This is a genomic window from Alphaproteobacteria bacterium (assembly GCA_024244705.1).
Lineage (GTDB): Bacteria > Pseudomonadota > Alphaproteobacteria > JAAEOK01 > JAAEOK01 > JAAEOK01.
The window spans coordinates 57,672-115,342 of record JAAEOK010000001.1; the positions used below are offsets into that span (position 1 = coordinate 57,672).

General features: G+C 65.3%; 47 protein-coding genes, 1 tRNA gene and 2 pseudogenes (2 of these 50 cut by a window edge). 21 read left to right on the forward strand and 29 right to left on the reverse strand.

The annotated features are described in order from the left end of the window. Window positions 1-2,620, forward strand: the 3' portion of a protein-coding gene (locus GY791_00255; protein MCP4326859.1) for an NAD-glutamate dehydrogenase. It extends 2,222 nt beyond the left edge of the window; the window shows 2,620 of its 4,842 coding nt (coding positions 2,223-4,842); its start codon lies beyond the left edge, outside the window; it ends in the stop codon at window positions 2,618-2,620. A 79-nt stretch (window positions 2,621-2,699) separates the two neighbouring features. Further along, the gene (locus GY791_00260) at window positions 2,700-3,962 is read left to right on the forward strand and encodes an MFS transporter (protein ID MCP4326860.1); all 1,263 of its coding nucleotides are present in this window, start codon (window positions 2,700-2,702) and stop codon (window positions 3,960-3,962) included. 40 nt (window positions 3,963-4,002) lie between these two features. On the opposite strand, the gene purH is transcribed toward GY791_00260, so the two are convergent. The 6 genes from purH to asnB all read right to left on the reverse strand — a co-directional run bounded on the left by purH (window position 4,003) and on the right by asnB (window position 12,558). Then, on the reverse strand, window positions 4,003-5,601 hold the full coding sequence (gene purH / locus GY791_00265) for a bifunctional phosphoribosylaminoimidazolecarboxamide formyltransferase/IMP cyclohydrolase (protein MCP4326861.1): 1,599 nt from the start codon (window positions 5,599-5,601) through the stop codon (window positions 4,003-4,005). A gap of 61 nt (window positions 5,602-5,662) precedes the next feature. Then, a complete protein-coding gene (locus GY791_00270) occupies window positions 5,663-7,585 on the reverse strand; it encodes a polysaccharide biosynthesis protein (GenBank protein MCP4326862.1) in 1,923 nt (640 codons plus the stop codon). Window positions 7,586-7,629: 44 nt separating this feature from the next. Further along, window positions 7,630-8,622: a glycosyltransferase family 4 protein gene (locus tag GY791_00275; GenBank protein MCP4326863.1), complete on the reverse strand. Its 993-nt coding sequence runs from the start codon at window positions 8,620-8,622 to the stop codon at window positions 7,630-7,632. Next, window positions 8,622-9,530 (reverse strand): NAD(P)H-binding protein, encoded by a 909-nt coding sequence (locus GY791_00280; GenBank protein ID MCP4326864.1) that lies wholly within the window; start codon window positions 9,528-9,530, stop codon window positions 8,622-8,624. Before GY791_00280 ends, GY791_00275 begins: the two co-directional genes overlap by 1 nt. Further along, window positions 9,527-10,666 (reverse strand): glycosyltransferase family 4 protein, encoded by a 1,140-nt coding sequence (locus GY791_00285; GenBank protein ID MCP4326865.1) that lies wholly within the window; start codon window positions 10,664-10,666, stop codon window positions 9,527-9,529. The genes GY791_00280 and GY791_00285 overlap by 4 nt, the downstream gene beginning before the upstream one ends. Beyond that, window positions 10,663-12,558 (reverse strand): asparagine synthase (glutamine-hydrolyzing), encoded by a 1,896-nt coding sequence (asnB, locus tag GY791_00290; GenBank protein ID MCP4326866.1) that lies wholly within the window; start codon window positions 12,556-12,558, stop codon window positions 10,663-10,665. The genes GY791_00285 and asnB overlap by 4 nt, the downstream gene beginning before the upstream one ends. Before the next feature lie 152 nt (window positions 12,559-12,710). On the opposite strand from asnB, the gene GY791_00295 reads away from it, so the two are divergent. After that, entirely contained in the window at window positions 12,711-13,988 is a 1,278-nt protein-coding gene (locus GY791_00295; protein MCP4326867.1) for a nucleotide sugar dehydrogenase, read from the forward strand. Between the two features lie 11 nt (window positions 13,989-13,999). On the opposite strand, the gene GY791_00300 is transcribed toward GY791_00295, so the two are convergent. Next, window positions 14,000-15,622, reverse strand: coding sequence for a hypothetical protein (locus GY791_00300; protein MCP4326868.1), 1,623 nt, complete (start codon window positions 15,620-15,622; stop codon window positions 14,000-14,002). Window positions 15,623-15,668: 46 nt separating this feature from the next. After that, window positions 15,669-16,334, reverse strand: coding sequence for a ribulose-phosphate 3-epimerase (locus tag GY791_00305; GenBank protein ID MCP4326869.1), 666 nt, complete (start codon window positions 16,332-16,334; stop codon window positions 15,669-15,671). Between the two features lie 378 nt (window positions 16,335-16,712). On the opposite strand from GY791_00305, the gene GY791_00310 reads away from it, so the two are divergent. Beyond that, the gene (locus GY791_00310) at window positions 16,713-18,764 is read left to right on the forward strand and encodes a DEAD/DEAH box helicase family protein (GenBank protein ID MCP4326870.1); all 2,052 of its coding nucleotides are present in this window, start codon (window positions 16,713-16,715) and stop codon (window positions 18,762-18,764) included. Window positions 18,765-19,208: 444 nt separating this feature from the next. On the opposite strand, the gene GY791_00315 is transcribed toward GY791_00310, so the two are convergent. From GY791_00315 to htpX, 4 genes and pseudogenes are all read right to left on the reverse strand, one after another. Continuing rightward, window positions 19,209-21,047, reverse strand: a complete 1,839-nt coding sequence (locus tag GY791_00315) for a carbamoyltransferase (GenBank protein MCP4326871.1) — start codon at window positions 21,045-21,047, stop codon at window positions 19,209-19,211. Window positions 21,048-21,355: 308 nt separating this feature from the next. Continuing rightward, a complete protein-coding gene (locus tag GY791_00320) occupies window positions 21,356-21,790 on the reverse strand; it encodes a hypothetical protein (GenBank protein MCP4326872.1) in 435 nt (144 codons plus the stop codon). Between the two features lie 78 nt (window positions 21,791-21,868). Continuing rightward, window positions 21,869-23,131, reverse strand: a pseudogene (locus tag GY791_00325) (methyltransferase domain-containing protein). Between the two features lie 41 nt (window positions 23,132-23,172). Then, the gene (gene htpX, locus GY791_00330) at window positions 23,173-24,027 is read right to left on the reverse strand and encodes a zinc metalloprotease HtpX (protein ID MCP4326873.1); all 855 of its coding nucleotides are present in this window, start codon (window positions 24,025-24,027) and stop codon (window positions 23,173-23,175) included. Window positions 24,028-24,117: 90 nt separating this feature from the next. Here htpX and GY791_00335 point away from each other — a divergent pair, with 90 nt between their 5' ends. Continuing rightward, window positions 24,118-24,300, forward strand: a complete 183-nt coding sequence (locus GY791_00335; GenBank protein MCP4326874.1) for a DUF1674 domain-containing protein — start codon at window positions 24,118-24,120, stop codon at window positions 24,298-24,300. Window positions 24,301-24,481: 181 nt separating this feature from the next. Continuing rightward, on the forward strand, window positions 24,482-25,456 hold the full coding sequence (locus GY791_00340) for a Gfo/Idh/MocA family oxidoreductase (GenBank protein MCP4326875.1): 975 nt from the start codon (window positions 24,482-24,484) through the stop codon (window positions 25,454-25,456). Between the two features lie 72 nt (window positions 25,457-25,528). Here GY791_00340 and acs read toward each other — a convergent pair whose 3' ends face one another. Together acs and GY791_00350 are read right to left on the reverse strand one after the other, a co-directional pair. Beyond that, a complete protein-coding gene (acs, locus tag GY791_00345; protein MCP4326876.1) occupies window positions 25,529-27,469 on the reverse strand; it encodes an acetate--CoA ligase in 1,941 nt (646 codons plus the stop codon). Between the two features lie 160 nt (window positions 27,470-27,629). Further along, window positions 27,630-28,742 (reverse strand): isocitrate/isopropylmalate dehydrogenase family protein, encoded by a 1,113-nt coding sequence (locus GY791_00350; GenBank protein ID MCP4326877.1) that lies wholly within the window; start codon window positions 28,740-28,742, stop codon window positions 27,630-27,632. 264 nt (window positions 28,743-29,006) lie between these two features. Here GY791_00350 and GY791_00355 point away from each other — a divergent pair, with 264 nt between their 5' ends. Further along, window positions 29,007-29,180, forward strand: coding sequence for a histone H1 (locus GY791_00355; protein MCP4326878.1), 174 nt, complete (start codon window positions 29,007-29,009; stop codon window positions 29,178-29,180). Between the two features lie 98 nt (window positions 29,181-29,278). Here the strand turns inward: GY791_00355 and GY791_00360 are convergent, their stop codons facing one another. Genes GY791_00360 through GY791_00370 form a run of 3 tightly spaced genes read right to left on the reverse strand, consistent with a single transcriptional unit; the run spans window position 29,279 to window position 30,335 of the window. Beyond that, window positions 29,279-29,623 (reverse strand): Rieske (2Fe-2S) protein, encoded by a 345-nt coding sequence (locus tag GY791_00360; protein ID MCP4326879.1) that lies wholly within the window; start codon window positions 29,621-29,623, stop codon window positions 29,279-29,281. 11 nt (window positions 29,624-29,634) lie between these two features. Further along, on the reverse strand, window positions 29,635-30,048 hold the full coding sequence (locus GY791_00365) for an EVE domain-containing protein (GenBank protein ID MCP4326880.1): 414 nt from the start codon (window positions 30,046-30,048) through the stop codon (window positions 29,635-29,637). 2 nt (window positions 30,049-30,050) lie between these two features. Next, entirely contained in the window at window positions 30,051-30,335 is a 285-nt protein-coding gene (locus GY791_00370; protein MCP4326881.1) for a YciI family protein, read from the reverse strand. A 497-nt stretch (window positions 30,336-30,832) separates the two neighbouring features. Here GY791_00370 and GY791_00375 point away from each other — a divergent pair, with 497 nt between their 5' ends. Continuing rightward, window positions 30,833-31,036 (forward strand): cold-shock protein, encoded by a 204-nt coding sequence (locus GY791_00375; protein MCP4326882.1) that lies wholly within the window; start codon window positions 30,833-30,835, stop codon window positions 31,034-31,036. Between the two features lie 82 nt (window positions 31,037-31,118). Beyond that, complete coding sequence (gene infA, locus GY791_00380) at window positions 31,119-31,334, forward strand: translation initiation factor IF-1 (protein ID MCP4326883.1); 216 nt, start codon at window positions 31,119-31,121, stop codon at window positions 31,332-31,334. Window positions 31,335-31,366: 32 nt separating this feature from the next. On the opposite strand, the gene GY791_00385 is transcribed toward infA, so the two are convergent. Continuing rightward, window positions 31,367-31,537, reverse strand: coding sequence for a hypothetical protein (locus GY791_00385; protein ID MCP4326884.1), 171 nt, complete (start codon window positions 31,535-31,537; stop codon window positions 31,367-31,369). 159 nt (window positions 31,538-31,696) lie between these two features. Beyond that, complete coding sequence (locus tag GY791_00390) at window positions 31,697-32,698, reverse strand: NAD(P)-dependent glycerol-3-phosphate dehydrogenase (GenBank protein ID MCP4326885.1); 1,002 nt, start codon at window positions 32,696-32,698, stop codon at window positions 31,697-31,699. Window positions 32,699-32,772: 74 nt separating this feature from the next. On the opposite strand from GY791_00390, the gene GY791_00395 reads away from it, so the two are divergent. Further along, complete coding sequence (locus tag GY791_00395; GenBank protein MCP4326886.1) at window positions 32,773-33,630, forward strand: formylglycine-generating enzyme family protein; 858 nt, start codon at window positions 32,773-32,775, stop codon at window positions 33,628-33,630. Window positions 33,631-33,687: 57 nt separating this feature from the next. Here the strand turns inward: GY791_00395 and GY791_00400 are convergent, their stop codons facing one another. Next, window positions 33,688-33,834, reverse strand: coding sequence for a hypothetical protein (locus GY791_00400; protein MCP4326887.1), 147 nt, complete (start codon window positions 33,832-33,834; stop codon window positions 33,688-33,690). Window positions 33,835-33,930: 96 nt separating this feature from the next. Continuing rightward, window positions 33,931-34,971, reverse strand: coding sequence for a tRNA (adenosine(37)-N6)-threonylcarbamoyltransferase complex transferase subunit TsaD (tsaD, locus tag GY791_00405; GenBank protein ID MCP4326888.1), 1,041 nt, complete (start codon window positions 34,969-34,971; stop codon window positions 33,931-33,933). An 83-nt stretch (window positions 34,972-35,054) separates the two neighbouring features. Between tsaD and hemC the strand changes: the two genes are divergently transcribed. From hemC to GY791_00425, 4 genes and pseudogenes are all read left to right on the forward strand, one after another. After that, window positions 35,055-35,993, forward strand: a complete 939-nt coding sequence (gene hemC / locus GY791_00410) for a hydroxymethylbilane synthase (GenBank protein MCP4326889.1) — start codon at window positions 35,055-35,057, stop codon at window positions 35,991-35,993. A 4-nt stretch (window positions 35,994-35,997) separates the two neighbouring features. Continuing rightward, a pseudogene (locus GY791_00415) lies at window positions 35,998-36,696 on the forward strand (uroporphyrinogen-III synthase). A 1,784-nt stretch (window positions 36,697-38,480) separates the two neighbouring features. Continuing rightward, complete coding sequence (locus GY791_00420; protein ID MCP4326890.1) at window positions 38,481-39,965, forward strand: heme biosynthesis protein HemY; 1,485 nt, start codon at window positions 38,481-38,483, stop codon at window positions 39,963-39,965. A 93-nt stretch (window positions 39,966-40,058) separates the two neighbouring features. Further along, a tRNA-Thr gene (locus GY791_00425) sits at window positions 40,059-40,134 on the forward strand. 71 nt (window positions 40,135-40,205) lie between these two features. On the opposite strand, the gene GY791_00430 is transcribed toward GY791_00425, so the two are convergent. Continuing rightward, the gene (locus GY791_00430) at window positions 40,206-40,991 is read right to left on the reverse strand and encodes a phosphatase PAP2 family protein (GenBank protein MCP4326891.1); all 786 of its coding nucleotides are present in this window, start codon (window positions 40,989-40,991) and stop codon (window positions 40,206-40,208) included. Window positions 40,992-41,323: 332 nt separating this feature from the next. Between GY791_00430 and GY791_00435 the strand changes: the two genes are divergently transcribed. Both GY791_00435 and GY791_00440 read left to right on the forward strand, forming a co-directional pair. Continuing rightward, a complete protein-coding gene (locus GY791_00435; GenBank protein MCP4326892.1) occupies window positions 41,324-42,997 on the forward strand; it encodes a hypothetical protein in 1,674 nt (557 codons plus the stop codon). Between the two features lie 178 nt (window positions 42,998-43,175). Continuing rightward, entirely contained in the window at window positions 43,176-44,282 is a 1,107-nt protein-coding gene (locus GY791_00440; protein MCP4326893.1) for a hypothetical protein, read from the forward strand. Window positions 44,283-44,344: 62 nt separating this feature from the next. Here GY791_00440 and GY791_00445 read toward each other — a convergent pair whose 3' ends face one another. Further along, complete coding sequence (locus tag GY791_00445) at window positions 44,345-45,094, reverse strand: class I SAM-dependent methyltransferase (GenBank protein ID MCP4326894.1); 750 nt, start codon at window positions 45,092-45,094, stop codon at window positions 44,345-44,347. Window positions 45,095-45,216: 122 nt separating this feature from the next. On the opposite strand from GY791_00445, the gene GY791_00450 reads away from it, so the two are divergent. Then, window positions 45,217-45,780, forward strand: coding sequence for a glutathione peroxidase (locus GY791_00450; protein MCP4326895.1), 564 nt, complete (start codon window positions 45,217-45,219; stop codon window positions 45,778-45,780). 88 nt (window positions 45,781-45,868) lie between these two features. On the opposite strand, the gene GY791_00455 is transcribed toward GY791_00450, so the two are convergent. The 4 genes from GY791_00455 to GY791_00470 form a co-directional block, all read right to left on the reverse strand. Continuing rightward, on the reverse strand, window positions 45,869-47,050 hold the full coding sequence (locus tag GY791_00455) for a hypothetical protein (GenBank protein ID MCP4326896.1): 1,182 nt from the start codon (window positions 47,048-47,050) through the stop codon (window positions 45,869-45,871). Between the two features lie 56 nt (window positions 47,051-47,106). Beyond that, on the reverse strand, window positions 47,107-48,237 hold the full coding sequence (locus GY791_00460) for a glycosyltransferase family 4 protein (GenBank protein ID MCP4326897.1): 1,131 nt from the start codon (window positions 48,235-48,237) through the stop codon (window positions 47,107-47,109). Between the two features lie 69 nt (window positions 48,238-48,306). Then, complete coding sequence (locus GY791_00465; GenBank protein ID MCP4326898.1) at window positions 48,307-49,320, reverse strand: flippase-like domain-containing protein; 1,014 nt, start codon at window positions 49,318-49,320, stop codon at window positions 48,307-48,309. A gap of 64 nt (window positions 49,321-49,384) precedes the next feature. Further along, complete coding sequence (locus tag GY791_00470; GenBank protein ID MCP4326899.1) at window positions 49,385-50,395, reverse strand: glycosyltransferase family 2 protein; 1,011 nt, start codon at window positions 50,393-50,395, stop codon at window positions 49,385-49,387. A 204-nt stretch (window positions 50,396-50,599) separates the two neighbouring features. On the opposite strand from GY791_00470, the gene GY791_00475 reads away from it, so the two are divergent. The 4 genes from GY791_00475 (at window position 50,600) to GY791_00490 (ending at window position 57,188) form a co-directional block, all read left to right on the forward strand. Then, a complete protein-coding gene (locus GY791_00475; protein MCP4326900.1) occupies window positions 50,600-52,759 on the forward strand; it encodes a hypothetical protein in 2,160 nt (719 codons plus the stop codon). Between the two features lie 72 nt (window positions 52,760-52,831). Further along, the gene (locus tag GY791_00480; GenBank protein MCP4326901.1) at window positions 52,832-53,845 is read left to right on the forward strand and encodes a glycosyltransferase family 2 protein; all 1,014 of its coding nucleotides are present in this window, start codon (window positions 52,832-52,834) and stop codon (window positions 53,843-53,845) included. A gap of 62 nt (window positions 53,846-53,907) precedes the next feature. Continuing rightward, a complete protein-coding gene (locus GY791_00485) occupies window positions 53,908-55,644 on the forward strand; it encodes a hypothetical protein (protein MCP4326902.1) in 1,737 nt (578 codons plus the stop codon). A gap of 32 nt (window positions 55,645-55,676) precedes the next feature. Beyond that, window positions 55,677-57,188 (forward strand): hypothetical protein, encoded by a 1,512-nt coding sequence (locus tag GY791_00490; protein ID MCP4326903.1) that lies wholly within the window; start codon window positions 55,677-55,679, stop codon window positions 57,186-57,188. 28 nt (window positions 57,189-57,216) lie between these two features. Here the strand turns inward: GY791_00490 and GY791_00495 are convergent, their stop codons facing one another. Beyond that, on the reverse strand, window positions 57,217-57,372 hold the full coding sequence (locus GY791_00495) for a hypothetical protein (protein MCP4326904.1): 156 nt from the start codon (window positions 57,370-57,372) through the stop codon (window positions 57,217-57,219). A 99-nt stretch (window positions 57,373-57,471) separates the two neighbouring features. Beyond that, window positions 57,472-57,671, reverse strand: the 3' end of a protein-coding gene (locus GY791_00500; protein MCP4326905.1) for an adenylate/guanylate cyclase domain-containing protein. It continues 1,552 nt past the right edge of the window; the window shows 200 of its 1,752 coding nt (coding positions 1,553-1,752); its start codon lies beyond the right edge, outside the window; the stop codon is at window positions 57,472-57,474.

A 57,671-nucleotide genomic window follows, 5' to 3' on the forward strand; every position in this document is an offset into this window, starting at 1 on the left:
TCTCGACGAAGACCGCATCATCCGCCGCTTCACCAATCTGGTCGAGGTGACGCTGCGCACCAATTTCTATCAGGCCGCCGCGACCGGCGATCCGAAGACGTACGTATCCTTCAAGTTGGACAGCCGCGCGGTCGACGATTTGCCGCTGCCGCGGCCGATGGTCGAAATTTTCGTCTACAGCCCGTGGATCGAAGGGGTTCACCTTCGGTTCGGCAAGGTCGCGCGCGGCGGCCTGCGCTGGTCGGACCGGCGTGAGGATTTCCGCACCGAGATCCTCGGCCTGGTCAAGGCGCAGCAGGTCAAGAACGCGGTCATCGTTCCGGTCGGCTCGAAGGGCGGGTTCGTCGTCAAACGGCCGCCGCAAGGCGGCGACCGCGAGGCCATCCTCAAGGAAGGCATCTCCTGTTACAAAACCTTCATCTCGGGACTGCTCGATCTCACCGATAATCTCGTCGGCGGCAAGGTCGTGCCGCCGAAAGACGTGGTGCGCAAGGACGAGGATGATTCCTATCTCGTGGTTGCCGCCGACAAAGGCACCGCGACCTTCTCCGATATCGCCAACGGCGTTGCCGGCGATTACGGCTTCTGGCTCGACGACGCCTTCGCGTCGGGAGGATCGGCGGGATACGACCACAAGAAGATGGGCATCACCGCGCGCGGCGCCTGGGAATCGGTGAAGCGCCATTTCCGCGAGGCCGGCAAGGATATCCAGAACGAGGATTTCACCGTGGTCGGCGTCGGCGACATGTCGGGCGACGTGTTCGGCAATGGGATGTTGCTGAGCCGGCACATCAAGCTTGTCGCCGCATTCAATCACATGCACATCTTCGTCGATCCCAATCCGGATCCGGCCAAGAGCTTCAAGGAGCGGCAGCGGATGTTCCGTTTGCCGCGGTCGGCATGGTCGGACTACGACTCGAAGGTGCTGTCGAAAGGCGGCGCCATCTACGCGCGCTCGGCAAAATCTCTCAAGCTGACGCCGGAGATCAAGGCGCTGCTCGGCATGACCAAGGATAACGTCGCGCCCAATGAATTGATGACCGCCATCCTGACGGCGGACGTCGATTTGCTGTGGTTCGGCGGCATCGGCACATATGTCAAATCCGACAGCCAGAGCAACGCCGACGCCGGCGACCGCGCCAACGACGGGATTCGCATCAACGGCAAGGACGTGCGCGCCAAGGTCGTCGGCGAAGGCGCCAATCTCGGCGTGACCCAATTGGGCCGCATCGAATACGCGCTCGCCGGGGGACGCATCAATACGGATTCGGTCGACAACTCCGCCGGAGTCGATTGTTCGGACCACGAGGTCAACATCAAGATCCTGCTCGGCGCCGTCGAACAGGCCAACAAGCTCAACCGGGTGCAGCGGGACAAATTGCTCGTCTCGATGACCGACGAGGTCGCCGATTTGGTGTTGCGCGACAATTACCTCCAGACCGGGAGCCTGGCGGTCACCGAGTTCGTCGGCACCCGGCTCACCGACCGATGCGGGCTGTTCATGCGGGCGCTCGAACGCGCCGGCCATCTCAATCGGGCGATCGAATACCTTCCCGACGACGAGGAACTCGCCGACCGCAAGGCCAAGAAATTGGGGCTGACCAGCCCCGAACTCTCGATCCTCATCGCCTACGCCAAGATCGTGCTCTATGACCAGTTGTTGGCGTCGGATTTCCCCGACGACCCGTTCATGGCGATTGATTTGGAGCGCTATTTTCCGGTCCCGCTGCAGAAAAAGTACAAGGACGCCATCAACCAGCATCGTCTGCGCCGCGAGATCGTCGCGACGGTTGCGACCAATTCGATGATCAATCGGGCGGGGATCACATTTGCCCACGAGGTCATGGATCAAACCGGCGCGGCGTCGAGCGACGTCGCCCGCGCCTATACGATCAGCCGCACGATCTTTTCCATGCGCGATCTCTGGGCGGCGATCGAGGCGCTCGACAACAAGGTTCCGGCCGCCGTTCAGTCGGAGATGCATATGGAGACCGGGCGGCTGATCGACCGCGGAACGACCTGGTTCCTGCGCTACGGCAAGCAACCGCTAGACGTCGCGGCCAACATCGAGGCCTACGGCCCGGGCACCGCGCAGCTCATGCGCGGCCTGGAAAAGGTAACCACCCCGGCGGACCATGAATTCATTCGCAACAACGCCAACGCCTTGGTCGAAAAAGGCGCCCCCCACGGCCTAGCCCGCAGAATTGCCAGCCTGCGCCTGCTGGTCTCGGCCTGCGATGTGGTCATGATCGCGCGCGAAGCCAAGTCGAGCATCGATATCACGGGCTCGCTCTATTTCGCGGTCGGCGACCATTTTGGCTTCGATTGGCTGCGCCGCAAAGCAGCCCGGCTTCCGATCGACAGCCATTGGGACAAGCAGGCGACGACGGCGATCGTCGACGATCTCTATGGCCACCAATTCGAGCTCACGTCGAATGTCCTGAAATCGGCAAAGAAGAACGTGACGCCGAAAAAGGCGATCGACGAATGGTGCGGCCGTCGCGGGGTGGAGTATCAATCGACCTTGCAGCTGATGGACGACCTCCGCCAGGGCGGCACCATCGACCTCGCGATGCTCGCGGTGGCCAATCGCCAGTTGCGCTCGTTGATCTCGAGTTAGAGCACATAGCGCTCTAGCCGCGGGAGCTGCGCACATCGCCGCCGGGTACGGGCACAGCGGCGGCGGCTCCGGGCCGCCGGTGCCGCGTCGTGGCGTCGTCGCGTGGTGCCTCTACGATTTTGCCAACTCGACCTATCCGACGATCATCCTGACCTTCGTCTTCGCCGCCTATTTCACCCAGGGAATCGCCAAGAGCCCGGAAATCGGGACCAGCCAATGGGGCTACATGGTCAGCGTGTCGGCGCTTGTCGTCGCCGTGCTCAGCCCGGTGCTGGGGGCCATCGCCGATCGCACCGGAAGACGCAAACCCTGGCTGGCGGGGTTTTCGCTGCTGTGTATCGCCGCCACCGCGGCGCTGTGGTTCGCCCGGCCCGGTCCGGACTACGTGCTGCTGGCGTTGTTGCTGGTCGGTATCGGCAACATCGGCTTCGAGATCGGCATGGTGTTCTATAACTCGATGCTCAACGATCTTGCGCCGCCGGCGTGGATCGGCCGGGTCTCGGGCTGGGGTTGGGGCATCGGCTATGCCGGCGGTTTGATCGGTCTGGCGGTCGCGTTGTTCGTGTTCGTTCAGCCGGCGGATCCGCCGTTCGGGCTCGATCAGTCGACCGCCGAGCATGTGCGTGCGACGGCGCTTCTCGCCGCTGCCTGGTTCGCCGTCTTCGCCATACCGCTGTTCCTGTTTACGCCCGACCGCCCGGCGACCGGCGTGCCAATCTCGCGGGCCATGCGTGCCGGCATCGCCTCGGTCGCCTCGACGCTGCGCAATGTCCGTGCCCACCGCACGATCTTCCTGTTCCTGATCGCTCGCATGTTCTACATCGACGGGCTCACGACCCTGTTCGCCTTCGGCGGGATCTATGCCGCCGGAACCTTCGGGCTGAGCCTCGACGAGGTCATCATGTTCGGCATTGGCCTCAATGTGACGGCCGGCCTCGGCGCCGCGGTCTTCGCGTGGTTCGACGACGCGTTCGGGCCCAAACCGACCATCGTCATATCGCTGATCGCCCTGATTGCGCTCGGCGCCGGCGCGGTCGTCGTCGAAGACCACACGCTGTTTTGGATCCTGGGCCTCGGGCTCGGCACCTTCGTCGGCCCGGCGCAGGCGGCCAGCCGATCGCTGATGGTGCGCCTGGTGCCGCCCGAGCTCGAGACGGAAATGTTCGGTCTCTATGCCCTCGCCGGCAAGGCGACGGCGTTTCTCGGACCCCTGGTCCTGGCGTTGGTGACGGCGCATTTCGACAGCCAGCGTGCCGGCATGGCGACGATCCTGGCGTTCTTCGCCATCGGGCTGGTTCTCCTGCTGGCCGTGCGTCAGCCCCCGCCGCGGCTGGCCGCCTGAGTAAAGGGCGGTCTTTCCGGCGGCGCGCGCCGGCTCCGGATCAGTGCCGGAAGTGCCGGCTGCCGGTCAGCACCATCGCCAATCCGGCGGCATCGGCGGCGGCGATGACCTCGTCGTCGCGGACCGAGCCGCCCGGTTGGATGACCGTGGTTGCGCCCGCTTCGGCCGCCGCCAACAGACCGTCGGCAAAGGGGAAGAAGGCATCCGAGGCCACCGCCGAGCCTTTGGTCAGGGGCGCCGCCAACCCGGCCGCGGCGGCCGCATCCTCGGCCTTGCGGGCGGCGATGCGGGCGGAATCGACACGGCTCGTCTGGCCGGCGCCGATGCCCACCGTGGCGCCGTCCCGGGCATAGACGATGGCATTCGACTTGACATGCTTGGCCACCGTGAAGGCGAACAGCATGTCGCGGATCTCGGCTTCGCTCGGCGCGCGCTTGGTCACCACCTTGAGGTTCTGGACGGTGGCCGAAATGTGGTCGCGGCCTTGTGCCAGCCATCCGCCCGCGACGCTGCGCAGAGTCGTGCCGCCGGCGCCGGGGTCGGGCATGGCGCCGGTCAGCAGCAGCCGCAGGTTGGCCTTGCCGGCAAGCACCGCGCGCGCCGCGTCGTCCGCATCGGGGGCGATCACCACCTCGGCGAACAACTTCGCGATCTCCGCCGCGACCGCGCCGTCGAGAGAACGGTTGACGGCGATGATGCCGCCAAAAGCGCTCACCGCGTCGCACGTCAGCGCGCGGCGATAGGCATCGACCAGGGAATCGGCGACGGCGACACCGCAAGGATTGGCATGTTTGATGATGGCGACGGCGGGCGCATCGAATTCCGCCACCAGCTCGAAGGCGGCGTCGGTATCGTTGATGTTGTTGTAGCTCAGCTCTTTACCCTGCACCTGTTCCGCGGTCGCGACGCCCGGCCGGTAGCGGCCGTAGGCGTCCGGCGCGACGTAAAAGCCGGCGTCCTGGTGCGGGTTTTCGCCATAGCGCAGGATCTGGCGGCGGCGGCCGGCCAGGACCAGGGTGGCGGGCAGAGCGTCGTCCTGTTCCGCCGCCAGCCAGGCGGCGATGGCGGCGTCGTAGGCGGCGGTTCGGGCGAACGCGCGGACCGCCATGAGGCGGCGGAAGTCGGCGCCGACCTCGCCGCCCGTCGCCTCGAGTTCGGCGATCAAGGCCGGGTAGTCGGCGGGATCGGTTACAACCGTGACGTCGTTGTGGTTCTTCGCCGCCGCGCGGATCATGGCCGGCCCGCCGATATCGATGTTCTCGACGCAGGCGGCGAAGTTCGCGCCCGACGCGACCGTCGCCTCGAACGGGTAGAGGTTGATCGCGACGAGATCGATGCCGGCGATGCCGTGTTCGGCCATGATTGCGGCGTCTTCGTCGTTGCCGCGCCGCGCCAGGATGCCGCCATGAACCCGGGGATGGAGCGTCTTGACCCGGCCGTCCATGATCTCGGGAAAGCCGGTGATGTCCGACACGTCCAGAACCTCGAGGCCGGCCTGGCGCAGGGCCGCCGCCGAGCCGCCCGTCGATACCAGTTCGACACCCAGATCCGAGAGGCTCGCCGCCAGCTCGACCAAACCGGACTTGTCGGAAACGGAAATCAGCGCGCGGCGAATTGCACGGGCATCTGGGTCGCGCATGACCGGGCTCCCAAATAAAGTTTGGTCGGCGGAGTTCAGGACTCGGGTATCAATACCGGCCTCATGACCGCATGGCAACGACGACGCCCGGGTTCTCCTCCAACGGCTGATATTCAGGCACGAGGCGCCGCAGCAGCCGCAAGGTCTCGCTGCTATCGCCGGCATTGGCGGCCGCCGCCAGGGCTTCGAATCCGGGCCCGAAGGTGTCGAGTGCGGGAACCTTGGGCCGCGCGATCAACAGGCCCGGATACTCGGCCGGCCGCGCCCCTTCGTCGGGATGGAACAACTCTTCATGCAATTTTTCGCCAGGCCGGCAGCCGGTGTAGACGATGTCGATGTCCTCTCCCGGGCGGAGGCCGGCCAGGCGCACCATCTGCCGCGCCAGCTCATCGATCGAAACCGGGTCGCCCATGTCGAGCACGAAGATACCGGGATCGTGTTCCGATTCGGACGCGCCCAGGGCGGACGCCTCGAGAACGAGTTCGACCGCTTCGCGCGTGGTCATGAAGTAGCGGGTCATCTCGGGATCGGTCACCGTTATCGGCCCGCCGTTTTCGAGCTGACGCCGAAACAGCGGAACCACCGATCCGGTCGAGCCGAGCACGTTACCGAACCTCACCGTGACGAAGCGGGTGTCGCCCGGACCCACGGCGCGGGCGAGGGCGAGGCAATAGAGCTCGGCCAGCCGCTTGGTGGCGCCCATGACGCTGGTCGGTTTCACCGCCTTGTCGGTGGAGATCAGCACCATTGCCTCGACCCCGCCACCGCGGCAGGCCTCGGCGACGTTGCGGGTGCCGATCACGTTGGTCAGCACACCCTCGCTGGGATTGTTTTCGACCAGCGGCAGGTGCTTGAGCGCCGCCGCGTGGAAGACCAGATTGGGGCGCTCCTCGTCGATGACGCGGCGCAGGCTGGCGCTGTTCCGAATATCGCACAGCACGGCGCGGCGCGGCGGGGCCGTCGGCCGCTCGTCCAATTCGTGGGTGATCGAATACAGCGCGAACTCGGAATGGTCGACGAGTACGATCTGCGCCGGCCGGTAGTCGCAGATTTGTCGCACCAGCTCGCCGCCAATGGTCCCGCCGGCGCCGGTCACCAAGACCCGGCGATCGGCGACAAGCGCGCGCATCGACTTGCGATCGAGCACCGTCTGAGGCCGCCCGAGAAGATCCTCGACGGCGAAGGTCTTGACGTCGATGCCGTCTTCGATGGCGCTCCGAAAGGCCGTCAGCCGCGGCAGGCGGCCGAGGGTCAACCCCAACGTTTCCGCTCGATCCAGCAGGTCGCGAGCGATTACCCCATCGATCCGTTCGCCGGTCAGGATCAGCCGTTGCGGGCGCTCGATGCCGCGCCCCGCCCGGTGCACGACCCGCTCCAGGTCGGACAGGCCGCCGAGCACGGGCACGCCCTGAATGCGTTGGCCGATAAAGGCGCTCCCTTCGTCAAGGATACCGACGACCCGGTAACCGGCGCCCGGGTTGCGCGTCATCGCACGGATAAACATGTCGGCGCTCGAGCCGGCGCCAATCAGCAGCACGGGCACCGGGCGGCCGGGTTGGCCCCGCTCCTCGCGGTCGAAATGGCGGTCGTGCAACAGTCGATAAAAGATACGGCTCCCGGCGAGCAGTCCAACCAGGACGAACCAATTGATGACCAGGACCGATCGGGGCAGCGCCTCGAGGCGGGTGAGCAGGAACATCGATGGCAGGAAGACCAAAATGATCAACGTTGCCGCGCGCAGGATGTCAAAGAATTCGTTGAGCGAAATATAACGCCAGACATTGCGATAGAGACGCATGACCGCGAACACGGCGGCAGCGACCGCGGCGAAGACCGCGGTTCCGATCAAGAGGAATTCGGACGGCTGGTCGAAAACGGTGTCACCCAACCGCAGATAGGCGGAGATGACGAACGACAACGCCGCCATCACCACGTCGTGGGTGATGATCAGTGCCGCCCGTGTCTTGCCCTCCAATTTCGGCATCGTGACGGGAATATCCCACCGGCCCGCCGGCGAAACAACGCAAATTAGGGCCGCGGCCGCATCCGGCTGAGGACGAAAAGCAGCATGGCGACGGTCGCTAACGCGGCGATCCCGGCCGGGATAGCGCCGCCGAGGACCGCCACGACGGCGAGGACGATGAGGACCAGATTGGCCGCCATGACGGTGCGGACGACGGCGGCGTGGGTGATGCCGTTTTGAACCGCGCGTTGGTAATAATGCTCGCGATGGGGCTGCCAAACGCGCGCGCCCTGTTGCAGACGCTTGAGCAACGTAAGGCTGGAGTCGCACAGAAAGTAGAGCGGCAAGATCAACGCAGCGACCCAGTGGCCGTGCGCGGCCAACGTCAGCAAAAGCCAACCGACGACGAAGCCGAGCGGGATGCTGCCGACGTCGCCGAGAAAGATCCGCGCCGGCGCCGCGTTCCACCACCAGAAGCCGAGCGTCGTCGCAGCCAGCGTCGCGGCATAAAACATTTGATCCTGGGCGCCGCCGGTGACCACCGCCAGCGCGACCAATCCCAACGCGATCGCCACCGTTTCGCCGGCCGCCAGGCCATCGATGCCGTCCATGAAATTGAACAAATTGAGAAACCATACCCACAGCAGGACGGTGGCGATGCGATCCAGCCATAGGGGCAGAACACCCTGAAAGACCGGGCCGAGGTCGCCGATCGCGAACAGCCCGATGATGACGGCGGCGAAATGAACCGGCAGGCGAACAAGAATGGAAAGATCATGGAGGTCGTCGATCCATGACACCGCGGCCAAGGCGATGGCCGCGACCAGGATCCAATAAACGTTACCGGTTCCGGCCGGTGCCAATACGGTCCACAGAATGGCCACGGTGGCGATAATGGCGATGCCGCCGCCACGCGGTACCGGGACCGCGTGACTGCTTCGCTCATTGGGGTGGTCGAGTACCGCGCCGCGGCCGAGGGCGCGGATCAAGACCAGAGTGCCGGCCCAACTCGCGACGAACGCGCCGCCGCTGGCGACGAGAATCGACCATCCATCCATCACCCGCCATCGTGCCCGCTTGACCCATCCTCGGCAAGGGCCGACCGCCGCCGGGCCACGATGTCGCGCAGCGCGTCGGCGAAGGGTCGCGGCGTTACGCCGAGCCTGGTCTTCATCTCGGTGATATCGAAAACCTTGTCCTCGGTGGCGCGGCGAAGCTCCGCTTCCGACACCGGCAGCTTCCACCCGAGCGCTGTCGCGCCACGCACGGCGGTGGTCGCGGCGATTCCCGGAATTGCTAAAATGCGTGCCTGGCGGCCGCAGGCGGCGGCACACGCTCGGACCATGTCGGCATAGGTCAACGGCTCCGGCCCGGCGAGGATGATGGGCTCGCCGGGGGCGTCGTCATTGATGACCGCGGCGACGAAGCCGGCGACCACGTCGTCGTAATAGACCGGCTGAACGAAATGGCGGCCGCCGTCGGGAAGCGGCACGATCAAGGGGAACATTCGCGGCCAAGCCTCGAGGTGGGCGAGGATTCGGCCGACGTTGCGGTCCTCCGGTGCGCCGAAGATCATCGACGGGTGCAGAACGACGCCCGCCCGGCCCGACGCCTGGAATATGGCCACCGCGTCGCGGACCATTTCGGCCGCCGGATCGGGTAGTTTGGTGAAGGCGCGGACCGAGCCGGTCAAGACAACCCTGGCGCAGCTGTCCGGCAGCGCCGCGAGGATCGTTCCGGCGAAGCGGGCATGGGCCAGACTGACGACGCGATCGACGCCGTCGAGCAAGGACGCGAGCGCGGCCGGCCGGTCGAGATCGATCGACGCCGTTTCGCATCGTTGGTCGAGGGCGGCCAGCTTGGTCCGGTCGCGGCCGAGGGCACGTACGCTCCAACCGGCATCGAGCAGGGCCGGCACGAGGTACTTGCCGGTCTTGCCGGTGGCGCCGAACAGGGCCGCGATCATGACGCTTTGGTCGCCGCCGCGAGACCGAGAATTTCGATCTGGCGGGCGATCACCTGCCGTTCATCGAACAATGCCACCGCGCGAGCCCGGCCGGCACGCCCCAAGCGTTGGCGCAGGCCGCCGTCGCCGATCAGCCGTATCAGCGCCGCCGCCAGCGCATCGGGGTCGGCGACCGGCACCAATATTCCGGTGTCGCCGTCGATGACCTCCTCCCGGGAGCCGCGGATGTCGGTGGCGATGACGGGCAAACCGCTCATCATCGCCTCGATAATCGAACGCGGCATGCCCTCGCGGTGCGACGGCAGGGTGAAGATATCCGAGGCGGCGAGCAGGTCCGGAACATCGCCGCGGTAACCTAAGACATGAATGCGGCCGGCAAGGGCGGGATCGTCTTGCGCCTCGGCCAGTGCCGCGGCGACCGATCCGGCATGGTCGCTGGGCAGACGTTCGCCGATGATCCACAGATGAGCGTCGATGCCGCGCATCGCTTGCAGGAGGTCCAGATACCCCTTCTCGGCCACGAGCCGGCCGATGACCGCGACCACGACGGCGTCCGCCGGCGTATCCAATTCGGCTCGCAGCGGCCGCCGCCGCGTGTCGCCGTCCGAGGCAAAGCGCGCCGGGTCGACGCCATTGCCGATGGCCGCGATGACGCCGCGGCAGAGCCGCAATCGCCGCGCCGCATTGGCGTCCTCTTCGGCCTGGGTCATGAGAACGTCGGTCACCCGGCCGCCGACCCATTCCAGTGCGATGAACAGCGCGCGTCGTAGGGGCGCCATGTTGTCGTGGAAGTAGAAACCGTGTGCCGTGTAGACGATTCGCGGCACCCCGGCCCGGCGCGCCGCCAGGCGACCGATCAGAGCGGCCACCGGCGTGTGGACGTGGACCACGTCGAAACGCTCGCGGCGAAACAGGTCGACCAGGCTCCGATAGGCGCGCCAATGCGCGACTAGGTCATAGCGCCGCTCGATGGCGACCGTTTCGACCCGGAACCCAGCCGATCGGACGTGGATCAGCAGCGGGCCCGGTGCGGCGACGCCGACCACCTCGTGTCCGGCATCGCGGAGGTCGGCCATCAGCGGCAGGAGAAAGTGGTACATGGTGAAATCGACGGCGCAGAGTTGGCAGATCTTCATGACACGCCATCGCCAAACTGGCGTTCCCACCAAGCCTGAAACGCAATCACCGTCCACAATTGCCACGACGTGTCGCGGCGTCCGGCGGCGAGGTCGTCCAGCCATTGCGCCGGCATTTCGGGGCGCAACAATTCTTGCCTCGCCAAGCGGGTCGGATCGATCGCCCACCGGCACAAATCGGCCAGACCGCCGGTCAGCCACTCGGCGATCGGAATCTCGAATCCCTTCTTGGGGCGATCGAAAACCTCTTCCGGCAAGCGGTCGGCGAAGGCCTCGCGGAGAATTCGCTTGGTTCGTCCGGCGGACAGTTTGTAGTCGCCCGGCATCGCGGCGGCGCATTCGACCACGCGATGGTCGAGCAGTGGGCACCTGACTTCGAGGCTGTTCGCCATGCTGGCGCGGTCGACTTTGGTCAGCATGTCGGCCGGCAGGCCGAAGCCGATGTCGGCGCACAGCATCCGGTTGAGCGGATCGCCGCCGTCGCATCCGTCGCGGATTTCGGCGATCAGCGATTCCGGCGTCGGCCCGGCGGCCGTCGGGATGATCATCGCGTCGAGTTCGTCCTCCGACAGCGACCGCAGCCATCCGGCCTGACGCGCCGCGCCGTTCTTGCCGGCGTGGGACAGGAACCGGCGCACCTGTCGCGCCCGATCGCGCCAACCGTCGGATTTGGAATCGGGAAGCGCGGCGCCCAGCGGCTCGATCACATGGCGCCTCAACCAGTTCGGCAGGTGCTGGTAGCGGGCCGCCTGAACCTCGCCGAGATATTTGCGATAGCCGGCGAAGACTTCATCCCCGCCGTCCCCCGACAAGGCCACGGTCACATGGTGACGAGCCTCGCGGGCAACGACATAGGTGGGCAGCGCCGAGCTGTCGGCGAAGGGCTCGTCATAGGCGTTGAACACGGCTTCGCAAAGCTCGCGGGTCATCGCCGACGTCACCCCGATCTCGACATGCCGGGTCCCGAGATGGTCGGCGATGCGCCGCGCCGCGGGGCGCTCCTCGTAATAGGCGGGCGCATCTTCGAAGCCGATCGTGAAGGTGCGCACGTGCTCGTCTTGCCGCGCCATGCTGGCCACGACGATGGCGGAATCGATCCCGCCGGACAGGAAGGCGCCCAACGGCACGTCGGCAATCATGCGCTCGGCGACCGCGGTATCGACCGCTTCGCACAGATCGGCCGCGGCGGCGCGACGGTCGCCATAGAGGGCCGATTGCCGCGTCAGCCGATACCAAGTGACCGTATCGGCGCCGGCCGCACCGAAACGCACCAATCCGCCGGGTGGCACCTTGACGACGTCGTTCAGGATCGATGTCGATTCGGGCACGAAACGGAGCGCGAAAAAAAGCCGCAGGGCGGCGATATCGATGGTGCCATCGGTATCGTCGAGCCGCGACAGGGCGACGAGGTCCGAGGCAAAGCTGAGCCGGCGCGCGGCCGTCCTATAGTAGAGCGGTTTCTTGCCGAAGCGATCGCGGGCCAGGGTCAAGGTACTGGTCTCCGCGTTCCATACCGCGATCGCGAACATGCCGGCGAGCCGCGGCAGCACGTCCTCGCCCCACTGCCGCCAGCCGGCCAGGAGAACCTCGGTATCCGAATTTCCGTTGAAGCTCCGGCCGAGGCCTTCGAGTTCGCTGCGCAGCGCGCGGAAGTTATAAATTTCGCCGTTGTAGACCAAGGTCAGCGGCCCGTCGGTCATCGGCTGGGCGCCGGCCTCCGACAGGTCGATGATTTTCAGGCGGGTATGGGCGAAGGCGCAGGTCTCGGTAAACCAAGTCGATTGGGCATCGGGCCCGCGCGGCCGCAGGCGATCGAGAACGCGCTTCAGGCGCGTCTCCAATCCCCCTCGATCGATGCCGTCGAAATCGGCAATCCCGGCGAGCCCGCACATCCCTCTTACCTTTGCCGCGCGCCGGTTCGTCCGGCCGTCGCCCTGTCCGGCGTGCCGGCGAAAGGTAGCGGTTTTGCCGGCGACCGTACAGCGATGGCGTTGACAGCCCTCATGATCGCAGCCACAACTCGGAGCGCGCATGGAGGACGGCAATGACAACGACGCCGAGAATTTCGGTAATCGGATTGGGCTATGTGGGGTTGCCGTTGGCCATTGCGCTGGCCGCCCATTTCGAAGTTGTCGGCTACGATCGCGATGCCGACCGGCTCGCCGAGCTGGGCCGCGGTCGTGACGACACGCGCGAGGTCAATGGCGACATTCTGAAGCGGGCGCGGCTGACATTGACCGACGATGCGGCGGCGATGGTCGGTTCAGACCTTTTCATCCTCGCCGTGCCGACGCCGGTCGATGCGGCGAACAAGCCCGATCTGAGCATACTCCTGGACGCCTGCACGGCGGTCGGCGAGGTCATGAAGACGGGCGCCGTCGTGGTGCTCGAGAGCACCGTCTATCCCGGCGTGACAGAGGACGTTTGCGGCCCGGCGCTGGCCGCCGCGTCGGGGCTGCGCGCCGGGATCGACTTTCACCTCGGCTATTCGCCGGAGCGGGTAAATCCCGGCGATCGCGCCCATGGCTTGTCATCTATAACCAAGATCATCGCGGCACAATCGCCGCAGGTGATCGCATTGCTCGAACGGATTTACGGCCCGATTACCGGCGGCAATCTATTCGTTGCCAAGGACATCCGCACCGCCGAAGCGGCGAAGGTCATCGAGAACACCCAGCGCGACATCAACGTGGCATTCGTCAACGAGATCTCGATGATCTTCGACAAGATGGGGATTTCCACCGTCGACGTGCTGGCGGCGGCGCGGACGAAATGGAACTTCCTGGATTTTCGCCCCGGCTTGGTCGGCGGCCACTGCATCGGCGTCGACCCCTATTATTTGGCGCTCGCCGCCGACAACGTCGGGCATCGTTCGGATATCATCCTGTCGGGCCGGCGCATCAATGAAGAGATGGCCGACTATGTCGCCCGCCGCGTCATCGAGCAGCTCGACGCCGATGCGTCGCCGTGGCGGGTTCTGGTCCTTGGCTTGACCTTCAAGGAGAATGTGCCGGATCTGCGCAACACCAAGGTCGCGGACCTTGCCAAGGCGCTCACCGCGGCCGGCGCCGAGGTGGTCATTTGCGACCCGCTCGCGGACGCCGCCAAGGCGCGGCATTTGTTCGGCGTCGACATCGTCGCCTCGATCGCCGGCCTGGCCTCCTTCGACGCCGTCATCGGGGCCGTCGCCCACGATGAATTTCGGGATTTGTCCCGCGCCGATATCGTTCGACTGGTCAAGCCCGGCGGCCTGGTCGCGGAGGTCAAGGAAATCTGGCCGGCTTCGGTCATTCCGGACGAGCTGCGTCGCTGGACGTTGTGAGCGATAAGGCTCTAGGTTTTGGTTTTCTTCGGAATCCGCTTGAGCGACCAGCGGACGACGCCGCGGCCGCCTTCGGTGGTGCCGGCGACGACGACCTGATCGCTGCGCTGTACTCTTCCGCGTTCGCCCATATAGACGGTCGGGGCCAATTCCGGCGCCGCCCCGTCACTCGAGAAACGCCAGCCGTCGCCACCGGGCAGGCGCAACAATACGGCATGGCCGTCATGGACGAGGGAGGCGCGAATTCCGGGATGGAGGTGGAAGCGCAGGGCGAAATCATGCCAGCCGTCCCCGGCCAGCGTGTCCTCGCCACGCAGATCGTCACCGGCCGTCGACAGGTAGAGGCGGCGGCGGTGAACCAAGCCGAATCCCTCGACATAACCGTCGTGGCTGGCATCGAGCAGGACGGCTCCGTCGGCCTCCTCGCGCCGGCAGGTGACTGCGGCCGGGCGCCGCGACAGACCGCCATCGGCAAGGATCCCGCTGGAGTTCGTGTTACGCACGACGGCGGTCGAATGCGCGGCGGTCGCGCGGGCGACGCCCCGCCACGACCCGTCGCCACCGCGATAGGCGCCGCAATTGACGATCAGACGTTCCCGTCCGACGCTCATTTCGAAGGACAGGGTGCCGGCATGGGCGCCGTCGTCGAACCCCTGCGGCGGCGGTGCTCCGGCATCCATGATCACCAAGGTGCGGCCGCAGGACAGCCGGTGGTAGCCGGAATCGGCCGCCGCCGAGGCCGGCTTGCCGCGCGCATTGCTTCGCGTCAGAACCGCGTCGATGAGCGAATCGGTCTCTTCGTTGCCGCCGTTGAACAAGGCCAGGTGACCGTCGCCCATGCGGAAGAACCGCACCATCGTCGACATCCGCGTGATGGCGGCGGGAATGGTTTCCGGCACCGACGCGTCGCAGGCGGCGAGGGCGCCGCGGATGTCGATGAGGTGGCGCAGCACGGCAAGGTGGACCGAGGGGTCGCGTGACACATGGCCGCCGTCGCCGAGGATCTGAACCTCCAGCTCGGCGTCGAGGAGATCGAGCCCGCGGTCGCGTCTGGCGGTTCCGTTGGGCAGGGCGAGGCCACTATAGATCAGGCCTTTGGCGGCGAGAATTCGGCCCGGCCCCGGGGCCGCGGACGGCGCCACCCGCGCCAGGTGCTGGCACTGGGCGCCGAGGCTTTGGAGAATATCGGCCTGGGTTTCGGAATCGGCGCTGGCGCCGTAGAACTCGAAGCGCGACAGCCAATTGGCGACGCGGCGGCCGAGAATATCGGGCCGCCAGCCGACATCCCGGCACGGCGGATTGTGGGCGATCCAGTCGGTGATGAGCTCGCGGGCCCGGCGCCGTCCGGTGTCACCGCCCGACGCCTGCAGGTCGGCCAACCAATCGAAACCGTGGAGGTCGGCGAGCCACCGCGCGCTGAGTTCGTTGTGCGACCAAATCGCGGCGTCGATCGGCGCCGAATCACCGGCGCTGTGAAATTCACCGCGCGAGATCGCGGCGCCGCGCTTGGCGTCGCCGGGCCACGGCTCCGGCGGCGACATCAAGACCCGATCGGGCGGGTTACGCGACAGGGCCCGGCGATAGACCGCCGATCCGAAGACCGTTTGGCTCAATCGCCCGGAAAGTCGCCTCACCCCGTTTCCCATTGTCGCTGCTGTCGGACTCGTTTCGTGGGCGACGCTAATCCGCTCCGCGGAGGCGCCGGATGTTGCCGGCATAGGCGGCCGCACCGCCGCTGAAGGTCGCGGTGCCGGCGACCAGCACGTCGGCGCCGGCTTCGACCGCCTGGGCCGCCGTCGCTTCGTTGATGCCGCCGTCGACCTCGAGATCGATCGTCCGTCCCAGGGCATCGATGCGGGAGCGCAAGGCGCGGATCTTGTCGAGCTGGTGCGGAATGAAGGCCTGGCCGCCGAATCCCGGGTTGACGCTCATGACCAGGATCAGATCGACGTCGCCGATCAGATTATCGACCGCCTCGACCGGCGTACCCGGATTGAGCGCGAGTCCGGCCTTCTTGCCGAGCGACTTGATCAGTTGAATCGAACGGTGGGTGTGCGCTCCGGCCTCGGGGTGGATTGTAATGATATCGGCGCCCGCGGCGGCGAACGCCTCGACGAAGGAATCGACCGGGGAAATCATCAGATGGACGTCGAACGGCAGGTCGGTGCAGTCGCGGATGGCCGCGACGACGGCCGGACCGATGGTCAGGTTGGGTACGAAATGGCCATCCATGACGTCGACATGGATGTAGTCGGCCCCGGCCTCGGACACCGCACGCACCTCGTCGCCGAGCCGCGCGAAATCGGCTGACAGGACGGACGGCGCGATGCGGACGGCTTGTTGCATGGGACTCTAGGTAACAGGTGGCCGTGCAGGCGGCAAGGACGCGCTAGGACGTAGCCTCATAGACACCAAACCGTCGCCTCGGAGCGGCGGCTATTGGGGAAACAGAGAAGCCGGCGGCGAACACTTCGGAACACCTCCCAAGAGCGGACATTACGCTTCAGCCCAAGCGACGCCGGCAACTGACCCCGGGGCGGAAGTTACGTGCCCCGCCGAGCACGACCTCCAGATGCGGAGAGCGCTGCAGGAGTTCGTACTGTGCAACCCCGTGGAGTGCCTACTTTCCTCAAAGCGAGTCATCCGGCTCGCGATGCAGAAATTATTGCCATTTACTGCCATTTGATGCTATTAAAGGTTATTATGTGAACTGGAGACGAGCGCATGTCGCGAACGGACTGGATGACGGTCGAGGATACCACGAGCTACCTCGGGATCGGGAAGAGCAAACTCTACGACCTTGCCCAGGCAGGCGAGATTCCGCGGCACAAGGTAGGGAAGGTTTGGAAGTTCCACAGGGACGACCTTGACGCTTGGGTTCGGGCGAGCCGGTCGATCGAGGAGTTCTTCACGACCGTCGAATATGAGATCGAGGAAAACACCGAGCTCCGCGATCCTCAGCGAGAGGCCCACGCCGCCACCCTGGAACACTTCGCCTCCAGCACGGAGGCTGCCATCCTCCAGTTGCCGGTCGGGTGCGGCAAGTCGGGCCTGATCGCCCTGCTGCCGCTCGGGCTCGCGCGGGGCCGCGTGCTCGTGATCTCGCCCAACATCACGATCCGCGACAGCCTGTTCGCGGATCTCGACATCACTAATCGGAGGACCTGCTTCTGGCGGAAGCGGTCCGTCCTCTCGCCGGAGACGATGCTCGCCGGCCCGCACGTCGCGCTTCTCGCTGGCAGGGCCGCCAACATCCACGACTGCGAGAAATCGCACATCGTGCTGACCAACATCCAGCAACTCGCCAGTAGCGCGGACCGGTGGCTCCCCAATTTCCCGGACGACTTCTTCGACCTCATCTTGGTCGATGAGGGACACCACAGCGCGGCGAAGAGCTGGGAGAAGGTTTTCGATCGGTTCACCAACGCCAAGGTCGTGAACCTCACCGCGACGCCCTACCGAGCGGATGACAAGGAGATCACCGGGAAACTGGTCTACCGCTATTCGTTCAAACGGGCGATGTTGAAGGGCTACATTAAGCGCCTCCAAGCTGTCTACGTTGCGCCGTCCGAGCTCACCTTCACCTACGAGGGCGACACCAAGACGCACACGCTCGACGAGGTCCTCCAGCTCAAGGAGGAAGACTGGTTCAGCCGGGGCGTCGCCCTCTCGCCGACATGCAACGAGGACATCGTGACTGCGAGCCTCGATCGGCTCGAGCAACTCCGCCAGACCGGGACGAGGCATCAACTCGTGGCGGTGGCTATGCAGATTGATCACGCCAGGGCCATTAGGTCGCTCTACGCGGAGAGGGGGTACGAGGCCGAGACCATCCATAGCATGATGCCCGAGGAGGATCGAGCCGAGGTCCTGCGCAAGCTCAAGGCCGGCCTGATTGACGTGATCGTGCAGGTGCAGATGCTCGGTGAGGGGTTTGACCACCCTCAGCTGAGCGTCGCTGCGATCTTCCGGCCCTTCCGCACGCTCGCGCCCTACCTTCAGTTCGTCGGCCGCGCGATGCGAGTCATCGTCCAGAACGACGTTCGCCATCCCGACAACTACGGATACATCGTGACCCACGCGGGGATGAACCTTGACACCCTGCTGACGGACTTCCGCGAGATTGAGAGGGAGGATCAGCTGTTTCTGGCTGGCCTCATCGGCGGGGACGAGCCCGATCCGCCGCGAGAGGTCACCGACGGCGAGGCGCGGATGAAGATTCGGCCGGAGATGGTCGTTCATAACGAGGTGCTCGACTCGCTTATCGAGGAGGACTTTCTCGACGCGGACGACGAGCTCGTCATCGAAGAGCTTCGTCGCAATGCGGAGGCGATGGGCCTGGATGCCGACGCGGTCGTCGCCGCGGCCAAGGCCGCGAAGCGAGAGCCCAGACGGAGAGTGGATGCACCAGAGCCCTTCCCCGTTAGCCCGCAGCGCGAGCGCAAGGAGGCGCAGAAGCGCCTGAACGAGCGCATCAAAACGACCGCGAAGGTGCTCTTGAACAGAGTGGAGCTTACGGCGGGTGGCGGCGAGATCTCCAATAGGCTCCTCCCAAACCTGAGCGGCGCAAACATCGTTGCGGCGATCCAACTCCTGAACCAGAGGGTAAACAAGGCGGTCGGTAACGCTCCGCGGGGCCAGTGGAGCACCGAGGAGCTGAAGAGGGGGATGGACTTGCTCTCGGACGTCCTCGACGCGGAGGTGCGCAGGCTGAAGGTCAAGCAGCGCGAGGACGCGGAGACCCGGAAGTCCAAGACGACGAAAGGGGACAGCTAGTGTCGAAGCGTGGCCCGACGCCGTCTCTGATCGGCAGCACGCATGGGAGCGTCTCGTACCACGTCGCCGGAAGAGAAATGGAGTGCCGGCGATGCAACAGGCAGATGGTCAAGGGAACCGAGTGCTTCCAAGTGACGAAGCCCGGACAAATGGGACCCGGAAGGGCGTACTGCACGGATTGCTTTGCGGACGTGCTCGATCAGACGCAGCAGAAGCTCGATGAGCTACGGGAGAAGCTGGACTCCTGTGCCTCCTAAGGGGAAGTAGCGGCCTTTTTCGCTTGGCTTGCGAACCTGCCGGATACGCACCTCAGCTCTTGAGTTGGTGACTTCTCCTTCTGGCTACAAACCGACCTCAAAGAGGTTGTTGTGCGGCGACTGCTTTCGAAATTGAAACGGTCAAACCTCTAAACGAGCCCTAAGAGTTGATTTATGATTGCACGTCTTAATCCGCTTCGAAGCTGTCCTTGTAGTCGATCTTGAGGGCCGGATCCTGGTCCGCCTTGCGTAACAGGCAATTGCCGACGGCGAGCAGATCCATTTCCGTCGCCATGAAGCAACGAAAGGCGTCTTCGGGCGTACACACGATCGGCTCGCCGCGCACGTTGAAGCTGGTATTGACCAGCACCGGACAGGCGGTCTTTTCCTTGAACCGCTCGATCAGGCCGTAAAAACGCGGATTGGTGTCGCGGTGAACGGTCTGGATGCGGGCCGAATAATCGACATGCGTGATGGCCGGGACTTCCGACCGTGGCACGTTCAGCTTTTCGATGCCGAACAGCGCCTCCTCCTCGGCCGTCATCCTGCGCCGCCGTTCCTCCTTGGCGCCCGCGACCAGCAACATATACGGGCTGTCGGCGTCGAGTTCGAACCAATCGGCGACATCCTCGCGCAGCACCGCCGGTGCGAAGGGGCGAAACGATTCGCGATACTTGATCTTGAGATTCAGCGTCTTCTGCATCGACGGCGAGCGCGGATCGCCGAGTATCGAACGGCCGCCCAAGGCCCGCGGTCCGAATTCCATGCGGCCCTGGAACCAGCCGACGGTCTGGCCGTCGGCCAGGGCGTCGGCGACCGTATCGAACAGCACGTTTTCGGCCAGGGTTTCATAGCGGGCGCCGGCATCGGTCAGTCTGGTTTCGACGGTTTCCTGATCGAACACGGGACCGAGATAGGAGCCGCGCATGGCATCCCCGGTCCCATTGAGCCGCCGCTCCTGGCCTTTGAATTGATGGAAGGCGTTGAGCGCCGCGCCCAACGCGCCGCCGGCATCGCCGGCCGCCGGCTGGATCCACAGACCGTCGAAAACGCCCTCACGCAGGACCTTGCCGTTGGCGACACAATTGAGCGCCACGCCGCCGGCGAGGCACAGGTTGCGCTCGCCGGTTTCCGCCGCCAACCCCCGGGCCAGCCGCAGCACGACTTCCTCGGTGACCGCCTGGATCGATGCTGCGAGGTCCATTTCGCGCTGGGTCAGAAGCTGATCGGCGGCGCGCGGCGGACCGCCGAACAGGGCGTCGAACCGGCGGTTGGTCATGGTCAGGCCGGTGCAATAGTCGAAGTAGTCCAGGTTGAGGCGGAACGAACCGTCCGCTTTCAGGTCGATCAAATTGTCGAGGATCGTCGCCGCGTATTTCGGTTCGCCATAGGGCGCCAGGCCCATGACCTTGTACTCGCCCGAGTTGACCTTGAAACCGGTGTAGTAGGTGAAGGCCGAATAGAGCAGGCCGAGCGAGTGCGGGAAGTGGATCTCGTTGATGATGCGCAGCCGATTCCCGTCGCCGATCCCGGCCGAGGTCGTTGCCCATTCGCCGACCCCGTCCATGGTCAGCACCGCCGCCGTCTCGAAGGGGGACGGAAAGAAGGCGCTCGCCGCATGACTGAGATGGTGCTCCGAGAACAGCAGCCGCTTGTCCCAATCGTAATCCGGCGCATAGCTCTTCAGTTCGCGCTTGAGGAGGGCCTTCTGGAACAGCTTCTCCTTGAGCCAGACCGGCATCGCCATGCTGAACGATCGGAAGCCGCGCGGCGCGAAGGCGAGGTAGGTCTCGATCAGGCGTTCGAATTTCAGGAACGGCTTGTCGTAGAAGGCGACATGGTCGACGTCACCGAGGCCGATCCCGGCTGCGGCGAGGCAATACTCGATGGCGTAATGGGGAAAACCCGAATCGTGCTTCTTCCGCGTAAACCGCTCCTCCTGCGCCGCCGCCGCAATATCGCCGTCGACCAGCAGCGCCGCCGCGCTGTCGTGGTAGAAAGCGGATATGCCGAGTATCCGAACCATACTCTACCTCTTGGGCGCGCGGCCCGGGAGGATCAAAAGATCGTATAGATGAACGGTGCGACCGCCGAGCCTTGTGCCAACACCAGGAGTCCGCCGAACAGAACCATCACCAGGAGAATGGGCAGAAGCCAGAACTTCTTGCGCACGCGCATGAATCGCCAAAGTTCGACCAAAAACGACACCGGATTTTCCCCTGCGGCCCTTCGAAATGCAGTTTGCTCAATTGGCAATTGCAGACTGATTAGCGGAATCGTCGCGGCCTGTAAATATTCGATAGCTTTTCGCCGCTGCGGCGAAATTGATCGATTTCAGAACTGGTCGGCCATCGTTTCGGGCTCGGGCCCCGGCGGATCGCGCTTGATCCAATAGCTGTGGGCGCCGGAATCGGGTTTGAGACGGAGCGAGTCGCGTCCGGCAAGGCGCATGCAGATCGCGATCGGGGTGATCATGACGAAGTAGATCAGTCCCATGACGATCGGGTTGACCACCCGGCTGAGTAGAATGCTAAGCCGGGTCCAAAGACGGTTCGCCGGGGCCAGCAAAGCGGGGCGGCTGAGCGCGACGGCGAGGATCGCCGCAGCAACGATAAACGCCCACCAATTCAGCCCGCCGTCGCCGAACACCAGCGGCCACACACCGACAATGGCGAACACGACGGTGAAGACGATTCCGAACCCGCGATCGGAGGAGCCGGCGATTTCCTCCACCTCGCCGATACGTTCGAGAACCGCGTGCTTGGTCATTGTCGTTTCCGTGCCTGGGATCGCGGCCCTCAATTACGCGATTTGGTGCGTCGGAGACAACCGATTCCTTTCCTCGGCCTAGCCGCCGACCTTTCTGAGCCGGGCGGCGAAGAACCCGTCCATGCCGCCGCGTTCGGCGAGATGGCACGGCAGGGTGCGCAAGAAGGCGCCGGAGATGAGCTCCTCGAGGCCGCTGACGTCGGCCTTGCGGACGGCGTCGATTTCGATCGGCGCGCCGCTCGCCCGTAGCGCGACGACACGCGCCGCCCCTTCCTCCGGCTGCAGCGAACACGTCGAAAAGACGACCAAGCCCCCAGGCCGGACCATCTCCACCGCTGCCCGCAACAGCGAATCCTGAACCGCGGCCATGGTCGCGACGTCTTTCTCCGATTTCAGCCATGGGATATCGGGATGGCGACGGATGGTGCCGGTGGCGCTGCAGGGCGCATCGAGCACGACCGCGTCGACCGGACTGGGTGGCCGCCACGTGGTTCCGTCGCCGATCGAACATGTCGCCTCGAGGCCGAGGCGGGCCAAATTCTCGGCCAGGCGCCGGAGCCGCCGGGCCGACCTGTCGATAGCGGTGACGCGGGCGCCGGCCGCCGCCAGTTGGGCGGTCTTGCCGCCGGGGGCGGCGCACAGATCGACGACCTCCCAATTGGTGACCGCGCCCAACAGCCTGACCGGCAATGCCGCGGCGGCGTCCTGCACCCACCACTGGCCCGCATCGTAACCGGGGAGGTCGGCGATCAAACCGCCGCCGCGCCGGCGCAATGTCCCGGTCGGCCAGATGTCGGCTTCGAGCTCACCGGCCCAGTGGCGGAGATCTCGCGCGACGGTGATGTCGAGCGGCGGCTCTTCGAGATGCGCCGCCGCGATGGCCCGCGCGGTGGGCTCGCCATAGGCCTTGCTCCAGCTCTCCCATAACCATGGCGGCGTATTCAGGCGCGGCGCATCCTGCCGCTCCAGCCACGCCGCGCCCTCCCGCGTCAGGCGGCGCAGAACGGCATTGACCAAGCCGGCATAGCGCTCGTGGCCGCGGCTCCGCGCCAGCGCGACCGTGGTGTCGACGGTGGCATGTTCGGCGGTGTCGAGGAACAGCAGTTGAGCGGTGCCGATCTGGAGAAATCGCCGCACTTGCTGCGCCCGGTGCGGCAACGGGTGGTCGAGGGCGCGATCGATGAGCTCGTCGATCTGGCCGCGCCGGCGCAAAACGGTAGCGGTCAGCCGGCGCGCCACCGCGCGGTCGCGGGCGTCGAGGGCGGCCATCGCCTGGTTGGCGGCGATGGCATCGTCGAGCGGCCGATGGGCGTCGAAGACCTGGTGCAGCAGATCGAGGGCGGCACCGCGCGACGCCTCGCCCGGCCTCGGTAAAGTGGCACTCACCCCCAGGGACCGGCCACGTCGGCCATTTCCCGAAGCCGGCGGACGCGTTCTTCGGTGCGCGGGTGGGTCGAGAACAGGCCGTCGACGGCGCGCGCGTGCAGCGGGTTGACGATGAACATATGCGCCGTCGCCGGATTGTCCTCGGCCGCCGGATTGTCGATCCGCGACGCGCTTTGCTGCAATTTCTCCAACGCGGACGCGAGCCATAACGGATGGCCGCAGATCTCCGCCCCGATGCGGTCGGCCTCGTATTCCCGGGCCCGCGAGATGGCCATTTGCACGATCATCGCCGCCAGCGGGGCCAGGATCATGATCAGCAGGGCGCCGACGATGCCGAGCGCGTTGTTGCGGCTGCTGCCGCCGAAAAACAGGGCGAAGTTGGCCAACAGCCCGATCGCGCCGGCGATGGTCGCGGTGATCGTCATGGTCAGAGTGTCGCGGTTCTTCACGTGAGCCAGCTCGTGCGCCATGACCCCGGCGACCTCGACCTGCGACAGGTTGCGCACCAAACCGGTGGTGGCGGCGACCGACGCATTCTCCGGATTGCGGCCGGTGGCAAAGGCATTGGGCTGGTCATTCTCGATGATGAAGACCTTCGGCATCGGCAGCTCCGCCTGGTCGGCCAGCGTGGTGACCAGTCCGTAGAGCGCCGGCGCCGAGCGTTCGTCGACCTGGCGCGCGCCATACATCCGCAGGACCATCTTGTCGGAATTCCAGTAGGCGAAGCCGTTCATGCCGATGGCGGCGACCAGTGCGATGACAAGCCCGATCTCGCCGCCGAGCAGAAATCCGATGGCTAGAAACAAGCCGGTCAGACCGGCCAAAAGAATCGCTGTCCTGAGATAGTTCACGGCATATCCTCTACAACGCCTTAGAAATAGGGGGCAAGGGCGGCCCTTCAAGGCTTGGCGGAACCCCCATTAGGTCCTACAATGATCGCCATGTCCGGCAAGAAACGCCCTATTTCCGTCGTCGACGAACCGCTCTCGGAGCGGCGGGATACCACTGATACAAGCCCGTCGACGCCGTCGCCGGGCGCCATCGAAGAGGTCGGGGGGCCGAAAGGGCCCGAGCCGACCCGGTACGGCGATTGGGAACGGGATGGGCGCTGCGTCGATTTTTGATCGACAAACCTGCCGGGCGGCAATGAGTATGAGGTGCGGAGCCGTGAAAATTCGTTACAAATTTTGATGCCCCGAGGGCGAGAGGGGCTTGTTGCAACGGATTTGGCGAGCTAGAGTTACAATATTATAACGAAGCCTGACCGGGTGTGTCGGCAGGTGGAGGGGGATAAGGGGAGTGTCCATGGCGACCGTTAGAACGGCAGTGGTCGGAGTTGGTCATTTCGGCCGCTACCATGCGGAAAAACATGCCAGACTAAAAAATACGGACTTTGTCGGAGTTGTCGATATCTGCTCGGACCGCGCTCGGGAAACGGCGCGGCAATACGATGTCGAAGCGCTAACCGACTATCGCGATCTCTTCGGCCGCGTCGATGCGGTCAGCATTTCGGCGTCGACCAACGCCCATTTCGAGATCGCCCATGACTGTCTGGAAAACGGAATCAACGTTCTTGTCGAAAAGCCGATGGCCGTCACCTTGGACGAGGCCGACCGGCTGATCGATATCGCGCACGAGAAGAGCCTGGTCCTTCAGGTCGGCCATCTCGAGCGGTTCAGCCCGGTGCGCCTCGCGCTCGACGGGCATATCGACAGTCCGCTCTTCGTCGAATGCGTTCGCACCGCGCCCTACGGCACCCGCGAGCCCCATGTCAGCGTCATCCTCGACATGATGATCCACGACATCGACCTGGTCCTCAACCTGGTCAAGGGTCCGGTCGAGAAAATCGACGCGGTCGGTGTGCCGGTGCTGTCCCCGGTCGAGGATATAGCCGTGGCGCGTATCCATTTCACCGACGGCTGCATCGCCAACATCACCGCCAGCCGGATCAGCCTGAAGACGGAACGGTCGATGCGGCTGTTCCAACGCGATGCCCATATCGCCGTCGACTTCCTCAACCGCACCTTCACCAAGGCCGGGATCAATCGTACCGGACATCTGGCGCCGGTCGAATCCTATGACGAGAGCGGCGAGGACGGCGATAGCCTGTATCGGGAAATCGAGTCCTTCGTCGATTGCGTGCGCCAGGGCAACACGCCGCTGGTGTCGGGCGACGACGGCCGGCGGGCGCTGGAAACGGCCCTGCGCATCCGCGAATCGCTACAGGACTGGGCCGACGATTCGGAGTTCATGACGGAACTCGCGGCGGCCGCGGTCTAGGATCGGTTCTTTTGTAATCGAAAAACGGCGGGACCATTTGGTCCCGCCGTTTTCGTGTCTGAGAAATCCAAGCTAGCCGCGGTTCTGGCGGTTCTCGATCAAATCGTCGACGACGCTGGGATCGGCCAAGGTCGAGGTGTCGCCGAGATTCGAGAAATCGTCCTCGGCGATCTTGCGCAGGATCCGGCGCATGATCTTTCCCGACCGGGTCTTGGGCAGCCCGGGCGCCCATTGCAGCCAGTCCGGCGAGGCGATGGGCCCGATCTCCTTGCGCACCCACAGAACCAACTCCTTCTTGAGTTCGTCCGACGGTTCCTCGCCGATATTCAAGGTGACATAGGCATAGATGCCCTGGCCCTTGATGTCGTGCGGCGCGCCGACCACCGCCGCCTCGGCGACGCCCTCATGGGCGACCAGCGCGCTTTCGACTTCCGCCGTGCCCATGCGATGGCCGGAGACATTGATGACGTCGTCGACGCGGCCGGTGATCCAGTAATAACCGTCGCCATCGCGGCGGCAACCGTCGCCGGTGAAATACTTGCCCTTGTAGGCCGAGAAATAGGTCTGGATGAAACGTTCGTGGTCGCGGAAGACGGTGCGCATCTGCCCCGGCCATGAATCGGCGATGCACAAATTGCCCTCGGCGGCGCCGTCGATGACTTTGCCGTCGGCGTCGACGATCTCGGGCTCGATGCCGAAGAACGGCCGCGTCGCCGAGCCCGGCTTCAAATCGATCGCGCCGGGCAAGGGCGTGATCAGGATGCCGCCGGTTTCGGTCTGCCACCAGGTGTCGACGATCGGACAGCGTCCGTCGCCGACGACGTTGTAATACCATTGCCATGCCTCGGGGTTGATCGGTTCGCCGACCGTGCCCAGCAGGCGCAGCGAGGAGCGGTCGGTCTTCTTGACCGGTTCGTCGCCTTCCCGCATCAACGCGCGGATCGCCGTTGGCGCGGTATAGAACGTGTTGATCCCGTGCTTGTCGCAGACCTGCCAGAATCGCGACGCGTCGGGGTAATTGGGCACGCCCTCGAACATCACCGAAATGGCGCCGTTGGCCAGGGGCCCATAGACAATGTAGCTGTGGCCGGTGACCCAGCCAACATCGGCGGTGCACCAATAGACGTCGCCGTCGTGGTAGTCGAAGACGTATTGGTGGGTCATCGACGTATAGACCATGTAGCCGCCGGTGGTGTGGAGCACCCCTTTCGGCTTTCCGGTCGAGCCCGACGTGTAGAGGATGAACAGCGGATCCTCGGCGTTCATCTCTTCCGGCGGGCAGTCGGCGGACGCGGCGTCGACGAGGTCATGGTACCAAACGTCGCGCCCCTCCTGCCAATCGATGGCGCCGCCGGTGCGCTTGACGATCACCGCCTTTTCGATGGTCGGGCACGATTCGAGCGCTTTGTCGGTATTGACCTTGAGCGGGATCGGTCGGCCGCCGCGGATGCCTTCGTCGGCTGTGATGACGATATTGGAATCGCAATCCTGGATGCGTCCGGCCAGCGAATCAGGGGAAAATCCGCCGAAGACGACCGAATGGACGGCGCCGATGCGGGCACAGGCGAGCATCGCCACCGCGGCCTCGGGGATCATCGGCATATAGATCGTGATGCGGTCGCCTTTCTTGGCGCCGATCGATTTCAGGCCATTGGCAAACCGGCACACTTCTTCGTGGAGCTCGCGGTAGGTGATGTGCTTGTCGTCGCCGGGATCATCGCCTTCCCAGATGATCGCGGTCTGGTCGCCGCGCCGCGCCAGGTGCCGGTCGAGGCAATTGGCGGCGGCGTTCAGGGTACCATCCGCATACCACTTGATATGAACGTCGCCCTCAAAGGACACGTCCTTGACCTGACTGTAGGGCCTTATCCAATCTAATCGGGTGCCGTGTTCGCCCCAGAAACCTTCAGGGTCGGCGACCGACCGCTCGTACATTTCGAGGTATTTCGCGTTGTCCGCCCACGCCTTCTCGGCCCATTCCTGCGGAACCGGTACAACGATGTCTTCGCTCATCGCCTGTCTCCCCTTGTCGGTCGGGTGTCGTTGTCGAGGGCCCAGCGCCGCAGCGGGCCGAAACTCGACGCAATATTGCGGAGTCCCGAGCACTTGTCAAAGCGGCGCCGGCGAGCGATTCGTCGCACCTCGGTGCAAAACCAACACCCGCGGACGCGGCTCAACCGTCCGCCGCCACCGTGGTCGGCGCGGCGATCCCCTCGGTGACGATCTCGATCAGCGCCCGCGTCACCGCGACCGTCCCGTCGGGTCCGCCGAACTCGACGGGCAGGAAACGGCCATTCGCGAAACCGGACTGGACCGCCTCGTCGAGCAATCGTGCCGCGTCGGACAGGTTTTCGATGCCGTGGCGGTCACCGAGATGATCGAGCATCAGGCCGCCCGACAGGATCGCCGCCATCGGGTTGGCGGTGCCCTGCCCGGCGATGTCGGGGGCGCTGCCGTGAGCGGGCTGGAACAGGGCGTGCCGATCGCCGATTTCGGCGCATGCCGCCATCCCCATGCCGCCGACCAGGCCGCCGGCGAGATCGGACAGAATGTCGCCGAACATGTTCTCCGTCACCAAGACGTCGAAGTCCCACGGCCGGCGGATGAAATCCAGCGCTTGGGCGTCGACATAGCTGTAGCCGGTGGCGATTTCGGGAAAACGCGCCGCGCGCTCGTCGAAAATCTTGCGAAAGAAGGCAAAGGCGCGAAAGACATTGGCCTTGTCGACGCAGGTCACCAACGCCTTGCCGCCGCGCGTCTTGCGGCGTTCGGCGAGGCGAAACGCGAAGTCGAACAGCTTCTCCGAGGTCTCGCGGGTGATCAACAGGGTCTCGCGCGCCTCGCGGTCGTCGATGACCTGGCCCCGTCCCTGGGTATGAAACAGGCCCTCGGTCGACTCGCGCAGGATCACCATGTCGATTTCCCCGGCGCGTTCGTCGCGGAGCCGGCGCGGCGTATTGGGATAGGCCGTGACCGGCCGGACCCCGGCATAGAGCCCAAACACCTCGCGAAACATCAGGTGGGGCATGATTTCGGTCCCGTCGGCGTGGCGGATCTCGGGGTCGCCCATGGCGCCGAGCAGGATGGCCTCGGCGCGGCCCGCCTCGGCCACCGTCTCGTCGGCGATGTCGGTCCCGGTTTCGCGATAGTAGCGGGCGCCGGCGTCGAGATGGTCGAACGACAGCCGGAACCCGCCGACCCGCCGCTGTAACGCCTCGAGAACGGCGATACAGGCGTCGACGACCTCGGCGCCGATACCGTCGCCGCGAAAAACCGCGATACGCAATTCGGGACCTGAAGCCAAGGTGTCGAACCGTTTCCTGTGACCGCCGTTACCGAAATACCGTGACGGCAGCCATTATCGGGCGCCGCCGCTCGAACACCAGCGGCGAGTGAGTATACGCGGACACATTGACCCTAGCCGTCCCGAGGGACGGCGGGTCGAAATCGAGGGCGTCGGAGACACGCGACCTGCGAAGGCTAACGCGGTATGATGGCCATCCTGCCGCATGGGGATCTGCCCGCCAAACAACCGAACGGAGAAGCCGAGATGTCGAGGTTTGATGAGATTCGCGATCTGGTTATGAGCCTGGAAGCCGATTTCGATGCCTTCTACGAGAAAGGCAACAAGGCGGCCGGTCGCCGTGTCCGCAAAGGCATGCAGCAGATTAAGAAAATGGCGCAGGATATCCGCGTCGATGTCCAGGCGCGGGTCAACCAATAGGCGCTTCGCCGCCACGCCCGTGACGTCCGGGGAGGGCCGCCGGAGCTTTCCCCGTTGAGACTTGATTGGCGGGACGACGCGGACCGAATGCGCGAGGACTAGTTGCCGGGCTCGTCGAGGGATAGTTGGCCCGTCGCGGCGAGGTCGACCGCGACCGGGGTCAGGCGCCGGCCTTCGCAGGGTCCGGCGACGCAATAGCCGTCGTCGATACGAAAGCGGGCGCCGTGGGTCGAGCACAGGATCAATGATTGGTCGGCGGTGAGGAAGCGGTCGGGCAGGGTCTCGAGCGGCGTCCCGGTATGGGGGCAGGTGTTCTCATAGGCGTGCACCTCGCCGCCGCGCCGGATGACGAACACCTCCCACCGTTCGGTGCCGGCGCCAAAGGTGAAGCCGCGGCCGCCCGGATCGGGGATATCGTCGATGTGGCAGAGCGGCGTCCCGATCGGGGCCCGGGTCACGGCTTGGTCGCCGCCATGGCGCAGATGAGTTTCCACTCGGCCGGCCCCACCGGCACCACGGACAGGCGCGATTGGCGCACCAGGGCGAGGTCCGACAGCCGCGGCTCGTCCTTGATCTGTTTCAGCGTGACCGGTTTATTGACCGGCTTGACCGCCTTGACGTCGACCATGCCGAAGCGGCCGCTGGCGTCGGTCGGGTCGGGGTAGTACTCCCTGACCACCTCGACGATGCCGACGATCTGTTTGGCGTCGACCGAGTGGTAGAAAAAGCCGCGGTCGCCGATCTTCATCGCCTTCATGTTGTTGGCCGCCTGGTAATTGCGGACGCCGTCCCACTCCGCCGACCCGGCTTCGACCTGGTCGTCCCAGGACCACGCGCCGGGCTCCGACTTGAACAACCAATAGGCCATGCTCACTCCACCGGCAGGACTTTTTTCCAGTGCCGTATCGACACCCGCTCGAACAGGCCGGCCAGGGCATAGGGGTCGTTGGCGGCGAACGCCTCGGCCGAACTGCGGTCGGGAAACTGGAGGATCAACAGGCTGCCGGTCATGCCGTCGCCCGATTCGCTGATGTAGGGACCGGCGGCCATCAACTGGTCGCCGTGGTCGCGCAGATAGGCGAGGTGGGCGTCCCGGTTCTGCGCCCGGATGTGGCCACTGTCGGGCTTGTCGATACAAGAAATGGCAAAAAGCATCGTCGTGTCCCCCGATCGATCCGGCCCCCTTCACGGCCGCGATCGACGATCAGCCTAGCGCATTATCCGTCGCGGTGGAACGGGGGCCGCTCGCGTTTTCTACGCGGCGTGGGCGGCCCGGCGCGCGGCAGGAGTCACGGTTTGAATCCGAATTCCCAAGATCGGCCGGAAGCGGTCGTTAGCCAGGGTTCCCGTGATGTCCACCGTGAGATCGCAAACCGGACATCCGCGCAAAACACGGATTAGGTCCGGTTATGACGCCGCTTCCCGTTTCTCCCCCTCGATTGACGACGACGGGGCGGCGCGAGAACCCCGAAATACCTTGCCAAAAGGTCCTCCCGACACCATCTATCTATTTGTGAAGGCTATTTATCAGACTTAGCGGACCTCGTTTGGCCTCGCCGAGTCCAAGAACGACTCTCCTAAACTCTGGGAAGGCTATCACCCCACCGAAGCAAGGTGCTTCGGGGGAAATATTATTATGGGAATACTGAAACATGACGACTGGAACTGTAAAATTCTTCAATTCAGCCCGGGGATTCGGCTTTATCTCGCCGGATGACGGAACAAAGGACGTTTTCGTACATATCTCCGCGGTCGAGCGCGCCGGCCTCGACAACCTGGCCGAAGGGGCGAAAGTGAGCTTCGAGACCGACCAGGATGAGCGAGGCCCGAAGGCGGTTAATCTTCAAACGGCCTAACCTGCGGTTGGAAAAGGCCGCCCGGTCCGGGCGGCCTGACCGGTCACGATTGGCCGATTCAACCTCACACGGAGGATGAGTCCTGAAAGAGGAACTGTTGGAGTTCTCTGGTACGGTTGTCGAGAAGCTACCGAACGCGATGTTCAGAGTCAGGCTCGAAAACGACCACGAGATCATTGCGCAGCCCAAAGGAAAGATGCGGAAGTTTCGCATCCGCGTCATGGTTGGCGACCAAGTCGACGTCGAAATGACGCCCTACGACCTGACCAAGGGCCGCATCATCTTCCGTCACAAGTAGTCAGCGTGGGCCTTCGCCCGCAGCCGGGCGCCTCAAATCTCGCCTACCGTTGCCGGGACCTGCGGCTTGATCCGCAGGCGCACGTCCGGATCGACGCTGAAGACGGTGGTATCGGGCACCTGCAGCCAGTGTTCGCTGGCAATCGGTTCGGAGGCAATCCCGACGGCGCGATAGGTCTGTTTGGTAGCTTGCTCGTGCCACACGGGGTTTCAGCTGTTGGCTAGAAGCGGCCGTATTATCGTTTACCTGCCAATGCCCGCTTTTGGGTTCAGAAGCGGACAATTGCGCTTAGCTCATTCGACGTTTCCTCTGGGTCGATTGCGTCCTCAAAATCTCAATCGCAGGCGCTACCGCCGCCGAGATTACGCACCCAGCCCCTCGCCGCGGAAGGGACGGGCGAGGAGGGCGCGGATGACGTCGGCGATATCCGCCCCGTGGTGGAGGATGGCGTTGACCGCGGCGACGATCGGCATGTCGACGTCGACCCGGCGCGCCAGGGCGTCGACCGATGCCGCCGAGGCGACGCCCTCGGCGACCGATTTGCGGCCGGCCAGCACGTCGTCGAGCGACGTGCCCCGGCCGAGCTCGATACCGAGCGTCATGTTGCGCGACTGCATGCCGTTGCAGGTCAGCGTCAGGTCGCCCAGCCCCGACAACCCCATCAGGGTCTCGGCGCGGCCGCCCTTGGCGATGCCCAGCCGCACCATCTCGGCCAAGCCGCGGGTGATCAGCGCGGCCCGCGCGTTATCGCCGAGCTCGCGCCCGGCGACGATGCCGCAGCCGATCGCCAGCACGTTCTTTACCGCGCCGCCGATCTGGGTGCCGACGATGTCGTCGGTGTGGTAGGGGCGGAAACGGGGCGTGCCGAGGGCCTCGATCAGGGCCCGACCGAGGGTCGTGTCCTCGGCGGCGAGGGTCACCGCCGTCGGCAAGCCCGCGGCGACCTCGGCGGCGAATGTCGGCCCCGATAGGATCGCGATGCGGGCGCCCGGCATGGCCTCGGCGGCGGCCTCGCTCATCAGCGCGCAGCTGTTTTTCTCGATGCCCTTGGCGCAGATGACGACCGGTGTGCCGGCGGGCAGGACCGGGCGCATTTCCAGGGCCACGGCGCGCAGGAACTGCGCCGGGGTGGCCAGCAAGACGCACTCGGTCCGGGCCAGCACGCGGCCGAGATCGGTGCTCGCCGCGACCGAGGAATCGATTTTGACATCGGGCAGATAGACGGCGTTGACGTGATCGCCGTTGATCGCGGCCACGACCTCGGGCTCGCGGGCCCACAGCATGACTTCGCGGTCGGGCCGCGCGGCGACGCCGGCCAATGCCGTACCCCACGCCCCGCCGCCGATGATCGATACGCGCTTCATGACTTCCGGTCCCCTCTCTGTCGCCGCATAATAGGGCGCGGCCACAGACAAGGCCAATCCCGGACTGGCGAGAGATGCCTTATTCGACAAAACCTGTCCGCGTCGCCCCGGTGAAAGTCCGCGCTTCGGGCGCGGCAATTCTGAGCGCGTGGCTCATCGCCGTCGCGGTGCCCGTCGCCGCGGCACCGTTCGAACTGGCGGACATCGCCGGTGGCGCGTTCATCCAGGGCGACGCCGACGGCGATACCAACGAGGCCCCCAAAGCGGTCACCGTGGCGCCGTTTCGGATCATGGTTTACGAGGTGACCAACCGCGATTTCGCCGCTTTTGCCGCCGCCACCGGCCACCTCACCGACGCCGAGCGGCGCGGCGCCGGTTACGTCTGGACCGACCGTTGGCGGCTGGTCGAGGGGGCGGCGTGGCGCCGACCGCATGGCCCCGGCAGCACCATCGCGGGGGGCGACGATCATCCGGTGCTTCAGGTGTCGGCGCGCGATGCGGCGGCGTTCTGTGCCCATTACGGCCTGCGCCTGCCGAGCGACGCGGAATGGGAGTTCGCCGCCCGTGGCGACGACGGCCGGCGCTATCCGTGGGGCATGGAGCCGCCGGACCAGCCGAGCGCGCGCGCGAATTTCGGCACCGTCGGGTGCTGCGCCAGCGACGACGGCGACGGCTTTGCGCGCACGGCGCCGGTCGGGCATTACCCGGCCGGACGGTCGCCGTTCGGCCTCTACGACATGGCCGGCAATGTCTGGGAATGGACCAGCAGCGCGTTCCCGGGCCGGCCCGGGAATGTGGCGCTCCGCGGCGGCGGTTGGGGCAACAACCCCTATTGCCTCCGCGTCAGCTACCGCCACCCGAACCCGCCCGATATCGGTCTCGACATGGTCGGGTTCCGCTGCGCCGGCCCGCCATCGGCCGCCGCCGACTAGGTCGGTCGGCGCAATCCGTGCTGTGTGGACGCCAAGAACAAGCGCCGTCGCGCCCGACTACTCGAACAGGTTCGGATTCTTCGATCCGGTACAGAAACTGTCCTCGGGCATGCGATCGCAGTACCAATTGCCGGTGTCCTGCTTCGGCGAGCATGCGCCGAGCAGCGCCACCACACCCAGGATAATCAGTATGCGTACGATCATGGTGTGTCCCCTCCCCGTCATTGCGGTTGGTTTCGTTTGAACCGCATATCCTGCGCGAGTTTCGAGACGAAATCAACGCGCGCAGGAGGTCCCGTTTCAGCGCGATGCGCCCGGGCTTTGGCCGAGCGGCCAGCGCGGCCGCGCGGCGGCATCGAAGGGATCGCTGAGACCGAGCCGCAAACGCTCGATCCCGGCCCACGCGATCATCGCCGCGTTATCGGTGCACATCGCCGGCGGCGGGGCGACCAGGGCGAGCCCGTGGGCCTCGGCGACCCCCTTCAGGCGGGCGCGGAGATAAGCGTTGGCGGCGACCCCGCCGGCGACGACCAGGGTGTCGCCGGCCGGTACTTCCTCGCGATACCGCGTGATCGCATTGCGCGCGCGGTCGGCCACGGTATCGGCGACCGCGGCCTGGAAACTGGCGCACAGATCGGCCCGGTCGCGGGTGTCGAGCGGGCCGGGGGGCAAGGCGGCGACCGCGTGATGGACCGCGGTCTTGAGCCCGGAAAAGGAAAAGTCGCAGCCCGGCCGCCCGGCCAGCGGTCGCGGCAGGGCGAAACGCGCGGCATCGCCACCCTTTGCCGCCGCCTCGACGGCGGGTCCGCCGGGATAGTCGAGGCCGACCATCTTGGCCACCTTGTCGAACGCCTCGCCGGCGGCATCGTCGATGGTGGTGCCGAGGCGCTGGTAGTCGCCGACGCCTTCGACGACGACGAATTGGCAATGACCGCCGGAGACCAGGAGCAGCAGGTAGGGAAAGGCGACGTCGTCGGTAAGCCGCACGGTCAGGGCATGGCCCTCGAGGTGATTGACGGCGGCGAAGGGCAAGTCGTGCACGGCGGCGATGGCTTTGGCCGTCATCAATCCGACCATGACACCGCCGATCAATCCGGGGCCGGCGGTGGCGGCGATGCCGTCGAGATCGGCGAAACCGAGCTCCGCCGCCGCCATGGTGTCGCGGATCAGCGAATCGAGATGGTCGAGATGGCTGCGCGCGGCGATTTCCGGCACCACGCCGCCATAGGGCCGATGTTCGTCGAGCTGCGACAGGATGCGTTCGGCCAGGATGCGCCGGTCGTCGCCGACCACCGCCGCCGCCGTCTCGTCGCAACTGGTCTCGATACCGAGCACGATCATGGCCCCGATATAGGCCGCCTGGTCGCGGGCCGCCAGCCCGATTCCCCTTTGCGCGCCGATAGCGCACGCGGTACAGGTTCGGGATGACGGCGACACCTGCAATCCGCATCGGCACCAGGGGCAGCCAATTGGCGCTGGTTCAGACTGAACAAGTCCGCGCCGCGCTGGCCGCGGCCCATCCCGAGCTCGCCGCCGAAGGCGCGATCGAAATCGAAATCATCCGCACCACCGGCGACCGCGTCACCGATCGCCCGCTGGCGGAAATCGGCGGTAAGGGCTTGTTCGCCAAGGAGATCGAAGCGGCACTCCTCGATCGGCGGATCGACCTCGCCGTGCATTCGATGAAGGACGTCGAGACCTGGCTGCCCGACGGTTTGGCCATCACCGTCATGTTGCCGCGCGAAGATCCGCGCGATGCCTTGATCTCCAAGCAGGCGCGCACCATCGACGATCTGCCGCGCGGGGCGGTCGTCGGCACCGCGTCGCTGCGCCGCCGGGCCCAGCTGTTGGCGCGGCGGCCGGACCTCGATATCGTGCTGATTCGCGGCAATGTGCCGACCCGCCTCGAAAAGCTGGAACGCGGCGACGTCGACGCCACCATCCTGGCCCTCGCCGGTTTGCAGCGGCTCGGTCTCGCCGACGCGCCGGCGGCGGTGCTGGCGCCGGAAGAAATGCTGCCCGCGGTCGGCCAGGGTGCGATCGGCATCGAGCATCGCGTCGGCGATGCCCGCATCGACGACTTGGTCGCGGTCATCGGCGACGCCGAGGCCCTCCTCCGGGTGACGGCGGAGCGCGCCATGCTGGCGGTGCTCGACGGATCGTGCCGGACGCCGATCGCCGGGCTCGCCGAATGCGACGGCGACACGCTTCGACTCGGCGGCCTGATCGCGCGGCCCGACGGCAGCGCCGTCTACCGGGCGGCGGCGAGCGGTCCGGCGGGCGATCCCGAGGGTTTGGGCCGCGATGTGGCCGACCGCCTGCTGGCGCAATCGGGCGCCGATTTTCTGACCGGTATGGCGTGAACCGATGCGGATCCTGATCACCCGGCCCGAGATCGACGCCGCGCCCGTGGCCGAGGCGCTGGCGGCCAAGGGCGTCGAAACGCTGATCGAGCCGATGTTGCGGGTCGAGGCGGTGGCCGGCGCTGAAATCGACCTATCCGGTGCCCAGGCGCTGGTCTTCACCAGCGCCAACGGCGTTCGGGCCTGCGCCCGGCTGACGCCGGAACGGGCGCTGCCCGTCTACGCCGTCGGTGACGCCACCGCGCGGTGCGCGCGCGATGCCGGGTTCAGCGAGATCCATAGCGCCGGCGGCGATGTCGCGACCTTGGCGGACCTGATCCGGGACCGGGTGAGCCCCGACGGCGGCGTCCTGGTTCATGTCGCGGGCAGCGCCGTCGCCGGCGATCTGGCGGCGATGCTCGGCGCCGACGGTTACCGGGTCGAACGCCAAGTGGTCTACCGCACCACCGCCGCGACGGCGTTTTCCGATGCCGCGCGCGACGCCATCGCCGATGGCGCCGTGGACGGCGTGTTATTTTTCTCTCCCCGCTCGGCCAAGACCTTTGATAGTCTCTTGGATCATGGGGATTTCACCGCGCCGTATCGGTGCCTTCGGGCCTATTGTCTCAGCGCCGCCGTCGCGGCGGAAGTCGGCGGTCGCCCGTGGGCCGGGATCTCGGTTGCCCGGGAGCCGACCCAGGCGGCGCTGCTGGATTTGCTCGAACCGGCCACGGCCGGCGTTCGTGGAGACGATACGATGACCGACGACACTGAATCCGGCGCCCCCGACGGCGCCGAGTCGGCGACCCAGCGCATCATCGCGGGCTTTGGCGGCGACCGATCGATGGCGGCCAAGCTCGGGGTCGCGGCGGCGACGATACGGGGCTGGCAGGACCGGGATCGGATTCCGCCCGCCCGCCGCGCCGAGATCGAGGAGGCCGCGCGCAGTCACGGCATCGAGATCGATGCGGCCGACCTCGACGCCATGAGCGGAGACGCTGCGTCGGATCCCGCCCCGGCCGATAGCCCAGAGACCGATAGCCCAGAGGCCGATAGTCCAGAGGCCGATAGCCCGGAGGCCGATAGTGAAGAGGCCGCGGCCGCCGGCGACGCGACGGAAATCGCGGGGCCCGAGGCAGAGGTCATGCCGCCGCCGTCGCCGCGCGCCAAGAGCCGCCGCGGCGGGATGTGGCTGATGGCGGCGATTATCGTTATCGCCGTGGCGGTCGCCGTGGTCGCCGACCGTGCTGGCCTGTTCGAACCGGAACCGGCGCGGACGGCGATCAGCTCCGGCGCGGAGGGCGGATCGACCGCCGCCACGACGACGCCGATTGCCGGCGCGACGTCGACCGCCGATGCGAGCGAGCCGAGCCCCGCCGATCTGCAGGTCGCCCAGGCCGACACCGATCCGACCCCGGCCGAGGGCACGGCGACGGCCGAGTCTGCGACGGCGGACGATGCGTCCGACGATAATGCGTCCGAAAGCGCGGAGTCCGCCGCCACGACATCCGCCGACACGGCAACCACCGACACAACCACCACCGACACGACCACCACCGACACGACATCCGACGAGCCGGCGATGGCGGAAGCCGAGACCGCGAAGCCCGACCAAGCCGAAGCCGTCGAAGCGGCGGCGGACGATACCCCGGCCGAGGCCGAATCGGAGGCCGATGACAGCGCCGATGCCACGCCCGCGGAACCGCCGATGGCCGAGCCGGAAGCGGCAGCGTCGGGCGCCACCGACGGCGCTGCGGACGACGCCCAATCGTCGGAACCGGCAACCGAGGGTGACGACGGCGTGGCGGCGCGGATCGACGCGCTCCAGGACAAAATCACCGAGCTCGAACAGCGGCCGCAACCTTCGCTGGCGCCGCTCGAGCAGAAGCTCGATGACCTCGAACAGCAGGTGGCGGCGTTGCGCAAGGAGATCGGCAATCTGGCCGGCGCCACCGGCACCGTGACGCCGGCGGCCGACATCCGCCTGATGTTCGACGGCTCGCGCCTGCGCCGGGCGGTCGAGTCCGGGCAGTCCTATGACACAGAATTGACGGCCGTCGAGCAGGCGCTGGGCCGGCCCGACGATCTGGCGGCGGACTTCGCCACCCTGGCCGCCCACGCGGCGAGCGGCGTGCCGAGCAAGGGCCTGATAAGCGCGGATTTCGGCGCCGTCGCCGCGACGATACTCGACGCGCCCGAAGATTCCTCGTCGAAGGATTGGGTCGAGGCGGTACTGGTCCGGCTGCAGACCATCGTCACCGTGCGCCGCATCGACGGCCCGCCCGAGGCCGACAACCCGGGCGCCGTCGTGGTCGCGACGCGCGAAGCGCTGGCCGCCGGCGACCTGTCGCGCGCGATCGCTACCCTTTCGGTGCTCGAACCGCTGGGCATCGCCGGGGTTTCGTCATGGCTCGATCGGGCGCGTACGCGCGTCGCCGTCGACGACGCCATCGACGCGGTCGAGGATGCCGTCGCGGCGACGGTGGACGGTACGGGCACGGCGACGCAATGATCCGCGCCTTCATTTTCCTGGTCCTGCTGGCCGCGGTCGCCGCCGCGGCGATCTGGTTTGCCGATCAGCCGGGCGCGGTGTCGATCGCCTGGCAGGGCTATCAGATCGATACTTCGGTCGCGGTGCTGGCGGTCGCGGTGGCGATCGTCGCCCTGGTCGTCGCCCTGGTCTATCGGTTCTGGCGCTTTCTGGTTCGCGGCCCCAAGGTTCTGAAGCAGCGCCACCACGACCGCCGCCGCCGCCGCGGCTACGAGGCGTTGACCAAGGGCATGGTCGCCGTCGCCGCCGGCGACGCGGCGGAAGCGCAGCGCCAATCCCACCGCGCCGAGGTGCTGCTCAACGAGCCGCCGCTGACCCTCCTGCTGTCGGCCCAGGCGGCGCAACTGGCCGGCGACGCGACCGCGGCGCGGCGCTATTTCGATGCCATGCTCGAGCGCCCGGAGATGGAGTTCCTCGGCCTGCGCGGCCTGCTCAACGAAGCCAAACGCGACGGTGATATCGATTCCGCGCTGGCCGCCGCGCGCCGCGCCTATCAGTTGCGCCCGCGCGCCGAATGGGTGCTGACCAGCCTGTTCGATCTCGAGGTCCGCGCCGGCGAGTGGGACCGCGCCGAACAGGTGCTGCGCGAGTGCGGACGGCGCCATGTCTACAAGGACGCCGAGCTCGCCCGCCGCCGCGCCATCGTCCTCTACGAACAGGGCCGCGCGCGCGCCGGTGGCGACGGCGACAAGTTGCTGCGCAAGGCGCGCGACGCCGACCGCGCCTTCCTCCCCGCCGCCCTCGCCCTCGCCGAGCGCGAGATCGCCGCCGGCCGCGACCGCCAGGCGTCGCGTGTCATCGAGGACAGCTGGCGCGTGCTGCCGACCGCCGAAGCCGGCGCGCTCTACCTCAAGGCGGGCGGCGACGGCGACCCCTTGAAACAGCTCAAGCGCATCGAGAAGCTGGCCGCCACCAACCCCGACCATGCCGAAAGCCATCTGGCGCTGGCCCGCGCGGCGATGGCGGCCAAGCTGTGGGGCCAGGCGCGGTCGCACCTGTCGAAGGCGGCGGAGACTGCGCCGACGGTCTCGGCGTTCCGGCTCCTCGCCGAACTCGAGGAAGCGGAGCACGGCGATAGCGAGAAGGCGCGCTATTGGCTCGCCCGGGCCGCCGATGCGGTCGGCGATCCGGCCTGGATCTGCGACCATTGCGGCACCGTGGCGGGCGGCTGGCAGGCGCTGTGCGGCCATTGCGAGAGCTTCGATTCGCTGCACTGGCGGAGCCCGGCGCGGATGGCGGCGATTTCCGCCGGCCCGCCGCCCAAGGCGCTGCCGGTTCCGACCCCGCCGGCGGCGGCCGGCGGCGATGGCGCCGGCGATGGTGAGGACGCGTCCGGTGACGACAGCGATGGTGACGGTGTCGCGGTCGACGATGGCGCCGAGGCCGAGGTTCGTCCCGCGGCCGACGACGACCAGGCCGACCAAAGGCCCGCTTCGGCCTGAGATAACCGCGGCATTCTCCAGCGCCGGCGGCGGACCGGCGATTCCGTTGACGGCGCCTGGGCCCGCGCGTAAGGTGCGCGCCGCCTCACCGGGGCCGCCTTAGCTCAGTTGGTAGAGCATCGCATTCGTAATGCGGGGGTCGTCAGTTCGAGTCTGACAGGCGGCACCATTCTGAGGCGGTCCGTTCCGGACACTTGGGCGACAATTTCGGCGACCCGACCCGTCGTCGCCCGTCCCCGCCTACCTTCGCGCGAAGACCTTGCGCAGCGCCGTGCCGATTGTCGTCAGGAAATCTTCCAGCACCCGCTCGCGACGGGCACCCTGCGGCGTGGTCAGGAAGAACCGCCGGCATAGGAGGATGACGACCAGGGTCAGCGCCCACGACAGCACGACGTCGCTGGCAAAGTGGGCGCCGAACATCACCCGGCTGAGCGAGATCGGCACGGCGATGGCCAGCGCCACCACGATTGCCGCCGCGCGCCACGCCGGCGGCACGACGAAGGCAAAGGCGATCAGCCAGAAGGTCGCCGCCCCTTCGCCCGAGGTGAACGAGCAATTGTAGGAGCAATGATCGACCGGAACCCAGGCCGGCGAGAACGGCAGGTCGCCACCGAAGGCGTCGATGTCGCGCGGCCGCGCCCGGCCCCAAATCTCCTTGAGGGCGTGGACCAGGAGAATCGGCCCGAGCAGCAGGCTCGACAGCAGGAAGGCGGGAATCCGCAGCGGCAGCAGCGCCGGCTTGTCCGGCAGGGCCGCCTTGAGCACGAAGACCACAAACAGGCCGGCGGCGATGATATAGAGGACCCAGCGATAGACGGCGCGCATGTCGTCCAGGACCTGCCATCTCTCCCACTGGCCGTTGCCGTGGTAGAACAGGCCGCTGACGGCGAAATCGACCGCGGGGAACAGCAAGAAGAACAGCGACAGGACGATCAGTGCGCCGAGGGCGAGGCGCAGCGGGGCCCGGCGGCAGCGGTCGCCGAGCGACCTCCTTACCGGCATCGGCGGGGGCGAGTCCGGCGGCACGGCGTTATCGGTCCTGCCGGGGGCGGGAAATGCGGCGGGGGCGATGGGTTGCGCGGGTCGGCAAGACGATTCCGATGATTCAGCGGCAGTTCAAAGGCGGCGCAAGGAATAGCAGCCGTGCCGGGCGCCAGCAACCGCCTCAGGCCGGCCGCCGGCGGCGATCCCGGGTCGGTGCCGATCCCGCCGATCGCGGCGGCTACAGCGAGAATCGAACGCCAAATCCGCCCTTGAGGCCGGCAAGGAGGCCGCGTAGCCTCATCACTCGGAGATGCCGGCCGGTCCTTGCTCAATACAGACGGGGACGTCGTTGTTCGATGTACGGTAAGCCAGAAATGGGCAGAAGGTGTCGAAGGCTCGGTGCGGCCGCCGTGGTGTCGCGGCCGGGCGCCATAGCACACGCGGCGCTCCGGCTCTGTGCCGTTGCCGTGGCGTGCCTTCTTGGCGCCGCCGCGCCGCGGGCCGAGACCGGCGCCGCCGCGACCCTGGAACTCATTCCTTCGACCATCGCGACGGCCACCGCCGTCGAGACCGAGGACATCGGTGCGCGGCTGCGCCTGCGCGCGCCGGCCGGCGCGACGCTCGGCGACATTCGATTGTCGAGCTTTTCCAACGACGGCATCGCAGTCACCGTGGAAGGCGGCGCCGCGGCCGCCGAGCTCGCGTCCCTGGCCGCCGATGACGAGCATCTGTGGATTCTGCAATTGAAACCGACGCGGCCGTTGGCCAAGGCCGCCCACGTCGTTTTCGAGGTCGTGATGAACGAGCATCGGCAGGGCAAGTCGCCGATCCGCCGCTACCTCTATGCCACGTTGCAGATCGATGCCCCGCCGGCGACCGCGGTCGCCTCGCTGGTCGCCATCGAAATCAAGGGCGACGACACGGTGCTGTCGCGCGAGCGCCCGGGCACGATCTACGTGGTACTGAAGAACCAGCGCGCGCGCGACCTGCAGGTCACGGAGATGCGCTGGTTCAAGCCCGATTTCGTCGATCTGTGGCCGGACCGCGCCGACTGCCCAAGGGACCCGCCGCCCGCCGCCGCCGCGCCGCGCACCCTGGCGGCGCACGGTTCCATCGTCGTGCCGGTCCTGGTCTGTCCGCGGGAGCAGGTGGTCCCCGGCAAATACACCCTGTTGGCGACGGCCCATGTCGCCGCGGATGGCGTCACCCTCGGCGCGCTCAACGCGAGCCAGGCGATCGAGATCGGCGTGCTCGGCGAATCCGAGTTGTTGAACCTTCTCGGCGTGCCCTCGCTGCTCTTACTGCCGGGCTTCCTCCTTCTCATCACGTGGCGGATTCTACAGGCGGTCCGCCCGTCCGATGGGGCCGGCGAATTCTTCCTGAAGCCGACGGAAGCCGATTTTTGGGCGGTCGCCATCGCCCTGTCGCTCGGTTTCGCCTTCGCCTATCCGTGGCTGACCTGGCTGCTGCTGCCCGGTGGCGAACGCAACTACTTGATTTCCTACGGCCTGCGCGACCTGGTCTACGTCTACAGCGCGGCCATCGTTCTCGGCATCCTGACCTTCGGGCTGTGGCGTCTGCAGGCCGCCATACGGGCCAAACTGGCCGCCGCCGAACTCGCCCGCACGGTGCCGGTCGCCGGCGACGGCGAGGTCGACATTGTTCAGAAACTGGCCGCCGCCGGCGGCGCGATCGACCTCCCGCTGGCGCATCTGAAGAATACCGCGGCAGATCAGGCGCTCTTCATCCTGTCGCCGTGGTCGAGCGCCGAGACGCTGTGGCTGGCGCCGCCCATGCGGATCACGATCAAGGATCGCTTCGACAAGCCCGAGGACCAGCGTGACGCCTACAACGCGCTCGAACGCATCACCACGGACGGCGACGTGGATGCCGCCGCGGCGCAATCCATCCTGAGCGACGGCCTGGCCCGCGGGTGGTGGAATGTGGCGTGGTCGACGGTCGGCGCGGTCAACGGCCCGGTGCAGAAAAAGCCCGACGACATCGAACGTCTGAACCGGCGCCGCCGACTGGTCGAGGAAAGCCCCTAAAAAGGAGAGGCGCCGGCGGGTAACCCCAACCGGCGCCTCGTCGACGGAGATCGTCGCTTCTGCCTACCGCTTCACACGAGTGCTACCATCTTCAGTTTTTCAAGTGCTCTCGCTCAACCCAATCCTGGGCCGGATACAGCGCTCAGTAGGACATCGAGTCGATACTATGATACGAATCATGGCGTTCGAACGCAATAACGCCATGCCGAAACTTAACAATATTCGCCTCTCATTTGTCTGGGTCGACACCATCCCGGGCCTCCTCGACGGCGCGGCACCGGCGGCGGAGCTGGCCTGGCTCGGCCGCCGCGGCGACTTCGTTTACGAGTTCGACCGCCGCCAGCAGCCCTATCCGATCGGGGACGCGCTCGACATGCCCTGGCGTCCGCCGGACAGCGGACGCGGGTTCTGGCGGCACTATTTCGAGGACAAGCGCCCCGCCGCCGTCAACGGCAATCAAGCGTGGAAGAACCTGGCGCCGCTGCGCGAAGACGTGAGCCGGTCTTCCCCGGATGGGGAGGCCTTCACCGAGATGCGGGTCTCGGCCTTGTATTTCCCCCACGGCATGGCGCTGGTGCTGACCCTGAACCTGCGCGATCTCGCGCTCGACCTGATGGCGGCGACGAAACGCGCCATGACGCTGCGTCATGATCAGGTGCTGACGCTCGCCGACGAGCCGGGTAAGCGCTACTCCCTCGACGTGCTCGGCAACACGATCCGGGACCGCCTGCGCGGCACGCATTTCGCCGGTCTCGCGTCGCATGCCGGGCGCGATCAGCCGTTCAGCGTCGTGACCGTCCTCGAAGCCGCCGATGTCGACCCGTTGGCCGCCGTCGTCGACGGCGACGAAACCCACCGCGCGCTCGAGGCGATGACCGGCTGGAACCCGCATTTCGAGGCGGTCGATCTGGCCAACGCGCCGATCGCGAAGGCGCGAGTCGAAAGGCGGACAAGCAAGGGCCTCGACAGCGATCTCTTCTATGCCCGCAAATCCGGCGTCGCGATCTGGCTGCCGCGCGAGCTCGACCGCGGACCGAAGGGCCGTACGGCGCTGTCCTGCTTTCACAACAACCTGTTGCATGGCACCGTACAGACGCGGAGTCTGGCCGAATTCGTTCACTGGACCCGGCGCGAGGCGGCGAAGGGGGTCGCCCTCAGCAACGCCGTCACCAAGCGTGTCCAGCGCGCGGAGACGCTGATCGCCATGATCAAGGCCGGCAAGTATGTGACCTACCGCTCACGCTGCCTGGCCCTGCAGATCGCGCAGGCCCTGCCTGACGGCTGACCACGGCGAGAATGCCCGCCGGTCGCGCACGCCGCGGCGTGTCGAATCAGGAATGTGTGCCGCTAGGCTGCGTCCTTCTGGGCGTAGAGTACGACGCCGAGATAGCCACTGTGGTTGGTGTATTTGACGTAGGTGCGGACCATGCCGTGGCGCTGCAGGATGGCGAACAGCCGGTTGAGGCTGTAGGCGTTCCTCTCCATCGGCGGGTCGAGGAACGGCTTGCCCTTGATCAAATTGAGGCAGTTGGGGGCCAGCGGCAACCCGCGCAGTGGCGAAAGCGCCTGCTTGAACCAATCCTCGCGGGCATAGGTGAAATGAACGACGGCGACGCCACCGGCCACGAGCCGGTCGAGCAAGCGGTCGAAGATGTGCTCACCGCGGCGCACCGGGATGTGCTGGAAGACGATGTAGGAGTGGATGAAATCATAGCCGCCATCGACCGCCGACAAGTCGTCGTCGGAGCGGATCAAGGTCACGTTGGCAAGGCCGCGGTCGTCGCAATTCGCGGCCGCCTCGTCGAGCATCGCCGGCGAGACGTCGACGCCGGTGCAGCTATCGCTGGCCTCGGCGATGGGGATCAGGATGCGTCCGACGCCGCAGCCGAAATCGAGACTGGCGCGGGGCCGGAAGCCGGCATCGAGATGGTGGTGGATATCGTCGACGATTTGGGTGAAATGGCGCGCGCCGGTGGCGAAGAAATCGCCGCGCGCGTCGTCGTCCAGGGCACCGCGATAACGCTCGTTGGCCAACACGCCGTAATAGGCGTCGCGGCGTCCCCACTTCTCCCACATTTTGTCCGTATCGTAGAACATCGCCCGATTTCCGCTGTCTTGTGGTCGCCATCCCGTCGGCGGCAGGATCGCCGATCAAGGTTAACAAGAGGTGGACGGGGGCCTCGGTGCGGACCTTGCCAGGCCCCGGCAGTCGGGGGACAATGCCGGCGATGAAACGACTCCTCGCCGCGCTGCTGATCATCTCCGCCGCCGGTACCGCCGGTGCCGCCGCGCCGACAGCGCTTGACTGGCGCGCCGTGCCGCTGCCCGCGCTCGATGGCGGTGACCTGCCGCCGGCGCTGTTCGAGGGTAAGGTGGTGCTGCTCGTCAACACCGCCTCGTTCTGCGGCTACACCCATCAATACGGCGGCCTGCGCGATATCTGGCAGCGCTACCGCGACCGCGGCCTGGTCGTCCTCGGCGTGCCGTCGAACGATTTCGGCGCCCAGGAGCCGGGGTCGAGCGGTGAGATCAAACAGTTCTGCGAACTGACCTACGGCATCGACTTCCCGATGCTCGACAAGCAGCGGGTCAAAGGCGCCAAGCGTCACCCGCTCTATGAATGGGCGGCCGGCGAAACCGGCCCGGCGGGTGAGCCGCGGTGGAATTTCCACAAGATCCTGATCGACCGCGACGGGCGGCTGGCGGGTTGGTTCCCGACCGCGACCGAGCCCACCGCGCCTGCTGTCATCGCCGTGATCGAGGCCGCGTTGGGGGCGGATTAGTCACTAACGGCCCAGTCCAACAGTTCTCCCCAGGCAGGGTTCGGCGAGTAGACATTGACGAGATCGCGCGGCGACGGCATTGGGACTGCTATTCCGAGCCGCCGGCGCGAGGTCTTTCGACCAGCGACTTTCGCAGGGCCGCCTCGGTCTCGCTCCTCAATTTCGCGACCCGGTCACGAAGACGCGAGCGCGCCGCGTCAATTCCGCCTCGGAGCAGCGTGATACACTGATCGATTTCGGCGTCACCGGCGGGACCGCTCGCGGAATCTATGCTGATCAGGAACTTATCCGAGCCGACCTGTCGAAAATGCTCGGGTCCCTTGTCCTCGTAAAAGATATGAACCGCGGGCGTGCCCGCGACATGGGCCAAAATCGTGGAATGCAGTCGCACGCCGATCACGAATTCGAAACCCGAGAAAATCGAAAGCAATTCATGTGGAGTCAGGTCCGCATCGACCATGGCACACCGGATGCGCGGGCTCAGCAAGGCACGGACCGAGTCGAGGAGAAAGATATCGTCCTCCCAATATTCCGGCTGTGCACGGTACATGGGCACCAGGGCGACCTGATGAATGCCGGATTCGGCAAGTTTGTTTAGCGACTTCGCCAAGTTCTCGACCAGGCACTTCATGCGCCCACTCAGCTCCGCTTTCTTGCGCCGGCGCCGGACCTCGGTCGGGAGCCAGCCACCCTTTTGATGAAACCATCGCCGAAGGTTGACGCCAATGATCGGGGCGGAGACATCGAGGCCTTTTTCGGTCAGATATTTCGTGCCGAAATCCGGATTTGGCGCCGGTAGCAACAGCGCCGCGTCCGCGGCTTGAATGACATGCCGTGGCGAGACACGCGCCACATTTTCGAGAAACGAGCCGGCGCGTCGCTCGCGAACCACGGAGCAATCGACCAACGATAGAATTTTCCGAGTCAGCGCTTTGCCAATGCCGCTGCGAACGGGTCCCGCGCCTTGGCAGGCGAGAACCAAGTGCGAGCCGTATCGCTTCAACAACCATAGCCGCACGAGCAAGAGCGCGAGCTTGGCCGTGCTCCCGGAATCCTGAAGGTCGACGCCGCCACCCCAAAATACCGGCGCCTTACGGCGCAGTAATGCCCGCTCCGCTGCCGAAATGGTGTAACCGCGCAGCGACGAGGGCGCCACTGTGACGATATCCGCGATGTCTTTGAAATGATCCGGGTAATAGGTGGAGACAAAGACCGTATCCACGATATCCTGGCGTGCGAGTCCACACACCAGGCCCATTTGGCTGGCCATGTCGCCCCTGTTTGCCCGAACCGGGCGCGCCACAAACACAGATGTCGGAACGACATTCATAAGCTTGTCACCGTCGCGGTTCGGGCGATCGCCTTCTCGTATTGGGTCAGATAGCGATCGGTGACCGACGACCAGGAAAATTCCCCAATGACTCGCGATCGGGCGCGCGCGCCAATTTCTTCGAGGGTCGCGTCTTCCATGGAAATCAACGTCTCGAGCCGGGATGCGATCGAACCCGGCGACAGGCGGTCGAGATAGACGGCGTTGTCGCCAAGCACTTCTTTGTTGGCTGGAATTGGGCTGGCCAGCACCACCATTCCGGCGAGTTGGGCCTCGAGCAGATTGATCGGGAAGTTTTCGTTATCGCTCGGAAAGACGAAAAAAAGACAGCGTTCATACAATCGCCGCCACTCGGCCGAACCGTTCTCAAGCCAGCCGTGGAACTGGATCTTGTGTTGCGGGCAGGCGGTGGCCATCGCTTTGAGCGCGTCGAGTTCGGGCCCGTCGCCGACAATATGAACGGTTTGCGGAAGGTCCAACTTCTGCAGCGCCTCGAGGAACGAATGGTAGTTCTTGCGCCGGACGAGGCGCGAGCAAATAAGGAAAGATCGTTGCTTCTCGGTGGCGGCAAAAGTCTCCGCATCTATGCCATTCGGGATCACCGTTATCTGCTGGCTCGGCCGCTTGCTTTCAACGAGGTCGGCCAGCGACCGCGACGGTGTTACCAAAGCCGCCGCCCGTGACAACGTGCGCTGCCACACCGGTGCCATGACTCTGTGTGCCAGGCCGAAATTGTCCGGATTGTACCCGGGGACATCAGAGCCATGAGCGGTGATGACCAACGGCGCGTCGAAGCCCGACCCGATCAATCCATCGGGCAGGATCGCGTGGGCGTGGATGAGATCGCAGTTGTGCTCGGCGAGCAGTTTGCGCACAAGCGGCCGCGCGCGACGCAGGAACCGCAGCATTTCCAGCAGATAGCTGCTGTCCTGGTTCTTGCGGCCGCAACGAACCCGGTGAATGACGATTTTTCCTCGCGTTTCGACTGGCGGTAAGTCGCCGAAATGCATGGTCACGATCACGATATCGTGGCCGCGCTCGGCCAAATTGATTGCCAGGTTAAGCGCCACATGGCCGGCGCCCCCGCCGATCGGGGGAATTTCCCGCGTGATCACGAGAATATTCATGCGTCCTTGGACTTGTGCATTTCGATCTGTCGAGTTGGCCGAATGTATCTTGTCGGCAGCGGCATTTCCTTATTCATCCGGCGCAGTCCCTTGGTGCGCGGGCGGTGGCTGTCGGCCGAGCAAGATCATGGTTCCGATCCCGCCTTCAAGACAGATCAGGGCGATCAAGGAAAGGCGAATGGATATCGCGAGAACGATCGCCTCCGTTTCCGGCAGGCCAAACAGCATCAGGGCGCCGGCCCAAATCAAATCCCCCGTCCCCAGAGAAAGCGGTGCGTGAACCGGCAGCATCGACGCGACTAGAACGATCAAAGAGATCAGTAGGCAGTCGAGCGCGGCTAGCGGCACCTCGAAGGCAAATTGCAGTATCGTCGGAACGGCGATCGCAATTCCCCACAAGAGCATGGAAAGAATGCCGCAGGCTGCGATCCTCCGCGTGTTGTTGATCCGGTGGACGCCGTCCCGGAATGCGCGTGCGCGTTGGGCCAGCCACGATGTGTTGTCGTGGCCGAACGGCCCAAGGGCAGTCAGGCCATAAGCGAAGACCAGCCCGAGTCCCGCGAGAACGGCGGCGATCGCGAGAATTACGGGCGTTTCCTCCATTCCGACCTCGCGCAACATTTCCTGCCCGGCGATCAAGAGGACGGCGCCGAACCAGGCAAGTATGGCGAGAAGGTCAAACACGCGAACGACGATCCACGTCGGCGCGGCCTCGGCGATGCTCCCGGCGAAGCCATATTTCTTCAGCATGACCAAGGCCGCGACCTCGCCGATCTTGAACGGCAGCACCATGTTTACCAGGCGCCACTGGGCGAACACCCCGTAAAGCCGTATCAGGTTACCGCGAGATTCGAATAACACGGCAAATCGCAACGCTCGAACCAGGGTGGCGGAGAGGCTGAATGAGATGCCCAGGGCAAGGACCGCCCAGTCCACGCGCGCCCAGGCATTGCGGAAATCGGCGAGCGTAATTTGGCTGAGCAACCAGACCAGGATCGCAACGCCGACGACAAGTAACACCGCCGCGCGGCGCCATTTGCGCGCCGGCGCCCCGCCGGTATCGGATTCGTTTTGGCTATTCATCTATCGTCGCGGCCATCTCAAGGTGCCAACAGACGAGCCTTGGCGCCGGTTTGCCGGCGGTCGGTCATGGACCGCGTTCGGGGTCGGCATCGTCCTCGGTTCCGCGATCGGGAAGTTCAACTCGTTCGGCGCTCATGACTTCGCGGTCCTGATCCGAAACAAGCAGTCTCCGAAGGTTGACAATCATTTGAGCAAGCAGCCCAAAGAATAGGGTCTGGACGCCGAACAGGAAGGACCCCAGAACCAAATTGACATGCTCGATGGGCCGGTTCAGGCCGCCGGCCAGCCAAATGACGAACTCGACAGCGAAGACGATCGCCGCGATCGCGAGGAAGAACGCGCCGATCGGTGCGAAAACCTGCATCGGTCGGACGCTGGCCAGCATGGTCAGGATTTGGAGGCCGACCACGAACGGATAGCGGAGCGAAACGAATGAGGTTCCGGCGGCGCGCCGGTGAAAGGTGACCGGCGCCTGGGCAAACCGCATGCCTCGGTGGTAGGCGTCGAGCAGCAGCTGCTGAGTGTAGTTGTAGTCGCCGGGAAGGGAGAAATTTCTCAGGTAGGCGGAGTTGACCGCGAAGATTCCGGGTTGGCTGTCTTCGACCGGCCACCCGGTCAGCGTTCGCATGAGCCAGGAAAACGATTTGTTGCCGGCGCGGCGGATCAGCGGCATGCGGTAGGTGATGCCCTCGATCCGGCTGCCGTAGACGACATCGGCCGAATCTCCGAGGATCGGCGCGATCAGCGCCGGGATGTCGTTGGGGTCGTGCTGGCCGTCGGCGTCGAGCTTGACGACGATATCGGCACCCCGGTCCCGGGCGACGGTCAAGGCGGTCCGGACTGCCGCGCCGACCCCGCTTTGCCGCCGGTGCGAGACGACTTCGTCGGCGCCGGCGGCTTCCGCGGCGGCGCGGGTGTCGTCGATCGAGCCGTCGTCGACCACGACAATCGCGAGGGTGAGATTGTCAGCGGTCAATTTTTCGCCGACCGCGCGCACCGATCGAATCATCGGGCCAACGGTGTCGGCCTCGTTGAAGGCCGGCATCACGACAATCAGCCTTTTGCCCATTTTCACCAGCGTCCCCTTGAAGGTTGCGCTCTAGCCGGTCGATTTAGCAGATCACAGCCGATATGGTAAGCGTTGCCCCCTCGTCTTTGTCGTATCGGATGGGTTGCCGCGATGTCTTGTGGGCTCGATCGCGATGCGGCCAAAAGTGTCTGACAACATAAGCTAACTGTAATAGCATCGCCGGCTCGCCAGTCGAATTGGGTAGGCCAAGTGGGCGCGAAATTGGGAGACCAGGAGCGGGATTCGGCAGGTCTCGCGATTGGCGACGATCGCCATCCGGAAGACCAATACGCCGATTGGGTCGCGCGCTTCGGTGCGACGGTCTCTACTCTGGTCGATACGATCGGCCCCTTGCTCATCGCTGCCAGCCTATTGGTGCTGTCGTTCTCCATCGCTTTTCTGATCGGCGTCTATTTCGGCATGTTCACGCCGGCAGTGACGCTCGTCGTGGCTTTGCCATTAGCTGCCGCGGGTCTGTTTTTTTTGCGACATCGCATCGTCCCGAGACCGATCGGGGCCTTCAAAACGTTGCTGATCTTGCTCGTGCTCCTGGCGGCCGGGCTCTGGCTGCGTTATCCGACCAGTGCTCACATCCACGGCGGTCAGGATCAAGGCAGCTACTATAATGTCGCCATCTGGGCCGCTGAGCACGGCACGCTCGCGCGCACCGACCGAATCCTGGCCGACGCCGCACAGCAGAAGGCGCCTTATCTACCCGCCCTGATTCTCAATCCCAATCCCAATCGGGATTTCTACGAGGGCGACTACGAAGGCGAGCGTTATATCGGCGGGTTCATGATCCTCGACCAGGAGACGGGTCGAATTCATCCCCAATTCTACCCGCTAACCCCGCTTTGGATGGGGAGCTTCATTTGGCTTCTCGGCAAGGCCAATGCCTCGGACATAATGCCCGTATTTGGGATTCTGGCGGTACTGGCGGCGGCGTTGCTGACCTGGTCTTTGCGTCAGAGTCCGCTCGCTGCCGCAATCACATTCCTGGTCATGCTTTTCGGCGCTTTGGAGATCTTCTTCTCCCACTTCCCGGTTTCCGAAATTCTGAGCCAATGCCTGATTCTGTCTGGCCTGTACTTCGTCGCCAGGGGTTTGGAAGAGGAGGATAACCGGCTTGGCGCCCTTGGCGGCCTCAATTTCGCGGTTGCCGCGTTCAATCACGTGACGATGATTTTCTATCTCGTCCCTTGGGCGCTCTTCATTGCCTTGATTTACCTCCGGCGAAGCGACCTCCGGACCCGAAAGCCGGCGCTCGTCGCCTACTATATTTTTCTGGTGGGCATGGGCTTGCATTTGATACCCGCCCGCATCTCTCACGGCGCCTACGTATTCTTCAATCTCCGCAGCTCGTTCCCGCCGCTGGACTATGTCGGCATCGACGGAACCTTCGTCCTTCTTGCGTTGGCGGTGGCCGCGGCGGCGGCGGTTCCCTGGATCATGCGCCATCCTCTCTGGCGGCGGATCGCAAGCGACCGCGCGGTCACTTGGATGTGTCTCGGCCTGGCCGGGGCCGTGGTCGTGATGGCATCCCTCAGATACGGCTTGTGGCGCGCCGGCCTCTTCGAGACGAGTAATATCCGGTACACGTTCATCGACTCGATGACCTCGTTCATCACGCCGGCCGGCTGGCTGTTCATGGCCCTCGGCCTCTACGGAAGCCTGCGGCGGCCGCGCGACGCCGTCATCTTGCCGGCGTTGACCCTCTGCATATTCGGTCTGCTAATCTTGGTGATCAGTTTCTCGACAAAGTACCAGTGGTACTACACCCGCTATTACGTCAAAGAAATCTACCCGCTCGCGGTCATCTTCATCGCCATCGGTATCGCGGCGGTCTACGCCTGGAAGGGCCGTATCGGACAGGTCGTGGGCGGCGTGGCGGCCATCGCCTTCATCCTGTGGTCGGCCTATCCGACGGTCTACCGCTTCAAGGAGCCGTTTATCGGCGGCGCCTATGAACAGATGGTATCGCTCGACCACGCGCTCGAACCGGGCAGCATCGTCCTCTACCTCCAGGGACAAATTGGGCGGGACTTGGGCGCCGACTACAACCGCATTGCGCCGGCTTTGACCTATGGATTCGGGCACGATGTCATCGACCTTCGGCCTTATCAGCGCGCGGCCAAGAACGCCGGCCAAATCGGGCAGGCGGTCACATCGCTCAACACCCGGTTTGCAACTTATGGGCGGCCCATCTACCTCCTCTTTGTCGGCAATAAGCCCTTGCGGAAAGCGCTTCTCAGCCCCGGCGCCGAGCTGGTCGGCAACCAGGTGCATCGCTTCAGCCATCCCGAACTCGCTTATGGAATTCCGAAAAAGAACTGGAATTTCCAAATGCCGATGTACCTGTATCGGCTCTAGCGGAAACTCCCGGGCCCGGTCGCGTATGAGATACCGTATAGTCGATTAATGACGATGCGAGAGGTTTCTGCCATGCAGTCACCGGGTTCAACGGACGGCCTGTCGAACGAAATGGCGGTCAGCGTCATCGTGCCGATCCACGATGAGGAAAAGTCGGTCGACCGCGTGGTAACGGAAACTGTCGATACGTTGGCGCCGGCCGGGATCGATTTCGAGATCATCGTGGTCGACGACGGCAGCGCGGACGGCTCCTGGGCGCGCATCAAAGCCTTGTCGAAAAATGAGAGCCACGTCCGCGGCTTTCGATTGCGCCGCGAATTCGGCAAGGCCGCGGCGCTCTCGCTGGGGGTCCAGAAGGCCCGCGGTTCGGTCATCGTCACCATGGACGGCGACCTTCAGGACGACCCGGCGGAGATCCCCAAGTTTCTCGTCCAGCTCGCCGGCGGCGCCGATCTCGTTTCGGGGTGGAAAAAGGACCGCCGCGATCCGCTATCGAAAACACTGCCGTCCCGGCTCTTCAATTGGGCCACCCGACGCCTCGGCGGAGTCGCCATCCATGACATCAATTGCGGCTTCAAGGCGGCCCGGGAAGAGGTCTATCGCAACATACCGATCTATGGCGAGCTGCATCGTTACATACCGGTACTGGCACACCATCTCGGCTATCGGGTCGAAGAGATTCCGGTCCGCCACCGGCCACGCGAGCATGGTGTTTCGAAGTATGGTTGGGAGCGATATCCGAGAGGCGCGCTCGACCTCCTGACCGTGTTGGCGTTGACCAGATACGGCAACCGCCCCGGCCATCTCTTCGGCGGGCTCGGGATTGTGTGCGGCGGTGCCGGTCTGTTGATTCTTGCTTATCTCGCGATAGCCTCACTGACCGTGCCCGATCCGATCGGCGGGTGGCCGCTGCTGTGGCTCGCGATCATACTGATGGTCGTCTCGATTCAGCTTATCGCCGTCGGGTTGGTCGCGGAGTTGGTGGTCAACCGAACGGGTGGCTATCCGTCCCTCCCGTTGGTCGCCGAGGCGACCGATGGTCCCGACACCGCGGCGCCGGCGCGGTTGCACCAGCGCCTTGCCTAGATGGACGAAACATGGTTCCAAGGGCGGCGCGGCCGAGCCGCGACGCGGGTGTGGGAGAAAGCATGGCGGACCAAGTGGAATCGCGGGACCAATCCGATGAAAGGTCGGCCACAACTGCGTCCGTCGACGCGCTCTATGGCCTTACGCCCTGGGAGCGATGGCTGCTATCGGTGCCGAGGTATCTCCTCCGCGTGCCGCCGATATTCTTGGTTCTCGTTGTTGCTGCGGCGCTCGCTGCGCTCGGCCTGACCAATCATCTGTTCTGGGAGGAAGAGGCGAACACCACCCTGTTCGCCCGCAACCTCCTGAATTTCGGCGAGCTCACGGCCTGGGATGGAATCAACCTGATCGGTTATCAGGGCGGGCTCGAGCTGAACGATTCGCTGGTCAATACCCTCATCCCGCCGTTGCAATACTATCTCGCCGCCGCCGGTATGGCCCTGTTCGGCGAAACCACCCTCGGCGGCCGTATTCTATTCGTGGCCGCCGGTGTCGCCGCTTTGTGGCTGGTCTATCTGTGGACCCGGCGCCACTTCGGATCGCGCCTGCCGTCCTATCTGCCGGCCCTCCTTCTTGCCCTCAGCCCGGCCTACCTCCTCTATATCCGTCAGGCCCGCTACTACCCGCTCGGCGTTCTGTTCAGCGTCGCGCTCCTGCTGGCATGGTCGAGCCTGGATGGTCAGCGGCGCGGGTTCGTCGCCTATACGGCGCTTGCCGTCGCCGCCACCGCGGGCCTGATCTTCAGCAATTACCTGAATGCCGCCGCGCTGCTCGGCGTCCTGCCGGTGTTCCTGATCCTGGCCCGCTATCGAACGCGGCGCCATCTTCAGTTCCTCGGCAGCGTTTACGCCACCGCCGCGCTCTGCGGTGTCTATGTGCTGTTGGCGCGCAACCCGTTTGCCGTCGAGGTCGCCGCTATCGACCCGACCCCCGCCTTGGAGCGCTTGGCCACGTTGCTGTGGTGGAACCTCTCCGGCCTCGGGGTATTCGAGTTCATGGCGGTTCTGACGATCCCGCTATTGGTGCTGCCGCTCCTGTTCAAGAAATTGTCCGCCGACCGCCCTTTGGCGGCGGATGGCGCCGTCGTCTTGTTGGCCATGTTGGTGGCCGTGATCATCACGACGCTGTTTTCGCCGCAGAACATTGCCATCACGAAGATGGCCGATATGCGTTTTCTGGTCCCGATGATGGTGCTCGGCGCGGCGGTGACCGCCATCGGGCTGACGTTTCTTTGGCACGTGCTGCGCCCGCTGGCGCTGGTCGTCGGGGCGCTCGTCGTTTTCTCCAATATCCTCCATGGCGTGCCCCTCGCCGCCCGCCCGCTGTCGTGCACGCTTTGCGCCTATGTCGACGAGACGCTCCACGACTACAAGACGGGAACCGAGGCCCTGATCGACTATTTGCGGTCGGTTCCGGCCGGCACGCCGGTGCTGATCCGGCCCGACTATATGACCTACCCGGCGATGTTCTATCTGCCAGAGCTGCACTATTGCTGGCAGCTATCGGCCGACAAGGCCGGTACTATTGTGGGCGGCGTCGACTTGCCCGACTACGTCGTTAACGGCGGACAATGTATCGGGAGATTCTTCATCGGCGGCGCCGATCGTCGAAAGATCAATCGCGGATCGGTCATCGAGATCGGCGGCACGCGTTACGAATTCGAGGGCGCGATCCCAACATTTTGGCACGACGGCTCGCGACCGGAGATTCCCTGGCACAGCTTCGGCCCGGTGCCCGAGCGGCTCAACCGGGAACGCGGGTTCCTCGTCTTCAAGCCGGTCGTCGGCGATGATGGCTGAGATATCGACCGGACGGGAATTCGATACCTGATATGTCCGCGGCGCCGATCACATATCGGGTGATCCTTCTCTTTGCCGCGGTTGGCTACATTCTGCTCGCCATTCTCGCCTCCGGCTTGGGCGTCTACCACGAATATTTTCGCGCCCTCGGGATCGAGTCCCACCCCATCATTTTCGTCGACATGAGCCTGTTTTCGGACGTCGAATGCATCCGCCTTGGCAACGACATCCTGTTCGACCATCCGTGCGATCCGCTGGGGCGGCTTTTCAACCAGTCGCCGCTGTGGCTGGCGTTGTCGGTGCTGCCGGTTACCGGTGCGCTCAACTTGTACGCTGGTGCCGTGCTTGGCCTGACCTTTCTCGGCGTGATGTGCTGGATGCTGCGGCCGCGGAATCCCGGTCAGACGGTATTCTGTGCTGCCGCCCTCTTGTCCTCGTCGGTCATGTTCGCCGTCGAACGGGCCAACCGCGACCTCATCGTAATCCTTCTCGTCGTCGCCGCGACGGCGCTGCTCGGCCACGGGCGATGGCGGCGTATCATTGGCTACGCCATTCTCATTCTCGCTGGCCTGCTCAAGTTCTATCCGTTCGCGGCGCTGGTCGTCACCGTCGAAGAAAAGTGGCGCGGGTTCCTAGTCGTCATGGTGAGCTCGATCGTTGCACTGGCCGTCTTCGTGTTCGTTTCATTCGACGACCTCGCCATCGTCCTCGGCAATATTCCCCAGCCCATGAGTCGCGACGCGTTCGCCGGCAACGAGATCGTGAACTGGATCGTCTCCATGTCCGACCACTACCTGCGCGCGGCGTGGCGCGCCGATGCCCCCGCACTGCAAGGCGTCAGGTGGGGTATGGTCGCGTTGTCCGCCACGGCCTCGCTGGTCATCTGGCACCGGTTCGACGCCGCCGGAATACGATTGACCGGATCGGCCGCCGACCGCCGCCTTTTTCTCGCCGGCGCCGCGATGATCGCGTTTTGTTTCTTGGTTTCGCAAAACATCTCCTACCGCTGCGCGCTATTGCTGCTGGTGATCCCGCTCCTGTTGACGACGGCGGCCGAGAAGGGCGGCGACGTGAAAACGCGCCGTTTGGTGTGGCTGCTGTCGGCCGGCATCCTGCTTGTCCTGTGGGTGAACGCGTTCCATTTCCGCGTCGATCCGTTTTTCGACCGCGATCGCAATCCGCTGCCTTGGCACGCGGTCTGGCTCATCGACGAAATCAATTGCTGGGCGATAATCACGGTGCTGCTGGCGCTGGTCTGGCAGCAGGCGGCGGCGTCTCCGCTCCTCGCCTTGCTTGCCGGGACCCGGGCCGCACAGGCGTTCCGACGGGTCGGCGACTTGGCTGCCGGCCGGCCGCTCGCGGTGCCGCTGGCTAGCTTTTTGGTGGTGGCCGGAGCGGTGTTCGGTTTCCAGACTTTGACCGCAGGCGCGCGAACCGGCTCGGCAATCACCGGACCGGGAAATTCTGTCTCTATATCAAGCGTCTACACGACGTCGATGGCGCCGCCCTCGAATCGCTTCTCGACCGGTCGGTGGCATTCATGAAACGAAAATACGGCGTTGGAGTTGGCTCTTAACCCTGCTTCCACGCGGCGCGCGCGCGGCATTTGGCGCAGATGCGCTCGCCGGCCCATTCGCTCTCGAAATTCTCCGCGCACAACAGGCAGCGGCGGATCTTTTCTTGCCCCGTGGGGGCGGTTTTTTCAGCACTTTGCGACATATCGAACATATAGGCAGCAATCCTGACATATCAATGCGCGGACTGTCGCTGGATGCGGAATCGGTGCCCGAAGCGGCGAATCCGGGACCGCCGGCGCGAGTCCTGCCACTAAACCGGCATCCCCGCCTTGCGCAGACCCTCGAGCCAATGGTCGCGGTCGGCGTCATGGCGGAACGGCTCATCGGCGACGATATAGCGTTTCCAATCGACCTGGGGCGCGCTGGCGACGACCTCGTCGGCGATCCGCTGTGCCGTTTCCACATCCCCGCTTTGCGCATAGGCGGCGGCGAGCCAGGCGCGCACCCAAT

Bases quoted from the DNA above. Each gene is read 5' to 3' on its own strand.
- purH (MCP4326861.1), bottom strand. From the start codon at position 5,601: ATGCGCGACCCAGATGCCCGTGCAATTCGCCGCGCGCTGATTTCCGTT.
- GY791_00270 (MCP4326862.1), bottom strand. From the start codon at position 7,585: ATGCCGAAATTGGAGGGCAAGACACGGGCGGCACTGATCATCACCCAC.
- GY791_00275 (MCP4326863.1), bottom strand. From the start codon at position 8,622: ATGGATGGATGGTCGATTCTCGTCGCCAGCGGCGGCGCGTTCGTCGCG.
- GY791_00280 (MCP4326864.1), bottom strand. From the start codon at position 9,530: ATGATCGCGGCCCTGTTCGGCGCCACCGGCAAGACCGGCAAGTACCTC.
- GY791_00285 (MCP4326865.1), bottom strand. From the start codon at position 10,666: ATGAAGATCTGCCAACTCTGCGCCGTCGATTTCACCATGTACCACTTT.
- asnB (MCP4326866.1), bottom strand. From the start codon at position 12,558: ATGTGCGGGCTCGCCGGGATTGCCGATTTCGACGGCATCGATCGAGGG.
- GY791_00295 (MCP4326867.1), top strand. From the start codon at position 12,711: ATGACAACGACGCCGAGAATTTCGGTAATCGGATTGGGCTATGTGGGG.
- GY791_00305 (MCP4326869.1), bottom strand. From the start codon at position 16,334: ATGCAACAAGCCGTCCGCATCGCGCCGTCCGTCCTGTCAGCCGATTTC.
- GY791_00310 (MCP4326870.1), top strand. From the start codon at position 16,713: ATGTCGCGAACGGACTGGATGACGGTCGAGGATACCACGAGCTACCTC.
- GY791_00315 (MCP4326871.1), bottom strand. From the start codon at position 21,047: ATGGTTCGGATACTCGGCATATCCGCTTTCTACCACGACAGCGCGGCG.
- GY791_00320 (MCP4326872.1), bottom strand. From the start codon at position 21,790: ATGACCAAGCACGCGGTTCTCGAACGTATCGGCGAGGTGGAGGAAATC.
- GY791_00335 (MCP4326874.1), top strand. From the start codon at position 24,118: ATGTCCGGCAAGAAACGCCCTATTTCCGTCGTCGACGAACCGCTCTCG.
- GY791_00340 (MCP4326875.1), top strand. From the start codon at position 24,482: ATGGCGACCGTTAGAACGGCAGTGGTCGGAGTTGGTCATTTCGGCCGC.
- acs (MCP4326876.1), bottom strand. From the start codon at position 27,469: ATGAGCGAAGACATCGTTGTACCGGTTCCGCAGGAATGGGCCGAGAAG.
- GY791_00355 (MCP4326878.1), top strand. From the start codon at position 29,007: ATGTCGAGGTTTGATGAGATTCGCGATCTGGTTATGAGCCTGGAAGCC.
- GY791_00365 (MCP4326880.1), bottom strand. From the start codon at position 30,048: ATGGCCTATTGGTTGTTCAAGTCGGAGCCCGGCGCGTGGTCCTGGGAC.
- GY791_00370 (MCP4326881.1), bottom strand. From the start codon at position 30,335: ATGCTTTTTGCCATTTCTTGTATCGACAAGCCCGACAGTGGCCACATC.
- GY791_00375 (MCP4326882.1), top strand. From the start codon at position 30,833: ATGACGACTGGAACTGTAAAATTCTTCAATTCAGCCCGGGGATTCGGC.
- GY791_00390 (MCP4326885.1), bottom strand. From the start codon at position 32,698: ATGAAGCGCGTATCGATCATCGGCGGCGGGGCGTGGGGTACGGCATTG.
- GY791_00395 (MCP4326886.1), top strand. From the start codon at position 32,773: ATGCCTTATTCGACAAAACCTGTCCGCGTCGCCCCGGTGAAAGTCCGC.
- GY791_00400 (MCP4326887.1), bottom strand. From the start codon at position 33,834: ATGATCGTACGCATACTGATTATCCTGGGTGTGGTGGCGCTGCTCGGC.
- tsaD (MCP4326888.1), bottom strand. From the start codon at position 34,971: ATGATCGTGCTCGGTATCGAGACCAGTTGCGACGAGACGGCGGCGGCG.
- hemC (MCP4326889.1), top strand. From the start codon at position 35,055: ATGACGGCGACACCTGCAATCCGCATCGGCACCAGGGGCAGCCAATTG.
- GY791_00420 (MCP4326890.1), top strand. From the start codon at position 38,481: ATGATCCGCGCCTTCATTTTCCTGGTCCTGCTGGCCGCGGTCGCCGCC.
- GY791_00435 (MCP4326892.1), top strand. From the start codon at position 41,324: ATGGGCAGAAGGTGTCGAAGGCTCGGTGCGGCCGCCGTGGTGTCGCGG.
- GY791_00440 (MCP4326893.1), top strand. From the start codon at position 43,176: ATGGCGTTCGAACGCAATAACGCCATGCCGAAACTTAACAATATTCGC.
- GY791_00445 (MCP4326894.1), bottom strand. From the start codon at position 45,094: ATGTTCTACGATACGGACAAAATGTGGGAGAAGTGGGGACGCCGCGAC.
- GY791_00450 (MCP4326895.1), top strand. From the start codon at position 45,217: ATGCCGGCGATGAAACGACTCCTCGCCGCGCTGCTGATCATCTCCGCC.
- GY791_00455 (MCP4326896.1), bottom strand. From the start codon at position 47,050: ATGGCCAGCCAAATGGGCCTGGTGTGTGGACTCGCACGCCAGGATATC.
- GY791_00460 (MCP4326897.1), bottom strand. From the start codon at position 48,237: ATGAATATTCTCGTGATCACGCGGGAAATTCCCCCGATCGGCGGGGGC.
- GY791_00465 (MCP4326898.1), bottom strand. From the start codon at position 49,320: ATGAATAGCCAAAACGAATCCGATACCGGCGGGGCGCCGGCGCGCAAA.
- GY791_00480 (MCP4326901.1), top strand. From the start codon at position 52,832: ATGCAGTCACCGGGTTCAACGGACGGCCTGTCGAACGAAATGGCGGTC.
- GY791_00485 (MCP4326902.1), top strand. From the start codon at position 53,908: ATGGCGGACCAAGTGGAATCGCGGGACCAATCCGATGAAAGGTCGGCC.
- GY791_00490 (MCP4326903.1), top strand. From the start codon at position 55,677: ATGTCCGCGGCGCCGATCACATATCGGGTGATCCTTCTCTTTGCCGCG.
- GY791_00495 (MCP4326904.1), bottom strand. From the start codon at position 57,372: ATGTTCGATATGTCGCAAAGTGCTGAAAAAACCGCCCCCACGGGGCAA.